Origin of the sequence: Amycolatopsis anabasis (assembly GCF_009765355.1) — a bacterium.
Classification (GTDB): Bacteria; Actinomycetota; Actinomycetes; order Mycobacteriales; family Pseudonocardiaceae; genus Amycolatopsis; species Amycolatopsis anabasis.
In genome coordinates, this window is sequence record NZ_VTHK01000036.1 from 1 (window position 1) to 57,671 (window position 57,671).

Genomic DNA, 57,671 nt, shown 5'->3' on the forward strand with positions numbered 1-57,671 from the left:
GGCTGAGCCAGCGTCGATGCGGCGTTCGGCGCGTCCCACGTCCTGGGCACTTCCCGCAAAGTCCGAGAAGCCTTACCGAGAAAGGCTCAGTTGGCGCAGCGCCGCACGACGCACTGGTGATCGCTGCGATCACGCTCACCGTCGGTCCAAGAACCCACAAGCGCTTGCTGCCGTGTGGTCAGCTCACCCACCGCGTGGTCAGCGGCGGGTGCGGGTCGGGCGGGGTGTCCGGGACCAGCGGTGGTGGACGCGTTCCAGTTCGCGGCCCCAGTAGGCGTCGTCGGCCTCGTTCAGGTGCTTGCGGCCGTACCGGCGGGCGGCTTCGAAGAAGCCCCGGGTGGGCAGACCGGTCTCCTGCACGACCACGAGGGCGGTGATGTTCGGCAGGTCGACGTCGACGCAGGCCTTGACCAGGATGTCGAGCAGGTTGGTCAGCACGTGCCGCCACGCCTCGTGGTGTTCGACCGCGGTGCCCCGGACCAGCTCGGCGCAGCTGAGGGTTCCCTTGCCGCTGCGGGCCATCGGTTCCAGCCGGTCGAGCAGCTGGCGGCACAACCGCACCCAGTGCCGCCGCTCGAAACCCCAGGCGGCGCCACCTCCGTTGAAGTACCAGGAAACCGCGGTCGTGAGCGGTCGTTCGGGGATCAACGTGGGTGCCGGGCTCGTCATCATCACCGTTCCCTCTCGTGCCTGGCGCATCGTCCGGGTGTCGAGGTCCACGGCCTGGTCGTTACGGGTGTCACCAGAATGCAACGCTTCGTCCACATGGCACCTTTCCGACCGGAAACCGCGCGACTTGGTGAATTCCGCACCCGCCTGATCGATCTTGTAGAGCCGGTAAGGGATACTGGGCAGATGACGGAAGACGCGACGGGCGAGAGCAAGCCACGGTCGCTGGTGTTCGACATCTTCGGCGAATACGTGCGCGCCGACGGCGGTTACCTCACGCTGCAGGCGCTTTCCCGGCTCCTCGAACCGTTCGACGTGCCGCCCGACTCACTGCGCGTGCTGATGTCGCGCCTGCGCCGGGAAGGCTGGTTCCGGACGATGAAATCCGGCCGGATCAGCTTCTACCTCCCCGCCAAACGCGGCTGGGACCTGCTCGACGAGGGCTACGTGCGGATCATGGGCGCGCCGCACGAGAACTGGTCCGGCGAGTGGCACGTGGTGATCTTCTCGGTACCCGAGACCGAGCGATCCGCCCGAGGCCGCATCCGGAAACAGTTGGCGTGGCTGGGTTTCGGTCCGCTCGCCGCGTCGACCTGGATCTCGCCGTGGGATCGCCTGCGGGAGGCGACGAACGTGCTCGCGGCCGAACCCTGCGCCCAGTACGACCGGCTGGTCGCCCGTTCGCTCAGCCGCGAAGAGGACCTCGAGCGGGCGGCCCGGTGCTGGGACCTCGCCTCGCTCGCGGACGGGTACCGCGACTACCTCAACCGCTGGGAGAAACGGCTTTCCCGGCTGCGCGCCGATCTGCCCGAGCCGGAGCGGGCGTTCGTCCTGCGCACCCAGGTGATCCACGAGTACCGGAAGTTCCTGTTCACCGATCCCGGGCTGCCCGCGCAACTGCTGCCCGACGACTGGCCGGGCAAGCACGCCCGCGAGACCATGCTGTCGGTGTTCGAAGTGCTGCGGGAACCGGCTACCCGCTTCTACCAGGAGGTCACCGCGGAGATGGCGCGCCCGGCGGGCGACCTGCCTCCGGTGCCGCCACTCCCCTGCTAATCGAGCCCGCTAATCGAGCAGCACCAGCGCGTCCAGGGCGATCAGACCGGCGGCGGTGACCCGCACCGGGTTGACGTCGATCTCGCTCACCTGCGGATTCGCCACCATCAACCGGCCCAGCTGGACCAGCAGCGCGGCCACCGGCTCCACCGGGACCGGCGGCCTGCCCCGCGCCCCTTCCCGCACCCGCGACGGCAGTTCCCGCACCATGTCGCGTGCGTCCACTTCGGACAACGGGGCCAGCCGCATCGCCGTGCGCGCACGGATCTCGACGTCCACACCGCCGAGCCCGAGCAGCACCACCGGGCCGAAGGCGCGGTCGCGCACCGCACCGACGATGAGCTCGGTGCCCGCGTCCGCCTGGCGCTCGACCAGATACCGCGTGGCCCGGCCCCCGGTGGCGTCGTCGATCCCGTGCAACGCCGCGTCGAGCTGCTCGGGCGAATGCACCCCGACCCGTACCGCGCCGATATCCGATTTGTGCCGGATCCGCGCGTCGCACACCTTCACCACCACCGGGCCGCCGAGTTCGGCCAGCGCCCGGCGCGCCTCGGCGTGGGAACGGGCCACCACCCGCCGCGGACCGGGCAGGCCCAAGCCTTCCAGCAGCGATTTGGCCTGGTGCTCGTCGAACCGGCCCGCGGGCGGCACCACCGGCACGTCCGCGCCGCCGAACGTGGCGTTGGCGATCCGCGCCGCGCGCAGGGCGCGGGCCCGGGCGTCGGCCACCAGCGCGCTCATCCCGGTCACGCCCCGATCGGGCGCCGGGTAGACCGGGACGCCCTCCGCGCGCAGCCGATCCCGCTGCCGCCGGACCTGCTGCTCCAGCCCACCGGTGACGAACACCGTGGCCGCGCCGGGCCGCGCCAGCCCGGCGGCGATCTGCTCGGTGCCCTGTTCCTGCAACGCGTACACCAGGGTCGCGTCGATTCCGCTGTCACTCACCACGGCCTCCACCACTTCGGGGAACGTGGCACCGGGGCGGCCGGTGTCCACGGGATTGCGCTGGTAGGTCACCGGCGGCAGCAGCGCGCGCACGCGCCGCACGGTCGGTTCGGACAGTTCGGGAACCCGGATCCCCGCGGCGCGCAACCGGTCCGCGATGAACAGTCCCGGCCCGGCCTGCCCGGTCACCACCGCCACCCCCGGATCGGGATTCGCGGGCAGGCGGCGGTAGCCGAGCGCCGCGACCGCGTCGACGAGTTCGCCCGGGGTGTCCACCACGACCGCCCCGGCCTGGGTCAGCGCCGCCCGGGTCACCGCCCAGTCCCCGGACAGCGCGCCGGTGTGCGACCGGGCGAACTCACCGACGTCCGAGGCGCCGACCTTCATCGCGACCACCGGTTTGACCTCGGTGACCCGGTGCACGGCGGCCATCAGGGCCCGCCCGTCGGCCACGCCCTCCACGTGCAGCGCGACCGCCCGCGTGCGCTCATCCCGCGCGAGATGGTCCAGCGCTTCGGCGAACCCGACGTCGACCGCGTTGCCCAGGCCCACGGCCAGGCTCACGCCGATCCCTTCGCGGCGCAGCAGGAAACACAGCGCCAGGTTCATCCCGCCGCTCTGCGCGACGATCCCGATCGGGCCGGGCCGCAGCCGCCGCACCGCGGGCATGAAGTTGGCGCACACTCCCCGGGCCGGATCGACGAATCCGGAGGTGTTCGGGCCGAGCACGCGGATCCCGGTGTCCGCCACGATCTCGGCGATCCGTTCCTGCAGGCGCACACCGTCGGCGCCGCTTTCGGCGAAGCCGCCCGCGCACACCACGGCCGCGCCGACCCCGGCGCTCGCGCAGTCGGCCAGCACGTCCGGCACGGCCAGCGGCGGGACGGTCAGCACCGCCAGATCCACCGGAACCGGGATGTCGGCCACCGACGGGAAGGCCGGGCGCCCCGCGATCTCCCGCGCCTGCGGGTTGACCGGAAACACGGCGGGGAACGCGGCGAGCGCGGACATCATCGCGAACCCCGCCTTGTCCGGCGATGCCGAGGCGCCGACCACGGCGACCGACCGGGGGGCGAAGAGCCGTCCGAGCCCGGTCGCCGCACCGCGCTCGGCGACAGGTTGTGCTCGGGTCATCGGACGGCTCCCGCTCCCCCGGTACCCCCAGTATCGGGCTCCGAAGTCACCAGCAGATCCGCGCGAGCGGTCAGCAGATAGGTCGCTGCCCACTCGGGATCCGGGTGACCCGTGATCAGGGCGGCCGGGATGCCCAGCCGCAGTTTCGCCAGTTCGGCCACGAGCACCGCCGCCGTGCGCTCGGCCAGGCCCGGCCCCGCCGCGCGGATCACCAGCAACGGGGGTGGCGCGGCGGCCCGGGCGAGCCGGCTGATGAACGCGGGCACGTCACCGGTCCGCGCGGGCGCCGTGGTCCACAGCGCCTCGGCACACCGCCGATCCACCTCGGCGGCGCTCACCAGCCGCCCGGGGAACACGGCCGATCCGATCTCGATCGGAGTGTCCAGAATGGACAGCGAGTGTGGCAGGCCGTACCAGCGCAGGGTTTCCGCGCCGAACTCGGGATCGCCCGCGGCGAGGCGGTCGAACGACACCCGGCCGCTGCGGGTGAGGAAGTGCACGGCGAACCGGCGCGGTTCGTGCCGGGCGTAGTCGGCGAAGTTCTCCCACCAGGACAGGCTCGGCACGGCCGCGTCCTGCACCCGGGCCACCTTCGGCCGGCGGATCGCTTCGTACGCGCGGATCGCGTCCCCCAGGCCCGCGGCCGGGGCCTGGGTGACCTGATCGGCCAGGGCCAGCGCGTCCTCCAGCGCCATGGTGGTGCCCGAGCCCACGGAGAAATGGGCGGTGTGCGCGGCATCGCCCAGCAGGACCGTTCGATCGTGGCACCAGGAACGCGCCCGCACGGTCCGGAAGGTCTGCCACCGCGAATGGTTCGCCAGCAGTTTGGCGCCGTCGAGCTGGGTCGCGAAGATCCGTTCCAGCCGCAGGCGGCTGTTCTCGTCGCTGCTGCCCGGCGGCAGGGCGCCCGCGTCGTCGAAACCGGCCCGGCGCCAGGTCGGCTCGTCGCATTCCACGACGAACGTGCTGGTGTTCCGGTCGTACGGGTAGGCGTGCACCGCGAACCAGCCGGCCTCGGTCTCCTCGAACAGGAACGTCATCGAGTCGAACGGCCGATCGGCGCCGAACCAGATGTAGCGCGCGCTCGCGTGGTCCACGGTCGGCCCGAACCGGCCGGCGTGGGCGTGCCGGGTCCGGCTGTTCAACCCGTCGGCGCCGACGACCAGGTCGTAGGAGCGGGCCAGTTCCACCGGATCCGCCTCGGTGCGGAACCGCAGTTCGACCCCCGCCTCCCGGGCCCGCGCCCGCAACAGGCCGAGCAGGCTGCGGCGGGAGATCGCGGAGAAACCGAGGCCGCCGCAGCGCACCCGCTCGCCCGCGAGGTGGACGTCGATGTGGTCCCAATGCCGCCCGGAGTCGGCCAGTTCCCGGCCGAGCCGCCGGTCCTCCTGCACCAGCCGGGCCAGTTTGAGCGCGGAGAACACCACGCCGAAGCCGAAACTCTCGTCGGAACCGTTGCGCTCGAACAACTCCACTTCGATGTCCGGCCGCCGCTCCCGGATCAGCGCCGCGGCGAGCAACCCGCCCGGTCCGCCGCCGATCACCGCGATCTTGCTCATGCCCCCACCCCCGCCCGCGGCCGATCCGCGTACGGGATCGCCTGCCCCGCGTCGACGGATACCTCGAGGCGCCCGATCCGTTCGATCTCCACTTCGATCGACCGCGCCTCGTTGATCGGGCCCACCCCGGCCGGGGTGCCGGTCAGGATGACGTCACCGGGCCACAGGGTGCACACCGAACTGGCGTACGCGATGAGTTCGGGCACGCCGAAGAGCAGGTCGCGGGTGCTCGCCTCCTGCCGCAGCTCGCCGTCGACCCGGCACCGCAGCATCAGGTCGCCGGGATCGGGCACCTCGTCCGCGGTCACCACCCACGGACCCAGCGGGGTGAAGGTGTCGAACGACTTCCGGGTGGACCTGTCCTCGGTGGACCGGACGGTGATGTCCAGCGCGCAGGTGTAGCCGAAGACGTGCTCCAGTGCCCGCTCGACCGGGACGTGCCAGGCCGCGCGGCCGATGACCACGGCCAGTTCGCCCTCCTGGTCGGTCCGCACGTCGGTGTAGGGCAGGCGCACCGCCTGGCCGGGGCCGATCACCGACGAGGACGCCTTGAGGAACAACCCGAGTTCGGCGATGCTCTGCCCCGCCGCCATCTCGGTGCGGTGCGCGGCGTAGTTGACCGGGGCGCCGATGATCTTCGGCGGCCGCGGCAGCGGCGCCGCCAGGCGCACCGAACTCAGCGGGACGGCCGCCCCGCGCGTGGTGAACGGCCGCCCACTGTCCAGAAAGGACTGAAGCGGACCGGCCGGGCCGGGGTCGCCGCCGCAAACGTCGAACACGTCCACCCCCTCGACGATCCCGATCCGGCCGGAGTCGAATACCGCGATGCGCATGCCCGGTTCAGCCCTGCCGTTCGGTGAGTTCTTCGCGATACAGCCCCAGTGCCCGCAGCACCGGCTCGTTGCTGAACGAGAACAGGATCGCGTCTTCGGTGGCGCTGGGATTGCGCAGTTCGCAGATCGCCCAGCCGGGCACCGCGATGACGTCCCGGTCGTGCCAGTCGTACCGCTCGTCGTCGATCAGGATCGTGCCCGACCCCCGGACGACGTGCAGCACGGAACTCGCCGTGCGCCGGAACGCGGCGCCGCGGAAACCCGGTGGCAGCCGCTGGACGCGGCAGGACATGGTCGGCATCACCGGCCCGCCGGTCCACGGGTTGGTGTACTCCAGCACGATCCCGTCGACCTGGCTGCCTTCGGCGTCCTCGGCGATGGCGTCGAACGCCCGCTCGGTCTGGGCCCAGGGATAGTTGCCGATCGGCGAAACCTCGGAGCGCGCGATGTCCCAGGCCGGGACGAGATGACCGTGCACGAACTGCCGGGAGGAGATGTTGTCCGGCACCACCGGTCGCTGCGACCGGCACTCGAACAGCTCGAAGAACCCCGCCTCCAGCGCGTTGACCAGCGGGTAGTCGAGGGCGTCCAGCCAGATCATCGGGCCGTCGCCCTCGTGGTAGTGGTCGTGCCAGTGCCAGCCCGGGGTGAGCAGCAGATCCCCCGGCCGCATGTGCAGGCGTTCCCCGTCGACCGTGGTGTAGGCGCCGTCGCCCTCGATGACGAACCGGAACGCGTTGGCCGCGTGCCGGTGCGCCTGCGCGGTTTCACCGGGCAGGATCACCTGGATTCCCGCGTAGAGCGAATTCACCGTCGCCGGTGGATCCGACATCCCGGGGTTGATCAGCATCAGCACCCGGCGCTCGGCCTCTTCCAGGGACAGGGTCTCCGCGAAATGCAGCAGGTGCGGGCGCAGTGCGTGGTAGCGCCACACGTACGGCACGGCCGCGCTGCGCGGTTCGGCGGGGAACAGGTTCCCGTAGTAGCGCCACAGGGGTGCGGCGCCGAGATCCTCGATCGCGGCGTAGGCCGGATCGGTTTCGGCTTCGGTGGAAGTGGTCATCGCGTTCTCCCCGCACGGGTCGCGGCGTCGGCGCGCAAGGCCTTCTTGTCGACCTTTCCGACGTTCGTGGTGGGCAGTTCCGGAAGCAGCCGGAGGACTTCGGGCAGTTTGAACGCGGCCGCACCGCCGAGCGTCATGTGCTGCCGCAGGTCTTCGAGCGTGGGCTGGCCCGGGACGCGCCCGACGACGTACAGGCAGATCCGCTCGCCCAGTTCGGGATCGGGGATGGGCACCGCCGCCGCGTCGGCCACCGCGGGATGCCCGTAGGCGAGGTTCTCCACCTCCTCGGCGGAGATCTTCTCGCCGCCGCGGTTGATGATGTCCTTGGTGCGCCCCTCGACGACCAGGTTGCCCGACGGATGCCAGCGCACGACGTCCCCGGTGCGGTACCAGCCGTCGGCGGTGAAGCACCGGGCGTTGTGCTCGGGCGCGCGGTAGTAGCCGCGGATGGTGTACGGACCGCGCGCCAGCAACTCGCCTGCCTCGCCCTCGGGCACGTCGCGATCGGCTTCGTCGACGATCCGGATCTCGTCACCCGCGCACACCGGACGGCCCTGGGTCTCGCACCGCACCTCGGGTGGATCGTCCTGAAGGGTGTAGTTGATCAATCCCTCGGCCATGCCGAAACCCTGCTGGACCCGCACGTCCAGGGCGGCTTCGATGCGCCGCGCGAGCTCCGGCGCGAGCCGGGAACCGCCGACCGCCACCGTGCGCAGGCTGGACAGGTCGCACCCGCCGGATCCGCTCGCGTCGGCCCAGCGGTGCGCCACCGCGGGCACCGCGGCGGTGTGCGTGACGCGGTGCCGTTCGATCAGGCCGAACACCTTCTCCGGCGCCGGGCTGTCGCTGAGCACCACCGTGCCGCCGGAGAACAGCACGCCGAGGATTCCGGGGCACGCGAGCGCGAAGTTGTGCGCCGCGGGCAGCGCCACCAGGTAGACCGTCCGCTCGTCCATCGCGCACGCGCGGGCGTTGGCCCGGGCGTTGAGCGCGTAGTCGTCATGCGTGCGCGGGATCAGTTTGGGCCGCCCGGTGGTACCGCCGGACAACAGGAGGACCGCGATGTCCCCGCCTTCGGGCCCCCGCCCGGGTTCCCCGGCGGGCCGCGCGGTCCGCCGGACCGCGACGAAATCCAGGGCCGCCGCGCTCCTGCGCACGAGGATTTCGCGCAGTGCGGGCGCTTCCGCGGAAACCTCGGTGGCCAGCTCGAGGTAGTCGAAATCCCGGTACCGATCCGGGACGGCGTAGGCCGCCGCACCGGTGAGCTCCAGCAGGTAGGCGATATCCGCGCGCCGGTGCTGGGGCAACGCCATCACCGGCACCACCCCGGACCGGAAGCAGGCCAGGGTCAGCAGGACGAACTCGGCCACGTTCGGCAGCTGCGACACCAGGCACTCGCCCGCCAGCCCGCGTTCGGCGAGCCGGTCGGCCAGATCGTCCACGGCCGCGGCGAGCTCGAGATAGGTCCAGCGCCGCGATCCGTCGACCAGCGCGAGGTGGTCCGGAACGCGCACCGCCTGTTCGGCGAAGACATCCCCCAGCGGCACTCCCCGCCAGTAACCCAGGGCGCGGTAGCGGCGGGCGTCCGCTTCCGGCCACGGCGTGAATCCGTCTCGCACGCTCATCTCGCCCCAAGCTCTCTCCGGGTTGCCCAGTGACTAAAGCGAAACACAGGCTGACACGCCCGTCAACAGACGTGTTCCACTTTTGGGAAATCCCTAGTGAAACGCGGACACAGCTGGCCGTATCGACTCTAGTTACAAAACAGTGGCCCGTGGCACTATGCGCGTCGCCGGAAAACGGAGGACTGCCATGGACATCGCATCCCGCGCACCGCACTGGCCCCGCTCCGCCGTCCTGGTGGTCGCCGTCTGCTTCGTGACGGTGATCTTCGACGGCTACGACCTCATCGTCTACGGCGCCGTCATCCCGCTGCTGCTCCACGAACCCGGCTGGGCGCTCGGTCCGGCCGAGGCGGGCACGCTGGGCAGTTACGCGCTGCTCGGCATGCTCATCGGCGCACTGGTCGCCGGAACGGTCACCGACCTCGTCGGCCGAAGACCGGTCATCCTCGCCTGCCTGGCCTGGTTCTCCGTGGCGATGGGCGCGTGCGCACTGGCCTCCTCCCCGCAGTGGCTCGGCGTGCTGCGGTTCGTCGCGGGCCTCGGACTGGGCGGGGTGATCCCGACCGCGACCGCGCTGACCCTGGAATACGCCCCCGCGCACCGGCGCAATTTCACCTACGCGCTGATGTTCTCCGGCTGGGCCGTCGGCGGCGTGCTGACCGCGCTCGTCGGCCAGGCCCTGCTGCCCGCGGCGGGCTGGCGCACCATGTTCGCGATCGGCGCGCTGCCGCTGGTGCTCGTGCTGCCGCTCGCCTGGTGGCTCCTCCCGGAATCCGTGGAATTCCTGCGGGCCCGCGGCCGCTCGGCGGAGGCCACCGCGCTGGCGCGGAAACTCGGCCTGCCGGACGCTCCGGCCCCGCGGGCCGATGAACGCACGACCGGCGTGCGGGCGGTGCGCGCGCTGTTCACCGCGCGGTACCGCGTCACCACGATGTTGTTCTGGGTGACCTGTTTCCTGGGACTGCTGCTGGTCTACGGGCTGAACACCTGGCTGCCGCAGATCATGCGGCAGGCCGGTTTCTCCCTCGGGTCGGCACTCGGCTTCCTGCTCGCCCTGAACGCCGGGACGATCCTCAGCGCGCTGGTCATGTCGTGGGCGGCGGACCGGCGGGGCCACAAACCGGTGATCGTGGTGATGTTCGCCGTCGCCGCGGCCGCGATCGTCCTGCTGACCACGAAACCACCCCTGGCGCTGACCTACGTGCTGATCGTGGGCGCGGGATTCGGTGTGGGCACCCAGATCCTGCTGAACTCGTTCGTCGGCGGCAGCTATCCGGTGGGCTCGCGCGCGAGTGCCCTGGGCACCGCGCTCGGCGTCGGGCGGTTCGGGGCGATCTTCGGCCCGACCATCGGCGGTTACCTGGTGGCGGCGAATCTCGGCGCGGGCTGGAACCTCGCCTTCTTCGCCGGGGTCGCCCTGCTCGCCGCCGCCGCGGTCGCCCTCGTCCCCCGCCCCCAGCGCCACGGAGCGACGGCGACGAACGGGATCGAACCGCGTGCGGGCACCTTCAGTTCGGGCATCACCGGCGGCAACGCGGTGAAGTGATCGTCCGCCGCGAGTTGCACACTCGGGCACGCGAGTTACACGCCCGGGCACGCGAATTGCACGTCCGGGCACGCGAATTGCACACTCGGGTACGTCAGTTGTCCGGGAAGGCGACCGGTGTCGCGGGGTGGTCCCGAATGTGTAGTTCGCGTGCCCGAATGTGTAGTTCGCGTGCTTGAGTGTGTAGTTCGGCGTTTCGGTAGGCGGGTTCTCACCCGGGCGCGGCGCAAACCGCATTGCTCCATCCGACGCTAGTGGCGATGTCGCGCCGTACCCCAGACTTCGCTGGTGAACAGTGATCAATCCGCGCCTTTCGACCACATCGGGGAGCGATACGAGCACGCGTTCGCCGACCGCCCGGAGCAGGTGGCCACCGGCAGCTGGCTGATCGACCAGGTGCCACCCGGCGGGCGCGTCCTCGACCACGGCTGCGGCAGCGGAACCCCGACGTTGGTCCAGCTCGCCGGGGCGGGCCTGGAAGTGGTCGGCGTCGACGAATCCCGGCGCATGCTCGAACTCGCCCGCGCCCGCGTGCCCGAAGCCGATCTGCGTCGCCGCGACCTGCGCGACCTCGGTCCCGAACTCGGCGAATTCGATGCCGTCGCCTCGTTCTTCGCGCTTCTCATGCTGCCGAAGCGGGACATCCTTCCGGTGCTGCGGGCCCTGCGCGAACGGCTCCGCGGGCCGCGGCTGCTCGCGCTGGGCATGGTCGACGGCGACTACGACGACACCCCGGTGCCCTTTCTCGGCACCACCATCCGGGAGAGCGCGTTCCCGCTTCGGCAGCTGACCGATCTGGTCGCCGAGGCCGGATTCGAGGTGCTCGCCCGGACCGAGGTCGAGGTCGACCTGGACGCCGGACGGAGTGAACGGCAGCAGTTCCTGCGCGCCAGGGCGATCTGAACGGCTTCCGCCGACGTAGCCTGTCGATGTCCGGCGATCCCGTTCGTCGTTGTGGTGGATCGACCCGACGAGGAGGAAACGTGCGGTACGTCCTGATGATCTCCGACGACGAGTCCACCGCGGTGAGCCCGACGGAGCACATGGCCATGCCCGAGTTCGCCGCGTGGCACGAGGAGATGACCCGCCGGGGCGTGCTGCGCGGCGGCGTGCGGCTGCGGCCGAGCGGTGACGCCACGACCGTCCGGGTGCGCGGCGACGAGGTGCTCATCGCCGACGGCCCCTTCGCCGAGACCAAGGAGCAGATCGGCGGTTACCACGTCATCGAATGCGCGGACCTCGACGAAGCCCTCGAGATAGCCGCCCGGCACCCCTGCCCGAACCTGGGCGATTCGGCCGTCGAGGTGAGGCCGGTCTGGGAAGCGTGAGCACCGAGGTGGAGGCGGCGCTCGCCGCCGCCTTCCGCGAGGAATGGGGTCAGGTCGTCGCCACCCTCATCCGGGTGACCGGCGACTGGGACCTCGCCGAGGAATGCGCGCAGGACGCCTTCGCGAAGGCGCTGCAGCGCTGGCCGGTGGACGGTATCCCGCGCCGGCCCGGAGCCTGGCTCACCACGACGGCGCGCAACCGCGCCACCGACCGGCTGCGCCGGGAAGCGGTGGGAGCCGCCAAACTGCAGGAGGTCGCGATGCTGGCGCCGCCCGAGGAACCCGTGGCAGACGACGAAAGCGGCGTCGGCGACGATCGGCTGCGCCTGATCTTCACCTGCTGCCACCCGGCCCTGCCGTTCGAAGCCCGGATCGCGCTCACGCTGCGCACCCTGGCCGGATTGACCACCGCCGAGATCGGCACGGCGTTCCTGGTCCCCGAATCGACGATGTCCCAGCGCCTGGTGCGGGCCAAGCGCAAGATCCGCAACGCGGGCATCCCGTACCGCGTGCCTCCGGCGCACCTGCTGCCGGAACGCACGAACGCGGTACTCGCCGTGCTGTACCTGCTGTTCAACGAGGGCTACGCGGCGACCTCCGGCGCGGACCTGGTTCGCGTGAACCTCAGCGCGGAAGCCATCCGCCTCGCCCGCGTGCTCGCCCGGCTGATGCCCGACGAACCCGAGGTGATCGGCCTGCTCGCGCTCATGCTGCTGCAGGACGCCCGCCGCGACGCCCGGGTCGACGCCGCCGGCGATCTGGTACTGCTGGAGGACCAGGACCGGTCCCGATGGGACACCGCGGAGATCGAAGAGGGGGTCGGCCTGCTCGAGACCGCCCTGCGACGCCGCCGCCCCGGGGCGTACCAGTTGCAGGCCGCGATCGCCGCCTGCCACGCGACCGCCGCGAAAGCCTCGGACACCGACTGGGCGCAGATCGCCGCGCTCTACGGCAGGCTGGCCGAGGTGGTGCCCTCGGCGGTGGTGCGGCTGAACCGCGCGGTGGCCGTGGCGATGGCCGACGGTCCGGCCGCCGGGCTCGCACTCGTCGACGAACTGGCCGAATCCGGCGAACTGGCGGGCTACCGGCTGCTCCCGGCGACGCGCGCCGATCTGCTGCGCCGCCTCGATCGACGTGTCGAAGCGGCCGCCGCGTACCGCGAGGCGCTCGAACTGGTCGCCACCGACGCCGAGCGTCGTTACCTTGAGCGACGACTCGGCGAGGTTTCCTGAGTTCACTGGTGCGGACCGGTGAACCTGGTGGTTTCCCCTGGCGCGCCGTGATCAGATTCAACCATGAAGGTACGCATCGGAGTGGGGCTCGGGGCCGAGGTCGACCCGACGGGGTTCGCCGACGCCGTCGACGAGATCGAGCGGTTCGGGATCGATTCCCTGTGGCTGCCGGAAGTCGTGTTCTCCCCGCAGGTCGATCCGTTCATCGGCATGGCGCACGCCCTGTCCCGGACGTCCCGGCTGAAGGTCGGCACCGGAGTGGCCGTGCTGCCCGGACGGCATCCGGTGCTGGTCGCCAAACAACTGGCCTCGCTGGCCGCGCTCGCGCCCGCACGGGTGCTCCCGGTGTTCGGCCTGCAACCGGCGCGCAAGGCGGAACGGCAGGCGTTCGAAGTTCCGCCGGGGCGGCGCGCCGCCGTCCTGGAGGAGTCGCTGCGGCTGGTGCGGCTCCTGCTGGAGAAGGACGAGGTCAGCTTCTCCGGTGAGTTCTTCACCGTCGAGGGCGCCCGCATCTCCCCGAAACCCCGCAAACCGCTCGACCTCTGGCTGGGCGGCAGCGCACCGGCCGCCCTGAACCGGGTCGGCCGCCTCGCCGACGGCTGGCTGGCCAGTTTCCTCACCCCGGACCAGGCATTGCGCGGGCGCGAGACCATCCAGGCCGCGGCCGAGGCGGCCGGGCGGGAAATCGAGGACGATCACTACGGCATCAGCCTGGCGGTGACCACCGACGGCATCCCACCGGAACTCGCCGCACTCGCGCGCGATCGGCAACCGGACACCGATCCGGCCGACCTGATCGCCACCGGCTGGGACCACGCGCGGGAACTCGTCAAACGGTTCATCGACGCGGGACTCACCAAATTCGTCATCCGCCCCGCGGGACCGATCACCTCGTACGCCGAATTCCTGGACCGGTTCACCACCCATATGCTTCCGCTGCAGAACTGACCCGGTGACGCGGTCAACCGTGGATCCGCAGGTGCGCCACCAGTGCCGCGAACGTCGCCGCACCGGTGACCAGCACCGGGCGGGCGGCTTCGGGCAGATCGGCCTGCTTGGTGTCCCGGATACCGACGAGACCGGAGCCGAACCCCACCTCCACGCACGCGTTCTCCTCGTAGTGACTCCGGGTCGACTTGCGCCAGCCGCCGAGCGCGGCATACCGGTTCCCCATGACGATTTCACTCCCATTCGCAAGAAGGTCGAACGGAGTTTTCCGTGTTCGCGATCTGTTGACACAGGCAACCATCGTGTGAACCACACCTAGTGAATACCGAAGTATTTTGTGTCCCATGGTCGCGAACATTCTTGGCCCGAGGGCCCGCGCGCTCGCCGGAGCGCTTCGACAAGCCCGCGAATCGGCCGGAGTCAGTCTCCGCTCGGTCGCGAAGAAACTCGAGATTTCGCCTTCGGTGGTCAGCTACTGGGAAACCGGGAAACGCACGCCGAGCCTCGACGAGGTGGCGAACTACCTCTACGCGCTCGGCGTGCCCCGGCAACAGCGCAAAGCCATCCTGGACCTCGCCCGCCCACTCCCCGCACCCGATTGGCTCACCATCGGCCACCCAGGCGCCGCACAACAACTCGCCGGGGTAGTCGAATGCGAGCGCGAGGCGGTTTCGATCACCGAGTGGTCCATCGGCCTCATTCCTGGATTGCTGCAGACCGCGGATTACGCCCGCGCGATCTTCGGTCCGGATTCCGAAGCCGGAGTCCAGGCCCGCTTGTCCCGGCAAAAGGTGCTGAGTGGGCACCGGCCCGTACGCTTCACCGCACTCATCTGCGAATTGGCGCTACGGCAGGTTATCGGTGGCCGCGAGGTGATGGCGGACCAACTCCGCTATCTGCTCCACGCTACCGCACTGGAGACCGTGGTCTTCCGGGTCATGCCGATCGGCGAGGGCTGGCATCCCGGTTTGATGGGGCCGTTCATCCTGTACAACTTCGCCGCCGCACCCACGATCGTGCATGTGGAACACCACCGCAACGGGGCGTTCCTCTTCGAGAACGACGACGTCAGGGCCTACAAGGACGCGGCAGCTAAGATCCTCGAGGGGGCGATGGACCCGGAACTGTCGTTCGGGCTCACCGCCGAGATCCTCAACGGGATGGAGACGGTCACATGACTATGCCCCGCCGATGGAAGAAGTCGCGATACACGGGTCAGGAATCCGCGTGCGTCGAGGTGGCCCTCGGCACCCGGCGGACCCTCGTGCGCGACACCAAGAACCGCGGCGGCGGCACCCTGCACCTCCCCACCCCCGCCTGGGCCGCCTTCCTCACGGTTGTGAAAGCGGAGTAACCGGCCCGGACACTCACGAGTCGAAGATGGCGACCGCGCGGGTCCAGCCCGCCGACGCGGCTTCCACCTTCACCGGGAAACACGAGATCTGGAAGCCGGTCGGCGGCAGGGATTCCAGGTTGTGCAGCTTCTCCAGGTGGCAGTACCCGATGTCGCGGCCCGCCTTGTGCCCTTCCCAGATCACCGAGGCGTCCCGCTCCTCGGCGTAGCGCTGCGCGGTGTACACGAACGGCGCGTCCCAGCTCCACGCGTCGGTGCCGGTCAGCCGAACGCCCTGGCGCAACAGGTGCAGGGTCGCGTCACGGCCCATCCCGCATCCCTTGGCCACGTAGTCGTCCTCGCCGTACCGCTCCCCCGCGGACGTGTTCACCACGACGATCTCCAGCGGGCTGAGCGTGTGCCCGATCCGGGACAGTTCGGCGTCGATGTCGTCCGGGGTCACCACATAGCCGTCCGGGAACCGCCGGAAATCGAGCTTCACCCCCGGTTGCAGGCACCATTCGAGCGGGACCTCGTCGATCGTGCTGGCCCGCCGCCCGCCGTCCATTGTGGACGCATAGTGGTAGGGGGCGTCGAGATGCGTGCCGCTGTGCGTGCTCATCCGGACGAACTCGACCGCCCAGCCCTCGCCGTCGGGCAGGTCTTCCCGGGTCGCCCCCGGAAAGAAGCCGAGCACCTGGTCGACCGTGTCCCCGTGGGACAAGTAGTCGATCTCCGGGCGGAACCCGGGCGGATCGGAGGCGATGCCGCCCTTGAGCGGCACGGAGATGTCGACGAACCTGCGCACGCGGCTACCCCCGCTCGACGAGGTGACCGATGACGTCCGGCCCGGGATGCGACGCCCCGGATCCGTCCCGGCGCGGATCCGGTTCGGGCAGTTCCACCGCGGAGCCGCCGTCCGAGGACCCCGCGGGGCGCGGGCCGATCCAGGCGACCGCGACGCCCGTCTCCCCCTTGAGGAACCGGTGCGCGCGGACCCCGCCGGTGGCGCGGCCCTTCGCCGGGTACTCGGCGAACGGGGTCACCTTCACGGTCTGCCCGGTCGCCGTGACGACCATCGGCTCCCCGTGTTCGGCGTCGTCGGTGCGGATCGCGCCGAAGAACACCACATGCCCTTCCTTGCCGAGGTTGATCCCGGCCATCCCGCCACCCTTGAGGCCCTGCGGCCGGACGAGCGACGCGGCGTACCGCAGCAGCGACGCCTCCGACGAGACGAAGGCCAGGGTTTCCGATCCGTCGGTCAGCCAGGTCGCGCCGACGATCTCGTCCCCGTCCTTCAGGGTGATCACGTCGAACTCGTCGGACCGGACCGGCCATTCGGGCGAGCACACCTTCACCACGCCGTGCCGGGTGCCCAGCGCGAGCCCCGGCGATCCGGCGGCCTGCTCGCCCAGCGGCGCGACGCCGACCACCTTCTCCCCCTTGGCCAGCGGCACCAGTTCGCGGGCGGGCACCCCGCCGCGCAACGACACCGTCCCGACCTGTTCGGGCAGTACCGGCAGCGGGAGGACATCGGTCTTGAACGCCCTGCCGGTGTTGGTCACCAGCAGGACCTGCCCGCGCGCGGTGGAATGCACCATCGCGGCGACCGCGTCGTGCCGGGCCCGCCCGGCGCGGCGGCGACCCTCGGTCGCCTCCTCCGATTCCGCCGCCGTGCGGGCGATCAGACCGGTCGCGGACAGCAGCACCTGGCAGGGGTCGTCCGCGACCTCCAGCGGCCCGGCGGGCTTCGACGCGGCGAGCACCTCCTTGAGGTCGCCGTCGATCAGCGCGGTGCGCCGCTCGGTCGGGAAGTCCTTGGCGATCTTGGCCAGCTCGTTGGACACGACCTTCTTCAGCACGGACTCGTCTTCGAGGATCTTGGTCAGCTCGGCGATCTCCGCGCGCAGCTTCTCCTGCTCGTCCTCCAGCTCGAGGCGGTCGTACTTGGTGAGCCGCCGCAGCGGGGTGTCCAGGATGTAGGCCGCCTGGATCTCGGACAGCTTGAACTGCTTCATCAGGCCGTCCTTGGCCGCCTGCGCGTTCTCGCTGCCGCGGATCAGCCGAATGACCTTGTCGATGTTCAGCAGCGCCTTGAGCAGCCCGTCGACCAGGTGCAGCCGTTCCTCCCGTTTGCGGCGGCGGAACCTGGTCCGGCGGGTGACGACCTCGTACCGGTGCGCGAGGAAGACGTCCAGCAGCGCCTTCAGCCCGAGCGTCTGCGGCTGCCCGTTCACCAGCACCAGGTTGTTGATCCCGAACGACTGCTCCAGCGGGGTGAGCCGGTACAGATCGGCCAGCAGCGCCTGCGGGTTCACGCCGACCTTGCATTCGATGACCAGGCGCGTGCCGTTCTCCCGGTCGGTGAGGTCCTTGACGTCCGCGATCCCGGTGAGGCGCTTGGACTTGGTGACCTCGTCGGTGATCTTCTCGATGATCCGTTCCGAACCGACCCCGTACGGCAACTCGGTGACCGTGATCGCCTGGCGCCCGCGGCTGCCTTCCAGCGGACCGGTTTCCACCTTCGCCCGCATCCGGACCACGCCCCGGCCGGTCTCGTAGGCGCGGCGCACCTCGTCCAGGCCGAGCAGCATCCCGCCGGTCGGCAGGTCCGGCCCGGGAACGAATTCCATCAGCTTGTCCAGCGAGGCGTTGGGATGGTTGATCAGCCAGCGCGCGGCGCCGATGACCTCGCCCATGTTGTGCGGGATCATGTTGGTGGCCATCCCGACCGCGATCCCGGACGTGCCGTTCACCAGCAGATTCGGGAACGCCGCGGGCAATACGGACGGCTCTTCCAGCGAACCGTCGTAGTTGGGCCGGAAATCGACGGTCTCCTCGCCGAGATCCCCGACCAGCAACATCGCCTCGCGCGACATCCGCGCTTCGGTGTACCGGCTCGCCGCCGGTCCATCGTCCGGGGAACCGAAGTTCCCATGTCCGTCAACCAATGGCGCATTCAGGGAGAAATCCTGAGCCATGCGAACCATGGCATCATAAATGGCACCATCGCCGTGCGGATGGTACTTACCCATGCAGTTGTGCACGACGAACCCTTCGGCCACGAACGCATGCTCTTCGGTGCCGACCTGGATGTCGTAGGTGGTATCGGGATTGACGCGCTCGACCGATTCCACCGCGAGGAACGAATACCCGGACAAGGCTTCGAGACGGTCGGCCAATGGCGAGCCGATCCGCCGCAACTTGCCAATCCAGCCGTCACTTTCCGCGCGACTCAACGGGAACGAGCGCTCGGCAAGCGGTTTTCCATGCCGGTCCTTGCCGTACCGCACCTTTGCGCCACTGACCCCGGTCAGCGACGCGCGAAACGCCCTGCCATCCGTGTCCCGGAACCAACCGCCTCCTACATGCGCTTCGGAGAACTCCGCCATGAGCGCCGCACCGGGCAAACGATCGTGCCCCTGCTTTCCCCCATAGCCATAGGCAATCTCGGTAACCTGGCGAAGTCCGTCACCTTTGTAGCCGATCTTCGACCACGGCAGGAGCGCCAACGCCAGTTCGGCGGCATCGCGACCGCTCAGGGAGAGCCCCAGAAGCGTCTTGTGCCCGGCCGGGCTCACCCGCGACCAATGGTGCCCGTGGATACCCAGATCCGCCAACATCGAATAAACCTGGCGCACCAAGAGCGGACTGGTGCTGACGAAGACGATTTCCCGGTTCCTCTTCCGCACATAACCGTCGCCATCGAACAGCCCAGCGAGGAACGGTATCCACGACGACCGGTTGGCGAGCACGCTGCTGGGCACGAACTTGTGGTCGCTCAACGGCGTACCCACCTCGAGCAGCCCTTCGTGCCGGGCGAACGTGAGAATGTGCTGATCGCGATGCTTCGGGTTCTTCGCCACACGCTTTCCGCGTGTCGTGTTGACCCCGTTGGCAATCGCCCAGCCATGGGCCACGTCGAGCGGCTCCACGTCGCACATGTGGATCCGGACCCGGCCATCGGCATCCCTGGCCCGATCCACCGCGAACCCTTCAGCTGCGACAAGCCCCAGCACGTAGCTGTAGATGTCGCCGTCGTCCGACTGGCGAGCCGTGCGCCGACCGCTTCCGTAGCCCACCGTATGGCACCCGACGAGATCCCGGGCATCGGTCCAGGTGACGGTGAAGTCGTCGTTCACCGTCCTGAAACGCTGGCCCGGGGTCACCAGCATGGTGTGGCCGTTCGCCCACGTCACGCGAACCAGTTCCGATTTCGGGTTCTCGTAGACCGCGGTTACCGGGACGGCCCGGCCCGCTCCGTCGAGCACGAACTCTCCGACTTCGATCTCCTCGACCGGTCGCAATCCGGCGGGCGTCGACACCAGCGCGCCTCGGACGAAGCAGTCACCCACCACACGCGAGGACTTCACGTACGCGTGCGTGGGTCGATATCCATTCTCGTTCATCGAGAACAGGATCCGGCGGTGCACCGGCTTCAGGCCGTCCCGCGCGTCCGGGAGGGCGCGGGCGTGGATGACCGAATACGCGTACTCCAGATAGGAATCCTCGATCTCGGTCTTCACCGAGTTGTCGAAGACGTTCGCGCCCGCCTGGTCGAAGGCGGACGGATCGACCTTGGTGGTGGTGCCCTTGCGGCGTGCCATCTTTTCGTTCTCCTACGGCGGTGCTCGGGTTCCGGGGGTCAGGCGTCGATCGCCTCTTGGTCGACCCGCGCCGCCGACTCGACGAGCCAGTTGCGCCGGGGTTCGACCTTCTCCCCCATGAGCAGTTCCAGGGCGGCCTCCGCGGCCTCCGCGTCGTCCAGGGTGATCCGGCGGACCGATCGGGTCGCCGGGTTCATGGTGGTTTCCCACAGTTCGTCGGCGTCCATCTCACCGAGCCCCTTGAACCGGGGCACCGGGGTGACGATCTGCTTGCCCGCCTTCTCCAGCCGGGCGACCGTTTCCTCCATCTCCCGCTGGGTGAAGGTGAAGATGGTCTCCGCGTTGCGCCCCTTGGTGACGACCTTGTGCAGCGGCGGCATCGCCGCGAAGAGCCGCCCGTCCTCGATGACCGGGCGCATGTACTTGGCGAACAAGGTGATCAGCAGGGTCCGGATGTGCGAGCCGTCGACGTCCGCGTCGGCCATCAGGATGACCCGGCCGTAGCGCATCGTGGACAGATCGAAGGTGCGCCCGCTGCCCGCGCCGAGAACCTGCACGATCGACGCGATCTCGGCGTTCTTGAGCGTGTCGCCGAGGCTGGCCTTCTGCACGTTCAAGATCTTGCCCCGCAAGGGAAGCAGCGCCTGGTACTCCGAGACGCGGGCCATCCGCGCCGAACCGAGCGCGCTGTCCCCCTCGACGAGGAACAGCTCGCTGCGCGCGACGCCCGTGGCGCGGCAGTCCACCAGTTTCGGCGGCATCGCCGCGCCCTCGAGCGCCGTCTTGCGGCGGGCGGCGTCCTTCTGCTGCTTCTGCGCGAGCCGGACGCGCGCGGCGTCGACCACCTTCTGCAGCACGGTTTTCGCTTCGGTCTTGGTCTTCCGGTTCTCCGTCCACGCCTTGAGTTCGCGTTCGACGATGCCCTGGATGACCTTGGTGATCCCGGCCGTGGACAGTTCGTCCTTGGTCTGCGAGGTGAACTGCGGCTCCGGGATCCGCGCGTGGATGACCGCGGTCATGCCCTCGAGGACGTCGTCCAGCGTCGGCATGTCCTCCTTCGGTTTGAGCAGGCCACGCGTCTTCGAAATGGCTTCCTGCACGGCCTTGACCACCGCGCGGTCGAAACCGCGCCGGTGCGTGCCGCCGTGCACGTTGCGGATGGTGTTGGTGAAGCATTCGACGGTCCGCTCGTACCCGGTCCCCCACCGCAGCGCGACCTCGACCTCGGCGCGGCGCTCGACCTTCGACTGCATGACGCCGTTCTCGTCGGCCGCGTTTTCCCGGTAGGTGCCCTCACCGGTGATCAGGATCGTGCCGGAGACCGGTTTGTCCGAGGACGGGGTCAGGAAGTCGACCATGTCGGACAGGCCGTTCGGGTAGTGGAACGTCTCCTCGCCGATCGAGCCGCCGGTCGCGTCGCGGAGCACGTAGGTGACGCCGGGCACGAGGAACGCGGTGTTGCGCAGCTTCGCCCGCACCGCCTCGACGTCCAGCGCGGCGCCGTTCTCGAAGTAGCGGGCGTCGTACCAGTACCGGATCGAGGTGCCGGTGGACTCCCCGCGCTTCATCTTCCCGATGACGTTCAGCCCGGACTGCCGGGTGAACTTCGCCTTGGGACCGGGCCCGTCGAACACCCCCGGCACGCCGTGCGCGAAGGACATCTGGTGCACCTTGCGATCGCTCTTCACGGTCACGTCGAACCGGTGCGACAGCGCGTTGACCGCGGAGGCGCCGACGCCGTGCAGCCCGCCGGAGGTCTTGTAGCCCGAGCCGCCGAACTTCCCCCCGGCGTGCAGCCGGGTCAGCACCAGTTCGACGCCGGACAGGCCGGATTTGGCGTGCACGCCGGTCGGGATGCCGCGACCGTCGTCGTCGACCTGGACGCTGCCGTCCGCGTGCAGGGTCACCACGATCTTGCTGGCGTGACCCGCGACACCTTCATCGGTCGAGTTGTCGACCACCTCGGAGAACAGATGGTTGATGCCGCGGCTGTCGGTGGACCCGATGTACATGCCGGGCCGCTTCCGAACCGCTTCGAGACCTTCGAGGTGCGTGAGGTCATCGGCTCCGTAACGGGTCTCCGCAGATGCAGTCACAGGGTCGTTCTCCCAGGTCGTGGCGTGTGAGCGGCCAACCGGCGGCGCGCTCGGTGTGGCATCGAACGTGCGATCCACCGCAGGGAAGAGTATCGGGGAACCCCGACAGATCCCGCAGGGCTCGCCAGGAAGCCGGTCACATTCGACCACAGGCGTCGCGGAGCGCAACCACCTGGTCGACGTTCGGTCACGACCACGGCCGCGCCGTCCGGTGTCCATTATGGACACTCAGGGCCGGCGGGCGCCCGGGGGTGGCGGCAGGGTGAGCAGCCGGGTGGTGGCCTCCAGGAAGCGGCCCGCGAAACTCCAGATCTTCGCCTCGGACGCGCACGCGAACGGGTCCACCGTACCGTCCGGCGACTGCCAGGTCCGGAACGCCACCGTGTCGGTCTCGGAGTACGCGAGCACCGTGTCCAGCAGCCCGTGATGCGTCCGGGTGAACAACACCGCGTGCACGCCGACCACGTCGTCGTGCACCACGGTCCGGCGGAAGCCCCGTCTGCGCAGGAGCTTCATCCGCTCGGCCACCGTGTGGTCGGCCGTACTGCAGGAAAACGGCCTCACGGTCGGAACTTTATGTCGGAGATCGGCGATGCCCCGGCAAGACCGCACCACGGTCGCTCGAACGGGCGAGGCGCTTGGTTCGGGTGCACGAAAACGTGCCCGCCCCGCAGTGCATCCTGACCAGTGCGGACCGGCGCGTCACACGGGTGTCGCGTCCGCCACCAGGACGGCCGCGGTGAGCAGCCTGGCCTGCAACGGATCCGTGGGTGAATGCCCGGTCAGCGCGCCGATCCGCCCGAGCCGGTAGTTCAGGGTGTTGCGGTGGATGCCCAGCGCGGCGGCCGTCCGGTGCCGGTTGTAGCCCTGCGCGATGAACACCTCGAGCGTGTGCAGCAGCTCCCGGTGCGAGCCGAGCGGATCCAGCAGGCGGGCCAGGCGCCGGCTCGCCGGTCCGGGCCGGGAAAGCTGGTATTCCAGCAGCACGTCGTCCAGCCGGTAGCACCCCTCGGGCCGGCGGAGCCGGTGCGCCAGGTCGGCGATCTCCCCGGCCTGGCGTGCCGCCGCCGGAATGTCGGCGAGTTCCCCGGCGGGGGCCGCCCCGGCGGTGATCGGCACTTCCGCCGCCGCCCGCAACCGGGACACCAGTTCCGGCGCCGCGGCGAGTTCGGCGTCCATCTTCTCCCGCGCGACCGGCACGAGGAGCACGCCGCCACCGCCGTCCAGGGCGGTCAGCGCGCCGAACGGCAACTCGTCGAGCAACCGCCGCAGCGGCGCGCCGGCGTTCGTCGGCGGGCGGCGCAGCCGGACGACCAGCACGAGATACCCGGACGCGAGCGTCACGCCGAGCCGCTCGGCCAGTGCCTCCGCCGGAGCCCCGGTGAGCAGGGCCGAGGTCAGCGCGCCGCGCGCCTCCCGCTGTTCGGCGTGGATGGCCTGCTGTTCGGCCAGGTAGGCCGCGGCGACCGCGGGCACCGCGACTTCCAGGAACCGCAACAGGGCGGGCACCGCGGCCAGCAGGTCGGCGGTGTCCCCCGGCCCGGCCAGCCCGGCGAGCACCTCCCAGCCGACCCGTGCGGCGATGTGGTAGGTCGACAGCACGGTGTCCAGCGGGACGCCCTGCTGGGCGCGCCGCACGGCCGCGCGGACCGGCGCGGCGAGTTCCTCGGCGGTGGGCGATCGCTGCTCCCGCAACGCGCGCAGGAAGGTGCGCAGGTTCGCCGCGATGGCGGCGGTGACCTCGCCGTGCAGCAGTTCCCGGGGCAGCTTCCGGTAGACGGGCACGAGATCCAGGTATCCGGCGATCACCTTCCGGACCGCGTCCGGTACCTGTTCCTCGGCCCGCCGGTACAGATCCGCGTCGGGATTCGGCACCGTCATCCCGGAAATATCCGCACCCCGGCGGCTCGGCGCAAGTTCAGATTCCCAATGCTTCGGAGGCGAGCCGGGTTCCCTCGACCCGCGCGGCCACCTTCGCGAAGGCCGTGTCGCGCGAGGTGGAGGTGTCGTCGGCGAACGGCGAGAACCCGCAGTCGTCGCAGGTGCCCAGGCGCTGCGGCGGGATGTACTCCGCGGCCTCCAGCACCCGGTCGCGAACCTCCTCGGCGCTTTCCACCCGCGGATCGATCGGGTCGGTGACCCCGACGAACACCCGCTGATCTTCGCGCGCGTGCTCCTTGACGATGGACAGCACGCGGCGGCGGTCGGGTTCGCTGGCCAGTTGCAGGTAGAAGGTCCCGGCCCGCAGCGCGAACAGCGACGGGAGCAGTTCGGCGTAGTCCACGTCCAGGCTGTGCACCGAATCCTGATCTCCGCCCGGGCAGGTGTGCACGCCGATCCGGGCGCGTTCGGCGTCGGAGAATCGTTCCAGCACGCGATTGTTCAGGTCGATGAATGATCGCAGCAGGTCTTGCGAAGGGTCGAGTTTGAGCGACAGCCTGCCTTCGGTGAAATCGAGCTGGACACTCGCCGCACCGGCCTCGAGGCAGCTTCGGATATCCGCCTCGCTTTCGTTCACCAGGTCGTCGAGGAATTGCTCGCGGGGGTAATCCGGCAGACCGTCGTTCGGATAGATGAGGCTGATCGCCGAGGGCGCGATCACCGGCTGTTTGACCGGCCGGGTGGCGAATTCCAGTGCCTTGCGCAGATAAGCGTCCGCCGAGGCGCTGTACCGGAACGGGCCCGCGGTCAGGCGGGGCAGCTGGCGGGTGTGCCCGTCGGCGAACGGCACCACCGCACCGTCCGGAGCCAGGGTGGAAAGCCCGGCGATGGGATAGGTCAGAAAGCTGGGTTTGGCCTGCTCGCCATCGGTGACCACGGGCGAACCAGCCGCTTCGAATCGGTCGATGGTGTCCTGCACCGCCCGATTCCGCAACTCTTCGAGTGCGGGCAGGTCTATTTTGCCCGCCGCGAGATCCGCGAATCCGGCGAGCAGGTATTCCGGCCGGGGAATACTGCCGATGGGTTCGGTGGGTATCGCCATGTCGTAAACGCCCCTCTGCCGCGGACCGTTGCCCGCCAAGTTTGGCAAGGGGGCGCACCCCGCGCAATCCGCCAACGCGGTGTCCGCAACGAGGAAGAAATGGGAATGATTCGGCTTTCGCCGATTCAGCCGTCGACGGACTTGGTCAGCCCGGCGAGAATGCGCCGCACGACCTCCGGTTCGACCTCGACCTTCTCGCCCGCCATCTGTTCGGTGACCAGCGAACGGCGGGCCTCCCGGCGGGGCAGGGCGACCCCGGCGGCGGTCATGCCTTCCGGCAGCGGCAGCTCGCACCACACGTACTTTCCGCCGCCCTCCAGCGGAACCACGCCGCCGTGGTGGCCGGCCACCGGGGCGGTCGCGGACGGGCGGGGCGGCTGGTCGTCCTCGACCTCGACGACCAGCCGGTCACCGCGCACCTGCAGCCGCACGGTGAGGAAACTCGGCGCGGCCGGATCGGCGGCGTCGACCACCGCCGACACCAAACCGCAGGTCACGGTGGTGACCTCGGGCACCAGCGACCGCAGGGACCACTCGGCGAGGGTGAAACGCACGAACATGCTCGCGCAGTTGACAGCGTTCGGCATCGCGACGAGACGGAGGTCGTCTACCTGCGCGGTCTGGGAATTCACCGGAATCCTTCCGTCGTGCGCGTCCCGGCCCGGGCTGCCGGCCTAACCGTGAGGGGCCGTATCTTGCCAACCGCTACCGGCCGGGGTTCCGGCGGGGCGGGTCGCCACCAGGACGTCCACGGCGAGTGATGTGGTCACGATCCCGGACGGATGACGGGTGCGGACGTGGTGATCAGCAGAGGTCGTCCTGGATACGCGCGGCGTCGGGGAAGTCCGCCCACACGACGCGCCGACAGGATCGAGCGGCCACGCCAGCGATGGCCGATGGAATCCCGATGAAACATCAACACCAGGCCGCGGCTTCCGATCAGGGGTGGCGGCCCGCGAGAACGCAGAACTCGTTCCCCTCCGGGTCGGCGAGGCAGACCCAGCTCTCCTCGCCGGTTTGGCCGACGTCGGCGCGTCGAGCACCCAGGTCGAGCAGGCGACGGACCTCTTCGTCCTGCTCCCGGTCGGCCGGGTTGACGTCGATGTGGAGCCGGTTCTTGACGGTCTTGCCCTCGGGCACGCGCGCGAATGTCAACGTCGGTGGCACCGGACCACGGCGGTTCCTGCCTTCGGGCACCGCGGGGGAGCCGATGGTGACGAGTCCGTCTTCTTCGTCTCGCACCTCGTAGCCCAGGACCGAACACCAGAACCGGGCGAGAGCGCGGGGATCGGCGCAGTCGATCGCGAGCTCGGTGAACTTACTGGTCATCTCAGGTCCTCCCAGTCGAGTAGCGGGTCAGGTGTCGCGTCGCAGGGTTTGGCAGGGCGGGCGGCCGTAGGCGGTGCGGTAGTAGTGGGCGAAGCGGCCGGGGTGGAAGAAGCCCCAGCGGGCGGCGATTTCGGTGACGGTGACTCTGGTGGTGGGGTCGGCGGCCAGCAGGTCCTGGTGGGCGTGCTGGAGGCGGGCTTGGCGGAGGTAACCGGTCGGCGTGGTGCCGCGGTGTCTCCGGAAGGCGTACGGCAGTGCGCGGATGGAGACGTGCGCGGCGGCGGCGATATCGGCGGTGCTGATGTCGAGATGGGCGTGGTCGTCGATGAACGCGATCGCGCGGCGCAGGGTGGCCGGGTGGGCGTCGTGCCGGTCTTCGATGGTGGGGTCGACCAGTGCGGTGTTGGGGAAGGCGGTCAGCGTCGCCGCGGCCAGCAGCCGAGCCACCGCGCCTTTCACGAGCGGTTCGTTCATGGTCTCGGGCCGGTCGCGCAGGCTGGTGGCGAGGTAGTCGATGGTGGCGATCAGCTGGTGTGCACCGTCCCGGGTCGTGGTGCACACGTCCGTGAAGCGGACCGGCCCCGGGCGCCGGGTCTCCGCGGGGGCGGCCACCTGGTCGAGCAACGGGAAGGGAAAGGTGACGGCCTGAACCGCTCCGTTGTGCCACCGCGCCTGGATCGGAGGATGGTCCTCGGTGGTGTTGGACAGATGCACCTCACCGGGGCCGAACCGGTACTCGGCACCCCCGTACCGGTAGTCCACCGGCGTGGTGCGGGGGCGGGCGACCATCAGCATCGGCACGGACTCCAAGATGTACCCGATGTCGGCGACATGCGTGGCGGTAATGAAGGCGAACGTGTCGGTGACCAGCCTGCTGAACCGGACCGGTGCGCCTTTCTTGCCCATGCCCAGCCGGAACTTGCCACCGTAGACGCCGGTCAGGTACTCACCCGCCCATTCGTGGTCGGTGGTCTCGAACAGCACATGCTGGGGCGGTGTGGGCGAGGCGGCCATCGTCATCACTCCTGGGCACGACAACGGGCTGGGCGACATTGGGTTCCGGTCGCCACCACCGACTCGGCGAGTCTTCTCCTGCCGGGGGAGAAACGCAGCGGCCAGCGGGCACGGCCACGCGGTTGGAGCACAGAGCACGGCGCAATTCCCCCGGATGGGGCACCTGGCGCGCTGACGCGTCCGCGCATCGGCTACTCGCGTGCGTTGTGCCAACGATTTCCCGCAGGCGCCAGGAGTAGAACATATGTTCGATTGTCGTGTAGAGTGGGGCACATGTCAGCGGCATTGCAAGGTTCCCTGTTCGACACGGCCGAGGTCGAAAGCCTGCGCCCGCTCGGCTCGATCCGGCGGACGGCGCTCGGCGACGGCGCGTGGATAGACGTGCTGCCCGGCTGGCTGACCGGCGCGAGCACCCTGTTCGACCGGCTGGCCGCCGAGGTCCCCTGGCATGCCGAGCGGCGGCAGATGTACGACCGCGTGGTCACCGTGCCCCGGCTGCTCAGCTTCTACAGCGAGGGCGCGCGGCTGCCGGATCCGATCCTGTACGAGGCGCGGGCGGCGCTGAACGAGCACTACGCCGCCGAACTGGGCGAGCCCTTCCGCACCGCCGGGCTGTGCTACTACCGCGACGGGCGGGACAGCGTCGCCTGGCACGGCGACACCATTGGGCGCGGGAGTACCGAGGACACCATGGTGGCGATCGTCTCGGTCGGCGCGCCGCGCGCGTTGCTGCTACGCCCGAAAGGAGGTGGTGGCGGCGGAATCGTCCGGCATGCGCTCGGTCACGGCGATCTGATCGTCATGGGCGGTTCGTGTCAGCGCACCTGGGAACACGCGATTCCCAAGACCGGGAAGCCCGTCGGTCCCCGGATCAGCATCCAGTTCCGGCCCCGTGGTGTCCGCTGAACCCGGGCACGGCCGCGTCGGCGAGCTGCGGCGGGGCGCGGGTGTCGTGGCGGATCTGCTCGCGATCGAAGGGGAAACCGACGACCTGCCCGCCTTCGCGTCCTGGGAGCTGGAGCCCGCGACGGTGACCGCCCTGGACCGGCTGTCCGTGGGCGATCCGGTGCTGCGCTGGAGCGTCCTGGCGGCGGCCGCGGCGGTCGTGTTGCGGCGGCTCGGCGCGACGGTCGCCGTTCCGGTGCTCACCGGCGAGCCGCTGGAGGCCCGCGCTTCGGTACTGCTCACACCGCCGCCGGGCGCCGGGTTCGGCGCCTGGGTGGACGAGGTGCGCGTGGCGGCCGCCGCCGCGTGTTCGCCGGGCGGCACGGAGTTCCCGGAGGGCCGGGCGCCACTGGCGGTCGGGCGCACGGCGGCCGCGAGTGTGGTGCTCGACCTCGACGACACCTGGCTGTGCGCGGAATCCGCGGAGGCTCCGGCGTATCAGCTCGAGTACTTTGTGGACGGTGTCGCCGCCGTGCTGCGGGACGGTCTCGCCGATTCCGGTGTGCCCCTCGCCTTCCTCGGTGTGCTCGACGAACGGATGCGGCGACCCGCCCTGACCGAATTCACCCGCCCGTGCCCGGGTGCGGCATGATCCGGGTGTGGGTACCGAAGCCGAACGCACCGGGGACCTCCTGCGCGCACTGGCGCCGCAGGTTCTCGGCGGGCTCGTGCGGCGGTACGGGCAGTTCGACGCGTGCGAGGACGCCGTGCAGGAGGCGCTGCTCGCCGCCGCCGTGCAGTGGCCCGAGGAAGGGATTCCGGAGAATCCGCGCGGCTGGCTGATCACCGTCGCCGGGCGGCGGCTGACCGATCAGTGGCGCAGTGAGTCGGCGCGGCGCCGCCGGGAAGTCACGGTCGCGGCGATGGCCCCGGCGGACGAGTCGCTCGCCGCGCCCGCCGACGACGAGCAGCCGCCCGCCGAGGACGACACGCTGACCCTGCTCTTCCTGTGCTGCCACCCGGCCCTGTCCGCGCCTTCCCAGCTCGCGCTCACCCTGCGCGCGGTCGGCGGGCTGACCACCGCGCAGATCGCCCGCGCGTTCTTCGTGCCCGAGGCCACCATGGCGCAGCGCATCAGCCGGGCCAAACAACGCATCAAGGCCACCGGCAGCGAGTTCACCATGCCGCCGGAACCGGAGCGGGCAGAACGGCTGCGCGTGGTCCTGCACGTGCTGTACCTGATCTTCAACGAGGGCTACACCACCACCTCGGGCCCCGAACTGCAGCGCAGCGAGCTGACCGTCGAGGCGATCCGGCTCACCCGCGCGGTGCACCACCTGCTGCCGGAGGACAGCGAGGTCGCCGGGTTGCTGGCGCTCATGCTGCTCACCGACGCGCGGCGCCCGGCGCGCACCCGGCCGGACGGCGCCCTGGTGCCGCTCGCCGAACAGGACCGGACGCGGTGGAACGCGCGTGCCATCGCCGAGGGCGTCGCGCTCGTCACCGCGACGCTGCCCCGCGGCCCGATCGGCCCTTACCAAATCCAGGCCGCGATCGCCGCGGTCCACGACGAGGCGGCCCGGGCGGAGGACACCGACTGGTCGCAGATCCTCGCCCTGTACGAGTTGCTCCACCGGATCTCCCCGAACCCGATGGTCACGCTGAACCACGCCATCGCGGCCGCGATGGTGCACGGTCCGCACACCGGCCTGGAGATGCTCGAAGACCTGGACGCCGACAACCGGATGGCCGAGCACCACCGGCTGGACGCCGTCCGCGCGCACCTGCTGGAACTCGCCGGCGACCGCGAAAACGCCCGCGCGCACTACGAACAAGCCGCCCGCCGCACCACGAGCATCCCGGAACGCCGCTACCTGGAAGCCAAAGCAGCCCACCTCGCCTGAACCTCCCGGACGCCGTGCCGCGGCTGTGGGATGTTCGACCGTCAACCGGATCCCGCCGTGCGGCCTACCGTGAAACGCAGGGATCCAGGGGGACGTGATGAGCCAGACCGAACTCGCTACGTTGCTGCACACGCTGAAGGGACGCACCAACCGGAGTTACGAATCGCTGGCCCGGCGGGTCGGCATCAGCAGTTCGTCGCTCCACCGCTACTGCCGCGGTGAATCCGTGCCGCCGAGCTTCGAGGTGATCGGGCGGTTCGGCCGGGTGTGCGGCGCCAGCCGGGCGGAGCTCAACGAACTGCTGCGCGCTTGGGCGCGCGCGGCCGACCCCGGCGACGCGTCCGCGGGGGAAGGCCCGGGCTCCACCGATTCCCCACGAGTCGGCGGGCCCGGGCCGCGTTCCCGGAGCCGGCGGCAGGCGCTCGCGTGGCTCGGCCTCGCGGCGGCCGCCGCCGGAGTGGTCGGCGTCGTCGTCGACCGGATCAACAGGTAGCGGCGCTATCAGGCGCCCGGCAGGAAATGCGCGGTCGCGCAGACGATCATCTTGCCACCGCGCCGCCACTGGTCCTCGTCGACCGCGTAGCTGGCGTACTGCACCGGCCTGCCTTCGCTCCCCGGCCGGCCGTGGAACAGTTTCGCGTATTCCGCGTCGCAGAAGTCCAGCGCCGCTTGTTCCACTTTCTCCGCACCGGGGAACGCGTCGGTCCGGAGTTCCGGTGGCACGGCTGATACGGCGTAGGTCCGGTACTTGTGCGGTCCGGTGCACCGGACCAGCTGGATCATTCCGTCCTGATCGGGTAGCCGGTCCTGGGTGAAACAGGTTTCCGGCCGGAGTTCGGTCAGCTTGACGCGCTCGGTGGATTCGCCGGTGACCGGGCCGACCGCCGGACCGGCATCGGACGACGCGTGGTCGTCGTCCTCGTGCCCGCCCGCGGCGCAACCGGTCAGGAGCAGCGCCAGAACCGCCGCTGCCGCCGAGACCCGGCGGAGCCGGGTGCGGCCACCAACCGCACCCGGACCTGATTCCGTTCCCATCAGCACCGCTTGTAGCCGTAGAACGTGTCCCAGGTGTCGCCATCCCGGCCGCCGTTGTTGTCGGCCCAGTAGTGGTACTTGTTGCCGTCGGTGATCCGCAGGATGTAGTGGTTACCCGTGCGGTGTTTGTGACCGTTGGCGTACGAGCCCGGCTCGGCGCCGGGGTTGTTGTTGATCGCGATCCGCTGGTAGGAGCATCGCTTGTCCGCCTGCGCGGGCGCCGCCGTGACGACGAGCCCGGCGCCGACGGAAGCGAGCAACCCGGCACTTCCGATCGCCGCCCAGATCCGGTTTCGATTCATGAGACCACACCCTTTCCGTTGTGCCGCGTTGGTCGAGTGGAACTGCTCGGCACAACCACGAGCCTGTGCGGCTCGGCGGCGGCGGGACAACGGCACGGGACGGGCGGGACCTACCCGGGCGAACACCTGCGGGCAACCGCCGGAATCGGGACACCGGCGGGAAGCACTACCGGCGCGGGAAGTCCTTGAGGCGGCTTTCCCAATCCTTCTTGATGGAGCTGAGCAGATCCGCCATCGGATCGCGGGGCTTCTCGGCGGTGGTGCGGGGCGGCGCCGGTGGTTTGGTCTTCGACGCGGCCTGCCGCTCCTGCGTCTTGCTTTCGGTGGTCGTCGGCGGCGGCTCGGCGCGCAGGGTCGCGGTGTCCGGGACCTGGGAGGTGGTACTGGGCGGCTGCGCCACGGGTTTCGGAGCCGAAGAACTGGGCGGGACGACCGCCCCCGCGGTACCCGGCTCCTCCCCGCTGAACCCGTAGATCAGCCCGCCCGCGATCCCGAGCGGCACCAGCGCGCACGCGGACCAGACGGCGATCCGGCGCCGGCGTCCCTCCTCCGCCGGGGAGGACGGCGGCTGCTCGTCGTCGAGCACGTCATCGAGCACGTCGAGTTCGCCGCGACGGTGCCGGGCGCCGGATTCGGTCGGCGGCGGCTCCTGCTTCGCCTCTTCCGGTCCGTCGGCCGCGTTGAGGGCGTTCATGAAGAACGGCATGGTGTCCGAACTGTTCGGCTCGCGCCGCAGCGGAACGGTCCCGGAACGGCTGACCAGGTCCGCGACCGTCACCTGATCCCGGGGATCGTCGGTGCCGCGCGGTCCCGTGCGCGCCATCAAAGCACCTCCATCACCCCGGGCGTGCGAACCGGACGCAGGCTACCGATTGGGTTACTCGGTTGTAAACCGTCCGGACGGCACGCACGTTCACACAGCGTGATCGAACCCCCGCGCACCGGTCACGGCCGTGTGGCAGCTAGATTCACCCTGGGCAATTCGGCGCATCGACGGAAAGGGCAGACTCGGCGTGCATCTCGCTAGTCCGATCTTGCGTCCCGCCAACCGCGAACCCGACGCCGCGGAAACCGCTGCCCCGCCCCGGAAGCCCGGTCGGCGCACCCGGTTCCTGCTGCACGCCGCCTGGGTGGCGCTCCTGGCCATCGGCACCGAACTCGGCATCGGCCGCTTCGGCTTCCACCCCTCCGACCAGGGCTTCATCCTCGCCCAGAGCTGGCGCCTGCTACACGGCGAAATCCCCCATTCGGACGCCATCTCGGCGCGGCCGCTCGCTTCGGCCCTGCTGCACGGGATCGACTTCCTCATCCCGGCCCCGCTGTTCGCCGCCTCCGGCGCGCTCAGCATGCTCGAGATCATCCTCGGCACCATCGCGCTCACCGCCCTGGTCACCCGCCGCCCGGTGCTGACCTGGGGCCCGGGGCTGACCCTGCTGGTGGCCGCCGCGGCCCTGATCAACCTGAACTCGTTCCCGCTGATGGCCTGGCACACGGTGGACGGGATCATGCTCACCGCCTGCGGCGCGTGGGCGCTGGACGCGGGCCTGCGCTCGGGCCGGGCGTGGCCGCGCCGGACCGGGCTGTTCCTCTTCGGTGTCGCGGTCTTCGTCAAGCAGAGCTTCGCGCTCGCCGCGGTGCTCGGCGCGTTGTGGCTGCTGCTGCACCCCGCCACGCGCGAGGGTGCGCTGCGCACCGCGCGGTGGTGGCGCCGGACCGTCGCCGATCTGCTCTGGCTCGGCGCCTTCCCGCTGGCCTACGTCGCCGTGGTCGCGCTCGACGGCGGTTTCGGGCCGATGGTCGACCAGCTCACCGGCGGCCTGCCCGCCTACGGCGAAAAACTGCTCACCTACTGGCTGGCCCAGCCGCCGACCCGGAGCCTGCTCGTCTTCACCGCCGCCGTCGCGATGCTGGTGGTCGCCCGCGTCTGGCGGGAGAAACTCGGCGTCGCCGGGCTGCTCGCCGACCGGCTCGGCCTGTTCGCCGCGGTGGCCGTGGTGGGCTGGACGGTGGTGAACGGCCGGTTCGTCGGCGCCACGCACTGGGCCGATCTGCTGTGGTGGGCGCTGGCCGCCGCCATCCTCGCCAACGGGCTGGTCCGCCGCCGCGTCCCCTGGCCATCCCTGCTGGTCCTCGCGCTGGGCTTCATGATCAGCCTGTCCTGGGGGCAGGACACGCCCACCCTGCTCGCGGGCAGCCTCGCGCTGACCACGACCCTGCTCCTCATCGACGGCGTGTCCCCCGCCGGTATCGAGCGCCGCGCGAGCGTCCAGCGCGTCGGCACCATCGCGGTCGGCCTGGTCGCCATCCTGCTCGCCGGGGTGCTCATGGGCGTCCGGCACGGCCAGTCCAACTACCTCGACCTGGGCCGCGACAAGCTGACCAAGGATCTCGGCGAGGTCACCCCGACCATGCGGGGCATCCGGACCAATCCGAGCACGTTCCGGTACATCGAACAGATCCGCGACTGCACCCGGCGCTTCCCGGCGGAAAAGGTCGCGGTCCTGCCGGACAACCCGTTCGCCTATCCCGCCTTCCAGCTGCGCAACCCGTTCCCGCTGGAGTGGCCGCTGCTGCTGGAGGTGGTGGCCGACGCCCCGCAGCGGATGATCGGCACCGCCGAGGCGCTCAACCGGCAGGGTTCCTACCTCGTGCTGTTCCAAACCGTCCGGCCGGAGACGCTCGCGGCGGGCGAACCTATCCCGGCGCAGGTGAACGCGGACACCCCGATCGTCGACTACCTCGGCATCGAGAACGGCATCAAGGCGACGCTGACCGGGGAGACCGTCACCTGCGGCAGCTTCGTCGGCAAGTGGGCGCGCTAGTACTCGTCTCGGAGCTTGATCCAGGCCATGGTCGGGCTCTGCGGCCACCCGGCCGGTGAGTCCTCCCATTCCTCCTGGCGGCCGTAGGGAGTCAGATCGAGCAGGTTGAAGTCCATCCGCAGCCGGTCGACCCCGCGTCCGGTGGTGAAGTAGGTGCGGAAGACCTCGTCGCCGTCGCGCAGCAGCACGCTCAGCCCGAAGCCGCCACCGAGACCGAGGTCGGCGTAGAAGTCGTTGCCGTAGGCCGAATACCAAGGCACGGTCCAGCCGAACCGCCGGCGCACCTTACCGATTTCGTCCTGCGGCGCGGGCGACATCAGGATCAGGGTGGTGTCCCGGGCGTTGAGGTGGGACTGGTCGGCGAGATTGTCGGTCAACGACGCGCACCCGCCGCACACCTCCTCCTGCCCCGGCGACAGCATGAAGTGGTAGATCACCAGCTGGCGGCGGCCGTCGAACAGATCGGTGAGACTCACCTCGGCGCCGTCCGGCGCGGTGAACTCGTAGCCGGTGTCCAGCGCGACCATCGGCAGCCTGCGCCGCTCGGCGGCCAGCGCGTCGAGCGCGCGGGTGTGCTCCTTCTCCTTGACCAGCAACGCTTCCCGTGCGGCTTGCCATTCCTGCGCGGAAACAACGGGCGGGCGGTTCATCGGCTGCTCCTTCGACGCCATCGGGTTCCTTCAGGGAACGAACCTACCAAGGCGAGTTCCTTGAGGGAACCCTCTCGGGTAAGATTTCGCGCATGCAGCGCACCCAGTTCGGCGCCATGGCCTGTTCGATCGCGCGCACGCTCGATGTCATCGGTGAGCCGTGGTCCCCATTGATCCTGCGGGACGTCTACGTGGGCATCTCCCGCTTCGAGCAGATCCAGCAGGACCTCGGGATCTCCCGCAAGGTCCTGACCGAGCGGCTGAAATGGCTGGTGGAGAACGACGTGCTGGAGCGCCGGGAATACTCCAGCCGGCCGCCGCGCCACGAGTACGTGCTCACCGCCAAGGGCGCGGAGTTGTGCGACCTGCTGCTGGTGATGGTGCGCTGGGGCGACCGGTGGACGGCGGGCGAGGCCGGCCCGCCGGTGCTGTACCGGCACCACGCCTGCGGCGAGATCAGCCACGTCGAACTGCGCTGTTCGGTGTGCGCCGAGCCGATGCGCGCCACCGACATCGAGGTGCTACCCGGCCCGGGCCAGGCCGGGCGGCTGGAACCGGTCAGGCCGCCATCTTCTCCAGCAGGCTGACGATTTCCAGCGGCCCCGGCTGAGCGGCGATCTCGGCGGCGGACCGGCCCGCCGCTTCGCCGAACCGTTCGCCGCCGATCACTTCGAGCGCGCGGGCGCCGACCGTTTCCGGGCCGATCTCGCCCGGCGCGAACCGCAGGCCCGCCCCGGCCCGGACCACCGCGTCCGCGTTGTCCCACTGGTCGTCGATGTGCGGGAACACCAGCTGCGGGCAGCCGGCGGCGAGCGCGGTCAACGCGGTGCCGTGGCCGCCGTGGTGGATCAGCAGGTCGCAGGCGGGAAGCACCTGCGCCATCGGCAGCCGCCCGGCGTGCCGCACGGCCGCGGGCAGTGCCGGCCAGGTCGCGGCGACCGCCTCGTCCACCGCCACCACGATCTCCGCGCCCGCCGCGGCGAGGCTGTCCAGCATCGGCAGCACCACATCCACCACGCCGTCCACCCCGTAGTACGGCAGCATGGTGCCCAGCGTCAGCGCGACCCGCGGCTTCTCGCGCGGGGTGAACACCCACCCCGGAACGTGCGCGTCGCCGTTGTACGGCACCGGACGCACGCCCTGCTGACCCTGCGCGTGGGCCAGGCGCAGGCTCGGCGGCCAGGGATTGAGCACCCGTTCCGGCTCCGGCAGCGCGTCCAGGCCGAGGTACGCGGCGGCGCCAGCCCGGTACTCGGCGAGCGCGGCGACGCCCCACTGGTACTCCACGAACGGCACGTCGAGCGCCGCGGCCGCCAGCGGGCCCGCGAATTCGGCGCGCTCGCTCACGATCAGCTCCGGTCGCCACGAGTCGACCAGCGCCCGGGTACCGGCCCGCGCGTTCGCGGTGAGACGCCCGAACGTGTGCCCGTGCGCGAGCCGCCGCTCGCGGAGCCCGCTCGTGGCCGGGATTTCGGCCGCCAGCTCGAAGAAGCTCTCGCCCGCGCCGCAGGACGCGATGGGCAGGCCGGAACGCAGGGCGGTGGGCACGAAGTGTTCGGACGTGGCCACCAGCACCTCGTGGCCGGCCGAGCGGAAGGCCCAGGCCAGCGGCACCAGCGGAAAGAAGTGACCGGGCAATGCCACGGTCGTGAACAAAACCCGCATCCGCCTCTACCCCCAGTCCACTATGGACAATGCCGTATCACGGCGCCGCGGCCGGAACCCGCTCGGTGAAGGTCCACGACGCCAAGTCGGTGGGTGAGAGTACGGTCACCGGCTCGACTTCCGTTCGATTCAGCACCCAGCCGACGATCGCCGACGCGACCTGCTCGGTCGGCACCGTGCCCATCCGGCCCAGCGGACCGTTGTTCATCTCCGTCCACATCTTCGGCGCCCGCGCGAGCAGCACCCGCAGGCCGTGCCGCAGCGCGCTGTACCGGCCGAGCGCCTCGATCGCCGATTTCGCGATCAAGTACTGCGGGCGCTGTTCCGGTGCGTCTTCGACCGCGCCGGAGGACAGCATCGCGAGCCAGCCGCCGGGCGCGAGCCGTTCCAGTGCCGCGGTGAGCGGTACCAGCGCCATGGTCAGGCTGGTGTCCACGAACTCCCGGATGGCGCCGACGTTGTCCGGATGCAGCGAGGAAAGCAGGACCGGGGGCCCGGCGCACAGCACGACCCCGTCCAGCTCGACGTCGCCGAGCGCGGTGAACGCCGCGGTGACCTGATCCGCGTCGGTCGCGTCCAGTTCCAGCGGGCGGATCCGGTCCTCGCCGAACTCGCGCCGCAGTTCCTCGACCGCGCCCGGCGCGCGCTGGGTCGCCCACACCGTGGCGCCCTGGGCCGCGAGCACCGAGACGATCGCCGCCCCGATCCCCCGGCTGCCCCCGACCACGAGCACGTTCGACCCCGCGAGCCGATCACCGGCGGGCAGCACCCGCGTGGCCGAGTCCCAGGTCGGGGCCGGAAGGGCCGATCGCCGGAAGGCACGCAGCTCGCATTCGAGGCCCGGGCACGCGGCGGTGACGACGATCGTCCCGGTGCGCGCGTCGGCCGATTTCACCGTGGCCCGGTACCCCGGCTCCGCCGCCTCGGTGGTCCGGATCCGCAGCCCGGAGAACAACGCGTCCCGGCCGGGTATGCGCATTCCGGCGAACCAGCTCGCCCAGGCCAGCGCGCCGAGCAGCGGATCGGGGACCTCGGTTCCGCCGAGCCGATCGGCCAGCGCGCGTAGCTCCGCCGGGGCGGGAACGCCGTACTCGCCGGAGATCTCGTGCCCCCGCGCGGGAAACTCCGGGGTGTCCGGGGTGGCGGGCACCGCCCGGGCGGCGGGGGCCGGCGCGCCGGCGAGCGCGGGGCCGGGAGTCAGTTCGACCGCGAGCGCGGAGAGGTCGCCCTCGTACGCCACGACGGAGAGCACGCCGTCGTCCTTCTCCCGGACGGCGACGCGGTAGGTCACCCCGGCCAGCATCGGCCGGGAGAACCGGGCGGTCAGCTGCCCGGTCGCGCGCAGCCGGTCGCCCGGCACCGCGGCGAGTGCCGCGAAGACCGTCAGCGCACCCGGCACGATCGGCCGCCCGAACGGCGTCCGCCGCGCGAAGACGGCGTCGGTGTACAGCGGGTTCCGGTCACCGCTCGCCGCGGCGAACGCCGCGACGTCCTCGACGGTCAGCCGGATCAGCCGCTCGCTCACCGATCTCCCTTGGCGCCCGCGACGGCGAGGTCCCGTGCTTCGATCTTCCGGCAGGTGTCGTAGTCCGGCAGGATGCCCTTCTCCCGTGCCTGCGCCATGGTCGGCGCCGCGAGGTCGCGTTCGGACATGATCGGCTCGATGCCCTCGGGAATCGGCAGGCCCAGCACCGGGTCCAGCACGCTCACCGCGAGCTCGATCTCCGCGACGTAGCTTTCCGACAGCAGGTAGGACATCACGGTGTCGTCCTCGAGCGCGACGAACGCGTGCCCGAGGCCCACCGGCAGGTACACCGCGCGGAACGCCTCCTGGTCCAGCACCACGGCGTCCCATTTCCCGAAGGTCGGCGAGCCGAGCCGGATGTCCACCACGATGTCGAGCGCCTTGCCCTGCGCGCAGTACACGTACTTCGCGACCCCCGGCGGGGTCAGGGTGAAGTGGACGCCGCGCACCACATCGCGCTGGGACTTGCTGTGGTTGGTCTGGGAGACGCCGAACAGCGGACCACCGGTGGCCTCGACGAACGCGGCCTCCTGGTAGGGCGAGACGAACAGACCACGGTCGTCGGGGAACACCTTGGGGGTGAACTCGAGCGCCCCTTCGACCGCCAGTTTGCGCACCTGCATGGAGATTCCTCCCAATCGCGGTTAAAGGCTGTAGACACAGGCGAGGAGGCTGCGCGCCTCGATGTTGAGGTAATGCCCGTGCCGCAACAGATCCATGAGCTGACGGACGGTCATCCAGCAGAAGTCCTCGGGCACCTCGATCGGGAACTCCTCGCCGACCTCGACGATCCGGTACCGGGTGAGCGCGTGGTAGAACCGCCCGCCCTCCTCGGAGAGCACGGCGTCGTACCGGACCCGGCCGAGGTCGCCGGTGGCCACATCCTTCAGGAAGGGATGCGCGGCGGATTCGCTCTCCCCCGGCTGCAACTGCACCGTGGGCGCCATCTCGATCGAGTCCAGCAGGCCGAATTCGGGGCGGGCGTGCACCAGCAGGTGCAGCACCCCGCCGATCGGCCGGGCCACGAACACCGCCAGCCCCTGCCCGCGCGGATACAGCAGCGGCTGGGTCCACCGGGAAACCTCCCGGTTTCCCGCCGCCACCTCGACCGCGATGATCCGGAAGTCCCGCTGCTCGTCGTCCGCGATCTCGTGGTCGTCCCGCGACCAGTTCGCCACCCCGGAGAGCGGGATGAGCCGCGCGTGCCAGTCGCACCGGGTCTTGGCCTCGGTGAACCAGCTCAGGATCTCGCCGGTCGTGTGCAGGGCGGGCGCGTCGCCGTAGGACCGGGCCAGCGCCGCGGTGAACTCGTCGGTCGGCTGGATCGACTCCGGATCGACGAACGGCATGCAGGACAACACGGTCCGGGAGTCCATGTTGACCAGGTTGTCGACGCGCATCAGCTCCCGGATCTGCGCCAGCGTCAGCCAACGGAAGTCCTCGTGCACCGGAACGTCCCCGGTGACCTGCACGACGATGTTCCGGTTGCGCTTGCGCCAGAACCACGCGCCCTGTTCGGACTGCAGCACGTCGACCAGGACCGTGCCCCGTTCGGGGCCGGTGAAGTACTCCAGGTAACGGGTGTTGCTGCCCCGGTGCACCTGGGTGTAGTTGCTGCGGGTCGCCTGCACGGTCGGCGAGAGCTGCAGGGTGTTGACGTTGCCCGGTTCCATCTTCGCCTGCATCAGGCAGTGCAGCACGCCGTCGAACTCCTTGACGACGATGCCGAGCACGCCGATCTCCGGCTGGTTGATGATCGGCTGCGAGCGGGTGGCGACCCCGCCGTCGCGGACCTGCAGGCCCTCGATGGTGAAGAACCGGCCGCTGGCGTGCCGGAGGTTCCCGGTCCGCTGCTCGAACTGCCAGGTGTCCAGGCGGTCGAACGGGATCTGGGTGACCTCGAACCGGCCGGCCGCATGCCGCTGCGCCCACCAGTCGTGGAACTCCTCGATCGACGTGCACACGCCCTCGGCGCCGGGGCTGGGCAAGGTCAGCGGAGCGAGTCGCTCGGTCATTACGCACCTCCTCGGCCTAAGGGATGGGTGACGCGGGACTGCTGCTCGTCAGACGGTCGCCAGCACATTGCGCACGGCGTCGATGACCTTGTCCTGGTCGCTGATCGAGAGGGACGGGTACATCGGCAGCGAGAAGATCTCCTTGGCGAGCTTCTCGGTGACCGGGAGGTCGCCCTCGGAGTAGCCGAGGTGCGCGAAACCGGACTGCGTGTGGACCGGCCACGGATAGCTGATGGACAGCGAGATGTCGTAGGACTTGAGCGCCTCGACGATCTTGTCCCGTTTCGGGTGCCGGACGACGTAGACGTAGTACACGTGGTCGTTGCCCGGCGCCGTCTTCGGCAGCACCAGATCGGTGTCGCCGAGGCCCTCGACGTAGCGCTCCGCGACCGCGCGGCGGCCCGCGATGTAGTCGTCCATCCGGGTCAGCTTCCGGCGCAGGATCTCCGCCTGCACCTCGTCCAGGCGGCTGTTGTGCCCGGGCGTCTGGACGACGTAGTAGACGTCCTCCATGCCGTAGTAGCGGAGCCGGCGCAGGTTCGCGTCCACCTCCGGATCGCTGGTGACCGTGGCGCCCGCGTCGCCGTACGCGCCGAGGACCTTGGTGGGGTAGAACGAGAACGCGGCCGCCTTGCCCATCGAACCGGCGAGCCGGCCGTGGTGGCGCGCCCCGTGCGACTGCGCGCAGTCCTCGAGGATCGGCAGGCCGTGCTTCGCGGCGAGCGCCTCGAGCGGCGCCATGTCGACGCACTGCCCGTAGAGGTGCACGGGCAGCAGGCAGCGGGTGCGCTCGGTGATGGCGGCGGCGACCTGATCGACGTTCATCAGGTAGTTGTCCTCGTGCACGTCGACGAACACGGGGGTGGCGCCCACGGCGTCGATCGCCACCACGGTCGGCGCGGCAGTGTTCGAGACGGTGATGACCTCGTCGCCCGGCCCCACGCCGATCGCGCGGAGCCCCAGCACGATGGCGTTGGTTCCGTTGTCGACTCCCACACAGTGCGAAACCCCGTGGTACGCGGCGAACTCGTCCTCGAACTTCTGCACGCTCGGGCCGAGAACCAGCTTTCCGGAGCGGAACACGGTGTCGACGGCATCGAGGATGTCGTCCCGTTCCTTCTCGTACTCCTGCAGGTAGCCCCAGACGAATAGGGTCATGGTGGCGCGTCACCTCCGGGGCGCATGTTCACCGGTGTGTCAGTGGTTTTCGAAAGTTTCCGGACAAAATTGAAGCAGCGGTTCAGACAATGCCCTTGAGCAACTCCGTGCCCTGTACGTCCCACTCTTCGCGATAGATGGCGTGCACGTACATGTCCCAGAGTTTCCCCTGAAAGTACAGGTGGTCGGGAAGGACGGCTTCCTGACGAACGGCCGAGGCGTACTCGCCGGTGAAACCGAGACCGGTCAGGTCCGCCTCGTGCGTCTGGAAGTATACTTTCCGAATCCGCCACATGGCAAAAGCGAAATTGACGGTCAGCGCGGCCGCGTCCGCCGAAATCCCCTCGGACTGCTCGGCATCGGTGTGCACGGCGGCCTGCACGTGCCCGGCCGGGGTCAGCTCGGACAGCGAGCTGAAGCCGACGACGTGGTCACTGTCCCTGCGCTGCACCAGGAACTGGGCCGCGACCCCACGGCTGAAGTTCTGCAGGAACACTTCGAGCGTGGGCAGCGTGCTCCGCCCGGACTGGAACAGGATTTCGTAGACCTTGGGCCCGTCTTCGGCGGTCGCGGGCCGCAGCAGCACCCGTTTGGACTCGACATGCGGAAATAGCACTATTCGCCACCTTGTTTTATTTCAGAAGCTGGTCGACCGGCGTCTCGCCGGCGGGACGGCCCAGGAAGAGAACTCAACCGAGAAACTAGTTCCGCGGCAGTCAGCCCGTCAAGGAACCGGGATTTTCGAAAACACCCTATTTCCCATCATTCGCCGGCAGTTTTGGCGGAGGTCACCAAGCCCACGCCTCCGGCGCGGGCCCACCCTTGCCCACCGGTGGAAAGAGGTCCTCGAGTTTCTTCAGTACGCCGTCGGGCAGCTCGAGGTCAAGCGCGCGAATCGCCCCGTCGAGATGGGCCATGGTGCGCGTTCCGGTGACGATCGCGGTCACGCCCGGACGGGACAACGTCCACGCCTGGGCCACCTCCGCCGGATCCAGGTTCTGCTCCAGGCAGAACGCCTCGTATTCGGCGATGGTGTCGCGGTGGGTGTCCAGGGCGACCATGGCCCGGCCCTGCGCGGTTTTCACGGCCGTGCCTTCTTCGAGTTTGCGCAGCGCCCCGCCGAGCAGGCCGCCGTGCAGCGGCGACCAGACCAGCACCCCGATGCCGTAGGCCTGTGCCGCGGGAATGAGCTCCACCTCGACGTGCCGGGTCACCAGGTTGTAGATGCACTGTTCGGAGGTGATGCCGAGGAAGTTGCGGCGGTTGGCCGCCTCCTGCGCCGCGGCAAGATGCCAGCCGGCGAAGTTGGACGAGCCCACGTAACGCACCTTGCCCTGCCGCACCAGGATCTCCATGGCTTGCCAGATCTCTTCCCAGGGGGCGGCACGGTCCACGTGGTGCATCTGGTACAGGTCGATCCAGTCGGTGCGCAGGCGGCGCAGCGACTTCTCGCACGAGGCGATGATGTTCCGCGCCGACAAACCCTGGTCGTTGGGCCAGTCGCTCATCGGGTTGAACACCTTCGTCGCCAGCACCACCTTGTCCCGGCGCTCCCCACCGGTGGCGAACCACTCGCCGATGATCTCCTCGGTGAGGCCGCGGTAGATCTGCCAGCCATACTGATTCGCGGTGTCGAAGAAATTGATTCCCCGCGCCAACGCCTCGTCCATCAGGGCAAAACTGTCGTCCTTCGACGTGCGGACACCGAAATTCAGTGTGCCCAGGCACAAGCGGCTGACCTGTAATGCGGTACGGCCGAGCGGTACGTGTTGCACCTCAATCCTCACCTCTGCGCGTCGTTTTCTCCGAATGCCAGGTTCGCGGCTCCGGCCAGCAGGATCGCAGAGTCGGCGGAAACCTGAAACAGCTTGATGGTTCAGCGAGTTGAACGCGGCGCCAGCGTACTCGCTCGGCCACCCCGGCCGACCCGCGCGAGCGATTCGCCCCACACCGGGCGAAAAGGGCGCACACCGAGAATATCGGCCGCCAATCCCGAACGCAGCGGACCGCAATTACCGGAACCGCGCATCCACCCCGCGCGCCCGCGCTCCGCGACCCGGAAGCGGACCGGGGAGCGCGGCCGGGGCCACCCTCCGCGCATCCGCGTTGTCCCGCGCGCGGGACAACACCCGGGACGAACCGCCCGAACCCGGCAAATGCGATCACCCTGCGCACACAGATGCTTACCGGGCTTCGCACGGTCACCCGTCCGAGCGGCCCGTGGCTCGCCTGCCCGCGACCGCGGCCGGAACCGGCGCCCGCATTCTGTCACCACGCTTACAACCCGCTGCCAAATGGCCTCTATTACTACCAAAGTTCAGTGTGTTGCGACTAAAGTTCGTATACATCTACCAGTGGGTAGACAGTAGTTTCGTCGACGGGCACATCGTCGCGCCGCCGACTTCTCGCCGCCGCGCCCGAAATCGATCTTTCTCGCCGGGCCGCGAATTCATGCTGATGAATAAATATCACATTTTCCGGAACAACCTACGGTCTCGTAAGTTGTCCACCAGAAGGAATCAAACCCCGGTACTTGACAACGTAACGACACTGCTGGCAACCTGTGCGACCAGTAGGGATATTTAGATCTGGGGTGGGTGATAGATGTCGGCCAGAAGCAGACAGAGTCTCGACGGCGTTCATCAAGAGTCGACGAGGGGGAATTCTCCGTCGGGGCCGCCCAAAAACAAATCTCGGCCACCAATGACCGGATCCGCTCTAACTAAAAGGACCAGTCTTTTCCTGCCACCCAGAATTCCTTTGGATGAATGGAGCAGGATCGGCCGGCAGATATTCGTCATTCACGAATCGTCGGCCTGGTGGCTCGGTGACTGGCTCATCTACGGCCAGTCGCAGTACCCGGATCGCTACAAGCGAGCGATCGCCGAGACCTCACTCGATTACCAGACGCTGCGGAACTACGCCTGGGTGGCCAGGCGTTTCGGCGTTTCACGGCGACGTGAAGCGCTGAGCTTCCAGCACCACGCCGAGCTGGCGAGCCTGCCCGAATCCGAGCAGGACGAATGGCTCGACCGGGCGGAGAAGTTCCGGTGGTCGAGGAATGAGCTGCGAAACCGGGTCAAGATCAGCAAGAACGCGGAACAGAATGCGGATCGCAAACCACGGGAGGTGCTCAACATTCAGATGAACGTCCTCCCGGACCGCAAGGAACGGTGGCAGGAAGCCGCCGCGAGCGCCGAGCAGGACCTGCTCACCTGGATCGTGTCGATCCTGGACGACGCGGCAATGGCCACCCTGGAAGAAGCGGAGCCGGCCAAGGCCCTGCTCTGACCGGCCCTGCTCTGAACCACAGGCGGGCCGGACCTTCCTCCCATCGAGCGGCCGCGGGCACCCAGCCCGCGGCCGCTTTCGTGGTGCGCCGGTGGCTCCTTGCCCCGGGGCTGGCAAGGAGCCACCGGACCGGCACCACTCAGACCACGTGGACGTCGGGGACGTAGAGGATCCACTTGCCGCCGGCGTCGCGGAAGTCCTGCTCCTTGGCCATGATCTCCTCGGCGTGGTTCCAGGCGAAGAGCAGGGCGTAATCGGGGTACGGGTTGGCGAAGTCGGCCGGGGTGCGCACCGGGATGTGGGTCCCCGGGCTGAGGCGGTTCTGCTTCGCCGGGGTCGTGTCGGAGATGAACGACACCAGGTCCGGGCCGATGCCGCAGAAGTTCGTCACGGTCGCGCTCTTGGCCGTGGCGCCGTAGGCCACCACCTTCTTGCCCTCGTCCCGCAACTTGGCGAGCAGCTCGATCAGGTCGGTGCGGATCTGGGTGACGTTGGCGCCGAACTTCTCGAGCGTGGCCCGCTCGGCGAGCGAACGGTCCGCCTCCCACGCCAGCAGCTCGGCCACCGCCGGGGACGGCGTACGCGCGCCCCGCAACGCGAGCGTGTAGCGCACCTCGCCCCCGTGCACCGGGATCCGCTCGACGTCCACCAGTTCCAAGCCGTTGCGCGCGGCCATCTCCTGGACCGACCGGGCGGTGAAGAAGTAGAAGTGCTCGTCGTAGATCTGGTCGAAGGAGTTCCGCTCGACGATGTCACCGAGGTACGGGTCCTCGAAGACGAACACCCCGTTCGGCCCGAGCAGCTTGGTCACGCCGGCCAGGATGGAGCCCATGTAAGGAATGTGGCACAACGTGTTCGCCGCGTAGATGACGTCGGCGGGGCCCTGCTTCGCCCGGATGTCGGTGGCGGTCGACTCCTCGAAGAAGTCCTTGCGCACCTGGACGCCCTTGGCCGCGGCGAGATCCGCCACGCCACCCGAGGGCTCCACGCCGAGGTGCCGGACACCCGCCTCGGCGATCACCTTCAGCATCACGCCGTCGTTGCAGCCGAGCTCCACGATGAACGGGTCCGCCCCGGTGAGCTCGGTGGTGAGGAAACGCTTGGCCAGCTCCTCGAAGTGGGTCCGCATGAACGCCGACCCCGAGGAGAGGTAGGGGTAGCTCTCGTGGAACATGGCTTCGCGGGGCACCTCTTCCATGAGCTGCACCATGGTGCACGACTCACAGCTGCCGGTGGCGAGCCGGAAGAAGAACTCCTCGCGCGAGTCACCAGGAGCGACGAACGCGTCGGACAACGGTTGACGTCCGAAGTCGAAGAACTCGTGGACGGTGCCGTCGCAGATGCGGCACCGGGACGTGGCCGACATGCAATCTCCTCAGACTCTCAGCCAAAACAATGGCGACGTGACGGGAAAAGGGACACAAACGCGCCTGCCGCAGGACACGGTACACACGTTCCCGCTCAGAAAATAGCCGATTGCGCGCGGTTGGCAACACCGTAACGGACCCCTAGTTTCCCTGCGCCAGCACGAGTGTTGCGCAACCGGTTGGGATTAATGGAAGATACCCCGGTAACGCGCGACTCTCTACAACGTCCGCTTTGGACTGTCTTCCGGGCTCCCGCCGGTACGCGCGTCACCAAGTCGGAAGTACCGCGATCCCCATTCGATAGATGTGCAGGTACCAATGCAGAAACCTCTTCTGGCAGACGATCTGAATTTGGGCACCGTGGGCCTCGGCTGCATGTCGATGTCGCACGCGTACACCCCCGCCGAACGCGACGACGAGGAATCGATCCTGGTGGTCCAGCGCGCCATCGAACTCGGGATCCGGCTCTTCGACACCGCGGACATCTACGGGCCGTTCACCAACGAGAGCCTGCTCGGCCGCGCGCTCGAGGGCCGGCGGGACGAGGTCGTGATCGCCACCAAATGCGGTCTGGTGACCGAACCGGACGGGAAGCTCAGCCGAAACGGCCGGCCCGAGTACCTCCGGGCGGCCTGCGACGCTTCGCTGCGCCGGCTGCGGACCGACGTGATCGACCTCTACCAGCTGCACCGGGTGGATCCGGAGGTCCCGCTCGAGGAGACCTGGGGAGCGCTGGCCGAACTGGTCACCGCGGGCAAGGTGCGGGCCCTGGGCATGTCGCACGGCACCGTCGAGGAACTCGAACGCGCGCACGCGGTGTTCCCGGTCAGCGCCGCCCAGTACGAACTGTCGATCTGGGCGGACTACACCCGCGAGGACGTCCTGCCCTGGTGCGCCGAGCACGATGTGGACTTCCTCGCGTTCTCCCCCATCGGCCGCGGCTATCTCACCGGGAAGCTCGCGGTCTCGGAGTTCGACGCCGACGATTCCCGTTCGCGCGACCCCCGGTTCACCACCGATGCCATGACCGACAACCAGATCATCGTCGACGGGGTGCGCGCGGTCGCCGCGCGGCTGGACGCCACCCCCGCGCAGGTCGCGATCGCCTGGGTCCTGGCGCAGGGCGAGCGCGTGGTGCCCATCCCCGGTACGAAGAAACTGCGCTGGCTGGAGGAGAACGCGGCCGCCGCGGACCTCAAACTGAGCGACGACGACCTCGCGGAACTCGACGCGCTGCCGACCCCGATGGGGCACCGGCGCTGGAAATAGCGCGGCCCGCCGCGATCGTTGACTGACCAGCGACTCCCGGCACAGGGTGGTTCCGGAGTGCGCCCGGCCGTCCCGCCAGCGGGACATCCCCGGGATCCGCGCACTCCCCCGTGACGGTTCGAAGGTGAGGCGTTCTTGCTCTACCCCCACACGAAATCCCGGCGGACCGTGCTCCGGCCCACGACCACCGCGAACAGCGAGACGTTCTACAAAACCCTGCTGCGGGCCGGGATCGAAAGCCTGCCGCCGATGGACTCCATCGCGGAGGACTTCGCCTGCCTCGACGCGCTCTTCCTGGTGGAGCGGCGGGACAACGGCGAAGTGCTCGGGTACAGCACGCTGCACCGGTCCAATACGGCCGGACACATCGAAATGGGGCTGTACACCGACACGACCCGGGCGAGGTACGGCATCGGCGGTGAAGCGGTCGTGCTCACCATCAACTATGCCTTCGCGACGCTGAACATAGATAAGATGATCGTGCGCACCACCGAGGCCAGTTTCGCGGGACTCGGTGAAGCCCTCGACAACGAGGGCTTGGAAGGTGTACTTCCTGGACATCTCTACTTCCGCGGGAACCTGTGGGATCTGCATTGCTATGCGATGCGGAGGGCGGAGTGGGAGGAATACATGCACCACGTGGGCCCCGTGCTCGGCGCACGCTAGGCAGAAAAACGAAAGGAAGAACGTTGACCGAGATTCCCGCCAAGAACGATCTGGTGAGCGCGCTCAAGGAAATCGCGAAGATGATCTGCGCGGAACAGCCGGACGTGCCCGAGCCGGAGACCGTGAAGGACCTCGACTCCTTTTCCTTCGTCCAGGTGATCCTGGAGGTGGAGAACGAGTACAACATCAAGATCCTGGAAAATCTCGACGAATTCAGCGGCGAATCCTTCGACGACCTCGCCGACTTCATCCTCAAGCAGGACACGACCGCGGCGGACAAGGTCGGTTCCTGACCTGCGGACCGGCATCGGAAGAAGGGGCAGGAATCTTGTCCGGCGAAGCGCAACACCTGGTCGTGGTCAACCACGAAGAGCAGTACTCCATCTGGTCCGCCGATCGTGAGCTGCCGGCCGGTTGGCGGGCGGAGGGCACCCGCGGCACCCGCGAGGAGTGCCTGGCGCACATCGACAAGGTCTGGACCGACATGCGACCGCTCAGCTTGCGCCGACGGATGGCAACAGAGGGCCGCTGACCATTCAGCGGTCACCCAACCGCAGTTTCGGTCGAGCGGAGGTCATTTTGAGCCAGTCCACCATGCCCACCGGGATCGGTTCGCCGTCCCCGCTCCAGCGGCGCCTGTGGTTCCTCGAGCAGCTGGAGTCGGCGGGCGTCTCGTACGTCACGCCGTATGCCGTGCGGCTGCGCGGGCGGCTGGACGAGGGTGCGCTGACCGAAGCGCTCGGGGAGCTGCTCGCCCGCCACCCGGAACTCGGGCTGCGGTACGTCGACCGCGATGGCGCCCCGGTCGCGATCGGGGCGCCCGCACAACGGCGCGTACCGCTGTCCCGGGTCGCGGTCGGCGAGGGCGAGCTGGACCGGCTCGCCGGGCAACTGCCGTTGCCGGACGACGAGAGCGGCCTGGCGGCGACCCTCGCGGAGGTCGGCCCGGACGACCACGTCCTCGTGCTCGCCGTGCACCAGTCGGCGGGCGGCGGCGCCACGGCCGCCGGGCTCGCCGCCGAACTGGGCGCCCTCTACGCCGGTGACCCGGCGCCCGCCGCCCCGATCGCGCCGCGCGGCGGCGACCGGGAACCGTCCGCGCGGTGGCGCGAACGGCTGGCGGCCACTCCGCCGCAGGACGTGCCCGCCGACGGCACCCGTCCCCCGGTCTGGCAGGCGAGCGCCGAGGCGGTGCCGTTCGACCTTCCCGCCGAGTTCGCCGCGCTCGCCGGTGACGATCCGGCCGCGTACACCGCCGCCGCGCACACCCTGCTCGCGCGGCACAGCGGGCGCTGGCACGGTGTCGTCGGACTGGGCCTGCCGGGCCGTACCGTCCCGCTCCCCCTCGATCTGCCCGCCGCGGAACCGTTCACCGATCTGGTCCAGCGCACCGCCGCGGAACTGGACGAGGCCGGTGGCGCCGATGCGGAACGGCTCGCCGAGGACCTGGCCACCGGTACCGATCTCTCCCGCAATCCGCTCTTCGGCGTCCTCGTGGAACTGGTCGACGAGGTCCCGGTGCGGTTCGGCGAACTGCGCGTGGAACCGTTCTTCGTCCGGGCCCGGGTGAGCCGGTACGACCTCGTGGTCCGGGTGCGCCGCCACCCGGACGGCCACCACACGGGCGAACTGGAATTCCCCACCGCGCTGCTGAACCGGGCGGGCGCGCAACGGCTCGCCGCCCGCTTCGCCACCCTGTGCGCGAGCGCCGCCGCCGATCCCAAGACCGCCGCGAACCGGCTCGCGCTGCTCCCCGGGACCGAACGGGCGGCGGCGCTTCCCGGCGCGAACGACAGCGCGATGCACATCCCCGAAGCCGCCGTGCACGAGCTGATCGCGGCCCAGGCGAAGCGCAACCCGGACATGATTTCGGTGCGGTGTGGCGAGGAAACGCTCACCTACCGCGAACTGCTGGCCCGCGCCGACGCGCTGGCCGCGCATCTGCGGGCACTCGGCGCCCGGCCCGGTGACCTGGTCGGGGTCGCGGTCCCCCGCGGGCTGAACCTGATCCCCACGCTCCTCGGCGTGCTCGAAGCCGGGGCCGCCTACGTCCCGCTCGATCCCCACCACCCGGCGGACCGGCTCGCGCACATCCTCGACGACGCGGGGGTGCGGTTCCTGGTCACCACCGACGCCGTCCACTCCGGACTGCCGCCGACCTCGGGGCGGATCGTCCGGCTCGCCGAGGTCGCCCCCGCGGACCGCGCCGTCGAACGGCACGCGCCCGCGCCCGGCGATCTGGCCTACGTCATCTACACCTCGGGGTCGACCGGGCGGCCGAAGGGCGTCATGGTGCCGCACGGCGCGCTGACGAACTTCCTGTGGTCCATGCGCAACCGCCCGGGCATCCCGGAGGGCACGGCCTTCCCGGCGGTGACCACGGTTTCGTTCGACATCGCGGCGCTGGAGCTGTTCCTGCCGCTGGTCGTCGGCGCCTCGGTGGTGGTGACCGAACGCAACGAGGCCCGGGACCCCGACCGCCTCGCCGCCCTGCTGTCCAAAACAGACGCCCGGATCATGCAGGCGACCCCGGTGACCTGGCGCCTCCTGCTCGACTCCGGCTGGAACCCGCCGGAGGGCTTCACCGCCCTGTGCGGGGGCGAGAAGCTGCCGCCGGAACTGGCCAAGCGCCTGTGCGCGAGCGGCGCGCGGCTGTGGGATCTCTACGGGCCGACCGAGACCACCATCTGGTCCTCGACCGCCCTGGTGGCCGACGGCGAGGTGCGGGACTTCGACGCGGTCGCGAACACCACGTTGTACGTCCTGGACGACACCCTGGAACCGGCGCCGCTCGGCGCGGCGGGCGAGCTGTACATCGGCGGCGCCGGAGTCGCGCGCGGCTACCTCGGCCGCCCCGGGATGACCGCGGAACGGTTCGTCCCCGATCCGCACGGCGACGAACCGGGCGCGCGGCTGTACCGCACCGGGGATCTGGCGCGGCGCCACCCGTCCGGGCGGGTCGAGATCCTCGGCCGCACCGACGACCAGATCAAGATCCGCGGGTTCCGGGTCGAGCCGGGCGAGATCGAACGCGTGCTGACCGCCCACCCGGGCGTGCGCGCCGCGGTCGTCCGCGCGGTCGCCGGGGCCACCGGCGATCTGCGGCTGGTCGGGTACATCTCCCCCGATCCCGCGGCGCCGCATCCGACGCCCGGGAAGCTCTACATCCACTGCGCGCGGATGATCCCGGACTACATGATCCCCGCGCAGTTCGTGACCGTGGAGACGTTCCCGACCACGCCGAACGGCAAGATCGACCGGAACGCGCTGCCCGAACCCGCGGCCGCGCCGCCGGTGACCACCACCGGCCGGGCGCCGCGGACCCGCGCCGAGCGGACGGTCGCCCGCGTGCTGGCCGACGTGCTCGGGATCGCCGCGATCGGCGCGGAGGACGACTTCTTCGCCCTGGGCGGGCATTCCCTGCTCGCCACCCGCGCGATGAGCCGCCTGCGCACCGAGTTCGACGTCGACCTCTCGGTGACCGCGCTGTTCGAGGCCCGCACGGTGGCCGGGCTCGCCCGGCGGCTGGCGGCCGCCTCCGGTTCCGCCACGCCGGTGACCCCGGCGCCGCGGACCGGTCCGCTGCCGCTCTCCTTCGCCCAGCGGCGGCTGTGGTTCCTGGATCAGCTCGAGCCCGGCAGCACCGAATACGCCGAACCGTTCGCGGTGCCGCTGCCCGGCCCGCTCGACCTCGACGCGGCCCGCCGCGCGCTCGGCGTGTTGCTGGAACGCCACGAGATCCTGCGTACCCGGTACCCGACCGGCCCCGACGGCGATCCGGTGCAGATCGTCGACCCGCCCGCGCCGGCGGAGCTGACCGTGGAGCGCGCGGACCCCGGCCGGGTGTTCGCCGAGGAACTCGCCCGCCCCTTCGACCTGGCCGCCGGTCCGCCGGTCCGGTTCCGGCTGGTCGAAACGGAAACCGGCGAGCACGCGTTGCTCGTCGTCGCGCACCACATCGCCACCGACGACCGTTCGCACGAGGTGTTCGCGCAGGAGTTCACCGCGGCCTATCGGGGCCGGGCCCTGCCGCCGCTGCCGGTGCAGTACGCCGATTACGCGGTCTGGCAACGCGATCGCCTCACCGGCGACGTCCTGGACCGGGAACTGGGCTTCTGGCGGGATCGGCTCGCCGGGCTCGAGCCGACCGAACTGCCGACCGACCGGCCGCGCCCCGCGGTACGCGATCCGCGCGGCGCGACGCTGCGGTTCACCGTCCCGCCGGAACTCGCGAGCCGCCTGAACGAACTCGGCCGCGGCCGGGACGCGACCCCGTTCATGACCTATCTCGCCGCGTTCTCCGCGCTGCTCGGGCGGTACACCGCGCAGACCGATCTCGCGATCGGCGTCCCGGTGTCCGGCCGGGACCGTCCCGAACTGGAAGGACTCCTCGGGTTCTTCGTCAACACCATCGTGCTGCGTCCGGACCTGTCCGGGGATCCGGACTTCGCCGAACTGCTGACCCGGGTCCGCGACACCGCGATCACGTCCTACGCGCACGACGGGCTGCCCTTCGAACTGCTCGTGGAAGACCTCGCCCCGCACCGGGATCTGTCCCGGAACCCGTTGTTCCAGATCCTGTTCGCGATGCACGAGCAGCCGCCCGAGCCCGGCTTCGACCGGCCCGACATCGCGGGCGCGAAGTTCGATCTGGGCTGCCACCTCACCGATCGCGCCGACGGCGGCCTCGACGGCCGGATCGAGTACGCGCGGGCGCTGTTCGACGCGGACACGATCGCCCGGTTCGCCGACCACTTCCGCCGCCTCCTGCACGCGATCGCCGAGGCGCCGGACCTCCCGGTGAGCCGGATTTCCCTGTCCGAAGGGGAAACCCCCGAGGTCCCCGCCGCACCGCTCACCCGCGCGGACACCGTGCACGGGCTGATCGCCGCGCGGGCCGCCGAGACGCCGGACGCCGTGGCGGTCACCGGCAACGGGCGCTCGCTCACCTACCGGGAACTGGACACCGAGGCGAACCGGCTGGCGCACCGCCTGATCGAACTGGGCGCGGGCCCGGGCGAGTACGTCGTGATCCGGCTGCCGCGCACCGCCGAGCTGATCGTCGCGTTCCTCGCCGTGCTCAAATCCGGCGCCGCCTACGTCCCGGTGGATCCGGGCCATCCGCGCTCCCGCTTGTCCGAGGTTCACGAGGACACCGGCGCCCGGCTGCTGATCGCGGAGTCCACGGTGCGCACCACGGCGACCCTGATCGCCGTCGACGACCCCAACGAGCGCGCCCGGTGGCGCACGTCGGCCGATCCCGGCGTGCGACTGTCCACTGAGGACCTCGCGTACGTGGTGTACACGTCCGGTTCGACCGGGCGGCCGAAGGGCGTCATGGTGCCGCACGGCGGCCTGGCGAACTACGCCCTGTGGGCGGCCCGGGAACTGCGCCCGGAAACCGGCTCGCCGCTGCACTCCTCCACCGCGTTCGACCTCGCCCTCACCGCGCTGTACCCGACGCTCGTCGCCGGGGGCCCGCTCACCCTGGTCGGCGGCGACGACGCCGGGGTGGACTCGCTCGCCGAGGTGCTCCACACCCGGTTCGGCCTGGTGAAGCTGACCCCGACCCACCTCGACCTGCTCACCCGCGTGCTGCCCGCCGAAACGCTCGCCGCGGCCGCGGACTGCCTGGTGCTGGGCGGCGAACAGCTGCGCGGCGAGCAACTGCTGCCGTGGACCCGGCACGCGCCGGACACCCGGATCGTCAACAGCTACGGGCCGAGTGAGACGACCGTCGCCTGCGGCGTGCACGTGGCCCGGGCCGGTGACCTCGCCGCGGGCCCGGTGCCGATCGGCCGCCCGCTGCCCGGGGTCGCCCTGCACGTGCTCGACGAAGCGATGAACCCGGCGCCGGTCGGCGTTCCCGGTGAACTCTTCGTCGGCGGGATCGGCGTCGCACGCGGCTACCTGGGCAACCCGGGGCTGACCGCGGAACGGTTCGTCCCGGATCCGTACGGCGAGCCGGGCGGTCGTCTGTACCGCACCGGCGACCTGGTCCGCCGCCGCGCGGACGGGAACCTGGAGTTCCTCGGGCGCCTCGACCAGCAGGTGAAGATCAGCGGTTTCCGGATCGAGCCCGGTGAGATCGAGGCGGCCCTGACCGAGCACCCGGGTGTCCGGGCCGCGGCCGTGATCGCCGCCGAGGTCGGCGCGGGCGACCGGCGCCTGGCGGCCTACCTGGTCGCGGACGGGGAACGGCCGGAAATCCCGGAGCTGCGGGATCGCCTGGCCCGCCGCCTGCCCGCGCACATGGTCCCCGGGCTGTGGGGCTGGCTCGATGAGCTTCCCCTGCTGCGCAACGGAAAGCTGGATCGGCGGGCGCTGCCCGCGCTCACCGCCGAAGCCGGAACCGAGTTCGTGGCGCCGCGCACCCCGGTCGAACGGGCGATCGCGGAGATCTGGACCGAGGTGCTCGGCGTCGAGCGGATCGGTGTGCACGACGGCTTCTTCGCCCTCGGCGGCCAGTCCCTGCTCGCCACCCGGGTCGCTGCCCGGTTGCGGGAACGGTTCGGGGTCGCGGTGCCGGTCCGCGATCTGTTCACCGCGCAGACCGTGGCCGCGGTGGCCGAACTCGTCGAAACGGCCCCGGACGCCACTCCCCCGATCCGCCCGGTGCCGCGCACCGAACCGCTCCCGCTTTCCTACGCGCAGCAGGGTTTGTGGCTGCTGGACCAGCTCAACCCGGGCAGCGTCGACTACCTGGTGCTGACCGCCTTGCGGCTGCGCGGCCCGCTCGACGTCCCCGCACTGGAGACCGCGCTGTCCCGGATCGTCGAACGGCACGAGATCCTGCGCACCCGCTACGCACCCGACGCGGACGGCGTACCGGTCCAGCTCGTCGATCCGCCCGCACCGATCCGGCTCGTACCGGAAACCGGTGACCCGCAACGGGTCCTGGCGGACGAGCTGGACCGCCCGGTCGATCTGACCAGCGGCCCGGTCCTGCGCGCCCGGCTGCTCAAGATTGCCGACGACGAGCACGTGCTGAGCCTGCTCGTGCACCACATCGCCGCCGACGGCTGGTCGAACGGCGTGCTCGCGGCCGAACTCGACGCTGCCTACCGCGGCGAAGAACTGCCGGAGCTCCCCGTGCAGTACGGCGACTTCGCCGCCTGGCAACGGGACCGCCTGTCCGCCGGGAACACCGAGGCGGATCTGGCGTTCTGGCGCGACCGGCTGGCCGGGCTCGAACCCACCGAACTGCCCGGGGACCGGCCCCGCCCGCCGCTGCGCGATCCGCGCGGCTCGTTGCTGCGCTTCAGCGTGCCGCCCGCGCTCGCGAACCGGGTCGCCGAGTTCGGCCGGGACCGCGGCGCAACTCCGTTCATGACCTACCTGGCCGGGTTCTTCGCCCTGCTCGCCCGCTACACCGGCAAGACCGACCTCGCCGTGGGCACCCCGGTCGCCGGCCGCGACCGGCCCGAGGTGGACGGGCTCATCGGCTACTTCGTCAACACGATCGTGCTGCGCTGTAATTTGTCCGAGGTATCCTCTTTCGCCGAACTGGTCACCCGGGTCCGCGAACTGGCCGTGGACGCGTACGCGCACGGCGAGTTGCCCTTCGAGAAGCTGGTCGAGGACCTCGCCCCGGACCGGGACCTGTCCCGCAACCCGCTGTTCCAGATCCTGTTCGCGTTCCGCGAGGAGGGCGAGGAACGGTTCCGGCTGTCCGGTGTGGACGTCACGCCCGAACCGGTGCCGTGGCGGACCTCCAAGTTCGACGTGATCCTCGAACTCACCCGGCGCCCCGACGGCGGCCTGGACGGGGTGCTCGAGTACGCGACCGCGCTGTTCGACCGGGCGACCACCGAGCGCCTGGCCGAGCACTACCTGCGGCTGCTGACCAACGCGGTGCGCGAACCGGAAACCGCCACCGGGCGCCTGGAAATCCTGGGCTCGGCGGAACGCCGGGCGATCGTGCACGACTGGAACGACACCGCCGGGGAACTCGGCGGCTGCGTGCCGGAGCGGATCGCGGCTCAGGCGGCCCGCACCCCGGACCGCATCGCGGTGGTCAGCGACGCGGAAACCCTGACCTACGCCGAACTCGACGCCCGGGTCAACCGGCTCACCCACCACCTGCGGGCCGAGGGCATCGGCGCGGAGGACGTGGTGGCCGTGTGCCTGCCGCGCCGGGTCGACCTGGTCGTCGCGATCCTCGCGGTGAACCGGGCCGGGGCGGCCTACCTGCCCCTGGACCCGGACCACCCGGCCGAGCGGCTCGCCTACATGCTCGAAGATTCCGCGGCGAAACTGGTGATCGCCGACGCAGAACCGGTGCCGGGCACCCCGTTCCTGCGGCCCGACGACGAGGCGATCGCACGCCGGTCGCCGGACCCCGAACCGTTCACCATCGACCGGGACACCCTCGCCTACGTCATCTACACGTCGGGTTCGACCGGGAAGCCGAAGGGCGTGGCGCTGCCGCACCACGGGATCGCCAACCAGATCAAGTGGAAGACCGAGGGCGTCGGCATCCTGCCCGACGACCGGGTGCTGCTGAAGACCGCGATCACGTTCGACGCTGCGGGCTGGGAGATCTTCGCCCCGCTCGTGCTCGGCGCGACCGTGGTGGTCGCCCCGCCGGGCGTGGAACGGGATCCCGCCGCCATGGTCGAGACCATCGTCCGGCAGCGGGCCACCGTGCTGCAGGTCGTGCCGTCGTTCCTGCGCCCGATCGCGGACGAGCCGCGGGTCGGCGAATGCCGGTCGCTGCGGATGATCTACTCGGCCGGGGAGGCGCTGCCCGCCGAGGTCTGCGAACGCCTGCAGGCCGCCCTGCCGGACACCGAACTGATCAACGGTTACGGGCCGACCGAGGCCTCGATCGAGGTGACCTCGTGGACCTACCGCGAGGGCGACACCGGCATCGTCCCGATCGGCTACCCCGGGTTCAACACGCGGATGGCCGTGCTCAGCCCGGACGGCGATCTGGTGCCGATCGGCGTGCCCGGTGAGCTGTACATCGCCGGGGAAAGCCTGGCGCGCGGCTACCTGGGGCGCCCGGACCTCACCGCCAAGGCGTTCGTCCCGGACCCGTACGGCCCGCCGGGCTCGCGGATGTACCACACCGGCGACCTGGCCCGGTACCGCGCGGACGGCGCGCTGGAGTACCTCGGCCGGATCGACCACCAGGTGAAGATCCGCGGGGTGCGCGTCGAACTCGGCGAGGTCGAGTCCGTGCTGTCCGAGCATCCCGCGATCGCCGCGGCCGTGGTCACCACTCCCCCGGGCCCGGACGGCCAGCCCTGGCTGGTCGCCTACCTCGTCCCGGTGGCGGAGGCGCCACGGGACGCGGAACTGCGCGAGTACGTGCTGGACCAGTTGCCCGAGCCGTACCTGCCCTCGGTGTTCGTCACCCTCGACGCGTTACCGCTCGCGCCGAGCGGCAAGATCGACCGCAACGCGCTGCCGGTGCCCGACGGAACCCGGTCCGAAGAGGACTTCGTCCCGCCGCGCACGCCCAACGAGGAACTGGTCGCCGGGGTCTGGGCGGAGGTGCTCGGGCTGGACGCGGTGAGCGCGGCCGACGATTTCTTCGAACTGGGCGGGCACTCCCTGTTCGCCAGCCGGGTGACCAACCGCCTGCGCGCGGTGGCCGGGCTCGAGCTGCCGGTCCGCACGGTGTTCGAGAACCGGACGGTCGCCGCGCTCGCGGCCGTGCTCGACGGGCGGGCGGCGCCGGAGGCTTCGGGGGCCATCACCCCGCGCACGGACAGCGGCCCGCGGGCGTTGTCCTTCGCCCAGCAGCGGCTGTGGTTCCTCGACCGGCTCGCCCCGGGCGGCGCGGAATACCACATGACCTGGGCGCTGC

Annotated in this window: 48 protein-coding genes (1 of these 48 running past the window's edge); 20 read left to right on the forward strand and 28 right to left on the reverse strand. The window is 70.1% G+C overall.

Going from position 1 to position 57,671, the window contains the following annotated elements; genetic code table 11:
* Positions 1 to 198: 198 nt before the first annotated feature.
* Positions 199 to 765: a hypothetical protein gene (locus tag FXO23_RS35005; protein ID WP_158890288.1), complete on the reverse strand. Its 567-nt coding sequence runs from the start codon at positions 763 to 765 to the stop codon at positions 199 to 201.
* A 90-nt stretch (positions 766 to 855) separates the two neighbouring features.
* Here FXO23_RS35005 and FXO23_RS35010 point away from each other — a divergent pair, with 90 nt between their 5' ends.
* Entirely contained in the window at positions 856 to 1,725 is an 870-nt protein-coding gene (locus FXO23_RS35010) for a PaaX family transcriptional regulator (protein WP_158890290.1), read from the forward strand.
* 9 nt (positions 1,726 to 1,734) lie between these two features.
* On the opposite strand, the gene FXO23_RS35015 is transcribed toward FXO23_RS35010, so the two are convergent.
* Genes FXO23_RS35015 through FXO23_RS35035 form a run of 5 tightly spaced genes read right to left on the reverse strand, consistent with a single transcriptional unit; the run spans position 1,735 to position 8,884 of the window.
* Complete coding sequence (locus tag FXO23_RS35015; RefSeq protein ID WP_158890292.1) at positions 1,735 to 3,804, reverse strand: acetate--CoA ligase family protein; 2,070 nt, start codon at positions 3,802 to 3,804, stop codon at positions 1,735 to 1,737.
* On the reverse strand, positions 3,801 to 5,363 hold the full coding sequence (locus FXO23_RS35020) for an FAD-dependent monooxygenase (RefSeq protein ID WP_158890294.1): 1,563 nt from the start codon (positions 5,361 to 5,363) through the stop codon (positions 3,801 to 3,803). The genes FXO23_RS35015 and FXO23_RS35020 overlap by 4 nt, the downstream gene beginning before the upstream one ends.
* Positions 5,360 to 6,196, reverse strand: coding sequence for a fumarylacetoacetate hydrolase family protein (locus FXO23_RS35025; protein WP_158890296.1), 837 nt, complete (start codon positions 6,194 to 6,196; stop codon positions 5,360 to 5,362). The genes FXO23_RS35020 and FXO23_RS35025 overlap by 4 nt, the downstream gene beginning before the upstream one ends.
* 7 nt (positions 6,197 to 6,203) lie before the next feature.
* Complete coding sequence (locus tag FXO23_RS35030) at positions 6,204 to 7,259, reverse strand: cupin domain-containing protein (RefSeq protein WP_158890298.1); 1,056 nt, start codon at positions 7,257 to 7,259, stop codon at positions 6,204 to 6,206.
* The gene (locus FXO23_RS35035; RefSeq protein ID WP_158890300.1) at positions 7,256 to 8,884 is read right to left on the reverse strand and encodes a (2,3-dihydroxybenzoyl)adenylate synthase; all 1,629 of its coding nucleotides are present in this window, start codon (positions 8,882 to 8,884) and stop codon (positions 7,256 to 7,258) included. Before FXO23_RS35035 ends, FXO23_RS35030 begins: the two co-directional genes overlap by 4 nt.
* 187 nt (positions 8,885 to 9,071) lie before the next feature.
* Between FXO23_RS35035 and FXO23_RS35040 the strand changes: the two genes are divergently transcribed.
* From FXO23_RS35040 to FXO23_RS35060, 5 genes are all read left to right on the forward strand, one after another.
* The gene (locus tag FXO23_RS35040; RefSeq protein ID WP_158890302.1) at positions 9,072 to 10,430 is read left to right on the forward strand and encodes an MFS transporter; all 1,359 of its coding nucleotides are present in this window, start codon (positions 9,072 to 9,074) and stop codon (positions 10,428 to 10,430) included.
* Positions 10,431 to 10,718: 288 nt separating this feature from the next.
* Positions 10,719 to 11,333 (forward strand): class I SAM-dependent methyltransferase, encoded by a 615-nt coding sequence (locus FXO23_RS35045; protein ID WP_158890304.1) that lies wholly within the window; start codon positions 10,719 to 10,721, stop codon positions 11,331 to 11,333.
* Between the two features lie 80 nt (positions 11,334 to 11,413).
* A complete protein-coding gene (locus FXO23_RS35050; protein WP_158890306.1) occupies positions 11,414 to 11,758 on the forward strand; it encodes a YciI family protein in 345 nt (114 codons plus the stop codon).
* Positions 11,755 to 12,990, forward strand: a complete 1,236-nt coding sequence (locus FXO23_RS35055; RefSeq protein ID WP_246258212.1) for an RNA polymerase sigma factor — start codon at positions 11,755 to 11,757, stop codon at positions 12,988 to 12,990. The genes FXO23_RS35050 and FXO23_RS35055 overlap by 4 nt, the downstream gene beginning before the upstream one ends.
* Before the next feature lie 63 nt (positions 12,991 to 13,053).
* Complete coding sequence (locus FXO23_RS35060) at positions 13,054 to 13,938, forward strand: TIGR03854 family LLM class F420-dependent oxidoreductase (RefSeq protein WP_158890310.1); 885 nt, start codon at positions 13,054 to 13,056, stop codon at positions 13,936 to 13,938.
* Positions 13,939 to 13,951: 13 nt separating this feature from the next.
* Here the strand turns inward: FXO23_RS35060 and FXO23_RS35065 are convergent, their stop codons facing one another.
* Positions 13,952 to 14,164 carry a DUF397 domain-containing protein gene (locus FXO23_RS35065; RefSeq protein ID WP_158890312.1) on the reverse strand — a complete coding sequence of 71 codons (213 nt, stop codon included), beginning with the start codon at positions 14,162 to 14,164 and terminating at the stop codon, positions 13,952 to 13,954.
* A gap of 118 nt (positions 14,165 to 14,282) precedes the next feature.
* Here FXO23_RS35065 and FXO23_RS35070 point away from each other — a divergent pair, with 118 nt between their 5' ends.
* Both FXO23_RS35070 and FXO23_RS35075 read left to right on the forward strand, forming a co-directional pair.
* Positions 14,283 to 15,116 (forward strand): helix-turn-helix domain-containing protein, encoded by an 834-nt coding sequence (locus FXO23_RS35070; RefSeq protein WP_158890314.1) that lies wholly within the window; start codon positions 14,283 to 14,285, stop codon positions 15,114 to 15,116.
* Positions 15,113 to 15,292 carry a DUF397 domain-containing protein gene (locus tag FXO23_RS35075; RefSeq protein ID WP_246258213.1) on the forward strand — a complete coding sequence of 60 codons (180 nt, stop codon included), beginning with the start codon at positions 15,113 to 15,115 and terminating at the stop codon, positions 15,290 to 15,292. The genes FXO23_RS35070 and FXO23_RS35075 overlap by 4 nt, the downstream gene beginning before the upstream one ends.
* Before the next feature lie 13 nt (positions 15,293 to 15,305).
* Here FXO23_RS35075 and FXO23_RS35080 read toward each other — a convergent pair whose 3' ends face one another.
* From FXO23_RS35080 to FXO23_RS35120, 9 genes are all read right to left on the reverse strand, one after another.
* Positions 15,306 to 16,079, reverse strand: a complete 774-nt coding sequence (locus FXO23_RS35080; RefSeq protein WP_158890316.1) for a cyclase family protein — start codon at positions 16,077 to 16,079, stop codon at positions 15,306 to 15,308.
* Between the two features lie 4 nt (positions 16,080 to 16,083).
* Positions 16,084 to 19,878 (reverse strand): DNA topoisomerase (ATP-hydrolyzing), encoded by a 3,795-nt coding sequence (locus FXO23_RS35085; RefSeq protein WP_158890318.1) that lies wholly within the window; start codon positions 19,876 to 19,878, stop codon positions 16,084 to 16,086.
* 38 nt (positions 19,879 to 19,916) lie between these two features.
* Complete coding sequence (locus FXO23_RS35090) at positions 19,917 to 21,974, reverse strand: DNA gyrase/topoisomerase IV subunit B (RefSeq protein WP_158890320.1); 2,058 nt, start codon at positions 21,972 to 21,974, stop codon at positions 19,917 to 19,919.
* A 228-nt stretch (positions 21,975 to 22,202) separates the two neighbouring features.
* Positions 22,203 to 22,538 (reverse strand): hypothetical protein, encoded by a 336-nt coding sequence (locus FXO23_RS35095; protein WP_158890322.1) that lies wholly within the window; start codon positions 22,536 to 22,538, stop codon positions 22,203 to 22,205.
* Positions 22,539 to 22,676: 138 nt separating this feature from the next.
* The gene (locus FXO23_RS35100) at positions 22,677 to 23,855 is read right to left on the reverse strand and encodes a PucR family transcriptional regulator (protein WP_158890324.1); all 1,179 of its coding nucleotides are present in this window, start codon (positions 23,853 to 23,855) and stop codon (positions 22,677 to 22,679) included.
* Between the two features lie 37 nt (positions 23,856 to 23,892).
* Positions 23,893 to 24,957, reverse strand: a complete 1,065-nt coding sequence (locus tag FXO23_RS35105) for a cobalamin-independent methionine synthase II family protein (RefSeq protein ID WP_158890326.1) — start codon at positions 24,955 to 24,957, stop codon at positions 23,893 to 23,895.
* 125 nt (positions 24,958 to 25,082) lie between these two features.
* Positions 25,083 to 25,589, reverse strand: coding sequence for an ATP-binding protein (locus tag FXO23_RS35110; protein ID WP_158890328.1), 507 nt, complete (start codon positions 25,587 to 25,589; stop codon positions 25,083 to 25,085).
* Between the two features lie 307 nt (positions 25,590 to 25,896).
* A complete protein-coding gene (locus tag FXO23_RS35115; RefSeq protein WP_158890330.1) occupies positions 25,897 to 26,286 on the reverse strand; it encodes a VOC family protein in 390 nt (129 codons plus the stop codon).
* A 27-nt stretch (positions 26,287 to 26,313) separates the two neighbouring features.
* Complete coding sequence (locus tag FXO23_RS35120; RefSeq protein WP_218952243.1) at positions 26,314 to 27,300, reverse strand: AraC family transcriptional regulator; 987 nt, start codon at positions 27,298 to 27,300, stop codon at positions 26,314 to 26,316.
* A gap of 273 nt (positions 27,301 to 27,573) precedes the next feature.
* Between FXO23_RS35120 and FXO23_RS35125 the strand changes: the two genes are divergently transcribed.
* From FXO23_RS35125 to FXO23_RS35140, 4 genes are all read left to right on the forward strand, one after another.
* Positions 27,574 to 28,206 (forward strand): alpha-ketoglutarate-dependent dioxygenase AlkB, encoded by a 633-nt coding sequence (locus FXO23_RS35125; protein WP_158890334.1) that lies wholly within the window; start codon positions 27,574 to 27,576, stop codon positions 28,204 to 28,206.
* Positions 28,196 to 28,837, forward strand: a complete 642-nt coding sequence (locus FXO23_RS35130; RefSeq protein ID WP_158890337.1) for a hypothetical protein — start codon at positions 28,196 to 28,198, stop codon at positions 28,835 to 28,837. The genes FXO23_RS35125 and FXO23_RS35130 overlap by 11 nt, the downstream gene beginning before the upstream one ends.
* A 7-nt stretch (positions 28,838 to 28,844) precedes the next feature.
* On the forward strand, positions 28,845 to 30,089 hold the full coding sequence (locus tag FXO23_RS35135) for an RNA polymerase sigma factor (protein WP_158890339.1): 1,245 nt from the start codon (positions 28,845 to 28,847) through the stop codon (positions 30,087 to 30,089).
* Between the two features lie 97 nt (positions 30,090 to 30,186).
* Positions 30,187 to 30,582 carry a helix-turn-helix domain-containing protein gene (locus tag FXO23_RS35140; protein WP_158890341.1) on the forward strand — a complete coding sequence of 132 codons (396 nt, stop codon included), beginning with the start codon at positions 30,187 to 30,189 and terminating at the stop codon, positions 30,580 to 30,582.
* An 8-nt stretch (positions 30,583 to 30,590) separates the two neighbouring features.
* On the opposite strand, the gene FXO23_RS35145 is transcribed toward FXO23_RS35140, so the two are convergent.
* From FXO23_RS35145 to FXO23_RS35155, 3 genes are all read right to left on the reverse strand, one after another.
* A complete protein-coding gene (locus tag FXO23_RS35145; protein ID WP_158890343.1) occupies positions 30,591 to 31,124 on the reverse strand; it encodes a septum formation family protein in 534 nt (177 codons plus the stop codon).
* The gene (locus FXO23_RS35150; protein ID WP_158890345.1) at positions 31,124 to 31,426 is read right to left on the reverse strand and encodes a hypothetical protein; all 303 of its coding nucleotides are present in this window, start codon (positions 31,424 to 31,426) and stop codon (positions 31,124 to 31,126) included. The genes FXO23_RS35145 and FXO23_RS35150 overlap by 1 nt, the downstream gene beginning before the upstream one ends.
* A gap of 166 nt (positions 31,427 to 31,592) precedes the next feature.
* Positions 31,593 to 32,249, reverse strand: coding sequence for a superantigen-like protein SSL4 (locus tag FXO23_RS35155; protein ID WP_158890347.1), 657 nt, complete (start codon positions 32,247 to 32,249; stop codon positions 31,593 to 31,595).
* Positions 32,250 to 32,460: 211 nt separating this feature from the next.
* Here FXO23_RS35155 and FXO23_RS35160 point away from each other — a divergent pair, with 211 nt between their 5' ends.
* A complete protein-coding gene (locus FXO23_RS35160; protein ID WP_246258214.1) occupies positions 32,461 to 34,248 on the forward strand; it encodes a hypothetical protein in 1,788 nt (595 codons plus the stop codon).
* On the opposite strand, the gene FXO23_RS35165 is transcribed toward FXO23_RS35160, so the two are convergent.
* Complete coding sequence (locus FXO23_RS35165; RefSeq protein WP_158890349.1) at positions 34,245 to 34,898, reverse strand: DUF899 domain-containing protein; 654 nt, start codon at positions 34,896 to 34,898, stop codon at positions 34,245 to 34,247. The genes FXO23_RS35160 and FXO23_RS35165 overlap by 4 nt on opposite strands.
* Positions 34,899 to 34,990: 92 nt before the next feature.
* Here FXO23_RS35165 and FXO23_RS35170 point away from each other — a divergent pair, with 92 nt between their 5' ends.
* On the forward strand, positions 34,991 to 35,485 hold the full coding sequence (locus tag FXO23_RS35170) for a winged helix-turn-helix transcriptional regulator (RefSeq protein WP_158890351.1): 495 nt from the start codon (positions 34,991 to 34,993) through the stop codon (positions 35,483 to 35,485).
* Here the strand turns inward: FXO23_RS35170 and FXO23_RS35175 are convergent.
* From FXO23_RS35175 to FXO23_RS35205, 7 genes are all read right to left on the reverse strand, one after another.
* Positions 35,457 to 36,563, reverse strand: coding sequence for a nucleotide disphospho-sugar-binding domain-containing protein (locus tag FXO23_RS35175; protein ID WP_158890353.1), 1,107 nt, complete (start codon positions 36,561 to 36,563; stop codon positions 35,457 to 35,459). The genes FXO23_RS35170 and FXO23_RS35175 overlap by 29 nt on opposite strands.
* Before the next feature lie 37 nt (positions 36,564 to 36,600).
* On the reverse strand, positions 36,601 to 38,088 hold the full coding sequence (locus FXO23_RS35180; protein WP_158890355.1) for an SDR family oxidoreductase: 1,488 nt from the start codon (positions 38,086 to 38,088) through the stop codon (positions 36,601 to 36,603).
* The gene (locus tag FXO23_RS35185; protein ID WP_158890357.1) at positions 38,085 to 38,711 is read right to left on the reverse strand and encodes a dTDP-4-dehydrorhamnose 3,5-epimerase family protein; all 627 of its coding nucleotides are present in this window, start codon (positions 38,709 to 38,711) and stop codon (positions 38,085 to 38,087) included. The genes FXO23_RS35180 and FXO23_RS35185 overlap by 4 nt, the downstream gene beginning before the upstream one ends.
* A gap of 21 nt (positions 38,712 to 38,732) precedes the next feature.
* Positions 38,733 to 40,103, reverse strand: a complete 1,371-nt coding sequence (locus FXO23_RS35190; RefSeq protein WP_158890359.1) for an NDP-hexose 2,3-dehydratase family protein — start codon at positions 40,101 to 40,103, stop codon at positions 38,733 to 38,735.
* A gap of 48 nt (positions 40,104 to 40,151) precedes the next feature.
* Positions 40,152 to 41,261 (reverse strand): DegT/DnrJ/EryC1/StrS family aminotransferase, encoded by a 1,110-nt coding sequence (locus FXO23_RS35195; protein ID WP_158890360.1) that lies wholly within the window; start codon positions 41,259 to 41,261, stop codon positions 40,152 to 40,154.
* Between the two features lie 82 nt (positions 41,262 to 41,343).
* Positions 41,344 to 41,877, reverse strand: coding sequence for a GNAT family N-acetyltransferase (locus FXO23_RS35200; protein WP_218952244.1), 534 nt, complete (start codon positions 41,875 to 41,877; stop codon positions 41,344 to 41,346).
* A 172-nt stretch (positions 41,878 to 42,049) separates the two neighbouring features.
* Positions 42,050 to 43,048, reverse strand: a complete 999-nt coding sequence (locus tag FXO23_RS35205; RefSeq protein ID WP_246258217.1) for an aldo/keto reductase — start codon at positions 43,046 to 43,048, stop codon at positions 42,050 to 42,052.
* Positions 43,049 to 43,964: 916 nt separating this feature from the next.
* Between FXO23_RS35205 and FXO23_RS35210 the strand changes: the two genes are divergently transcribed.
* On the forward strand, positions 43,965 to 44,552 hold the full coding sequence (locus FXO23_RS35210; RefSeq protein WP_158890366.1) for an LmbU family transcriptional regulator: 588 nt from the start codon (positions 43,965 to 43,967) through the stop codon (positions 44,550 to 44,552).
* Positions 44,553 to 44,691: 139 nt separating this feature from the next.
* Here the strand turns inward: FXO23_RS35210 and FXO23_RS35215 are convergent, their stop codons facing one another.
* Positions 44,692 to 45,918, reverse strand: a complete 1,227-nt coding sequence (locus FXO23_RS35215; protein WP_158890368.1) for a class I SAM-dependent methyltransferase — start codon at positions 45,916 to 45,918, stop codon at positions 44,692 to 44,694.
* Between the two features lie 361 nt (positions 45,919 to 46,279).
* Between FXO23_RS35215 and FXO23_RS35220 the strand changes: the two genes are divergently transcribed.
* The 5 genes from FXO23_RS35220 to FXO23_RS35235 all read left to right on the forward strand — a co-directional run.
* On the forward strand, positions 46,280 to 47,188 hold the full coding sequence (locus FXO23_RS35220) for an aldo/keto reductase (RefSeq protein ID WP_246258218.1): 909 nt from the start codon (positions 46,280 to 46,282) through the stop codon (positions 47,186 to 47,188).
* A 135-nt stretch (positions 47,189 to 47,323) separates the two neighbouring features.
* A complete protein-coding gene (locus FXO23_RS35225; RefSeq protein WP_158890372.1) occupies positions 47,324 to 47,854 on the forward strand; it encodes a GNAT family N-acetyltransferase in 531 nt (176 codons plus the stop codon).
* Positions 47,855 to 47,877: 23 nt separating this feature from the next.
* Entirely contained in the window at positions 47,878 to 48,147 is a 270-nt protein-coding gene (locus tag FXO23_RS51895; protein WP_179956973.1) for a hypothetical protein, read from the forward strand.
* 35 nt (positions 48,148 to 48,182) lie between these two features.
* Positions 48,183 to 48,386 carry an MbtH family protein gene (locus FXO23_RS51900; protein WP_179956974.1) on the forward strand — a complete coding sequence of 68 codons (204 nt, stop codon included), beginning with the start codon at positions 48,183 to 48,185 and terminating at the stop codon, positions 48,384 to 48,386.
* A gap of 47 nt (positions 48,387 to 48,433) precedes the next feature.
* A protein-coding gene (locus FXO23_RS35235) for a non-ribosomal peptide synthetase (protein WP_158890374.1) crosses the window boundary here: on the forward strand, positions 48,434 to 57,671 show its 5' portion. 3,089 nt of this gene lie beyond the right edge of the window; only the first 9,238 of its 12,327 coding nucleotides appear in the window; it begins with the start codon at positions 48,434 to 48,436; the stop codon falls past the right edge of the window.

Bases quoted from the DNA above. Each gene is read 5' to 3' on its own strand.
- FXO23_RS35085 (WP_158890318.1), bottom strand. From the start codon at position 19,878: ATGGCACGCCGCAAGGGCACCACCACCAAGGTCGATCCGTCCGCCTTC.
- FXO23_RS35170 (WP_158890351.1), top strand. From the start codon at position 34,991: ATGCAGCGCACCCAGTTCGGCGCCATGGCCTGTTCGATCGCGCGCACG.
- FXO23_RS35070 (WP_158890314.1), top strand. From the start codon at position 14,283: ATGGTCGCGAACATTCTTGGCCCGAGGGCCCGCGCGCTCGCCGGAGCG.
- FXO23_RS35115 (WP_158890330.1), bottom strand. From the start codon at position 26,286: ATGACCAGTAAGTTCACCGAGCTCGCGATCGACTGCGCCGATCCCCGC.
- FXO23_RS35145 (WP_158890343.1), bottom strand. From the start codon at position 31,124: ATGGGAACGGAATCAGGTCCGGGTGCGGTTGGTGGCCGCACCCGGCTC.
- FXO23_RS35015 (WP_158890292.1), bottom strand. From the start codon at position 3,804: ATGACCCGAGCACAACCTGTCGCCGAGCGCGGTGCGGCGACCGGGCTC.
- FXO23_RS35040 (WP_158890302.1), top strand. From the start codon at position 9,072: ATGGACATCGCATCCCGCGCACCGCACTGGCCCCGCTCCGCCGTCCTG.
- FXO23_RS35215 (WP_158890368.1), bottom strand. From the start codon at position 45,918: ATGTCGGCCACGTCCCGGTGCCGCATCTGCGACGGCACCGTCCACGAG.
- FXO23_RS35185 (WP_158890357.1), bottom strand. From the start codon at position 38,711: ATGCAGGTGCGCAAACTGGCGGTCGAAGGGGCGCTCGAGTTCACCCCC.
- FXO23_RS35165 (WP_158890349.1), bottom strand. From the start codon at position 34,898: ATGAACCGCCCGCCCGTTGTTTCCGCGCAGGAATGGCAAGCCGCACGG.
- FXO23_RS35100 (WP_158890324.1), bottom strand. From the start codon at position 23,855: ATGACGGTGCCGAATCCCGACGCGGATCTGTACCGGCGGGCCGAGGAA.
- FXO23_RS35025 (WP_158890296.1), bottom strand. From the start codon at position 6,196: ATGCGCATCGCGGTATTCGACTCCGGCCGGATCGGGATCGTCGAGGGG.
- FXO23_RS35195 (WP_158890360.1), bottom strand. From the start codon at position 41,261: ATGACCCTATTCGTCTGGGGCTACCTGCAGGAGTACGAGAAGGAACGG.
- FXO23_RS35140 (WP_158890341.1), top strand. From the start codon at position 30,187: ATGAGCCAGACCGAACTCGCTACGTTGCTGCACACGCTGAAGGGACGC.
- FXO23_RS35010 (WP_158890290.1), top strand. From the start codon at position 856: ATGACGGAAGACGCGACGGGCGAGAGCAAGCCACGGTCGCTGGTGTTC.
- FXO23_RS35125 (WP_158890334.1), top strand. From the start codon at position 27,574: ATGTCAGCGGCATTGCAAGGTTCCCTGTTCGACACGGCCGAGGTCGAA.
- FXO23_RS35210 (WP_158890366.1), top strand. From the start codon at position 43,965: ATGACCGGATCCGCTCTAACTAAAAGGACCAGTCTTTTCCTGCCACCC.
- FXO23_RS35150 (WP_158890345.1), bottom strand. From the start codon at position 31,426: ATGAATCGAAACCGGATCTGGGCGGCGATCGGAAGTGCCGGGTTGCTC.
- FXO23_RS35175 (WP_158890353.1), bottom strand. From the start codon at position 36,563: ATGCGGGTTTTGTTCACGACCGTGGCATTGCCCGGTCACTTCTTTCCG.
- FXO23_RS35155 (WP_158890347.1), bottom strand. From the start codon at position 32,249: ATGGCGCGCACGGGACCGCGCGGCACCGACGATCCCCGGGATCAGGTG.
- FXO23_RS35020 (WP_158890294.1), bottom strand. From the start codon at position 5,363: ATGAGCAAGATCGCGGTGATCGGCGGCGGACCGGGCGGGTTGCTCGCC.
- FXO23_RS35105 (WP_158890326.1), bottom strand. From the start codon at position 24,957: ATGGCGATACCCACCGAACCCATCGGCAGTATTCCCCGGCCGGAATAC.
- FXO23_RS35075 (WP_246258213.1), top strand. From the start codon at position 15,113: ATGACTATGCCCCGCCGATGGAAGAAGTCGCGATACACGGGTCAGGAA.
- FXO23_RS35035 (WP_158890300.1), bottom strand. From the start codon at position 8,884: ATGAGCGTGCGAGACGGATTCACGCCGTGGCCGGAAGCGGACGCCCGC.
- FXO23_RS35030 (WP_158890298.1), bottom strand. From the start codon at position 7,259: ATGACCACTTCCACCGAAGCCGAAACCGATCCGGCCTACGCCGCGATC.
- FXO23_RS35190 (WP_158890359.1), bottom strand. From the start codon at position 40,103: ATGACCGAGCGACTCGCTCCGCTGACCTTGCCCAGCCCCGGCGCCGAG.
- FXO23_RS35060 (WP_158890310.1), top strand. From the start codon at position 13,054: ATGAAGGTACGCATCGGAGTGGGGCTCGGGGCCGAGGTCGACCCGACG.
- FXO23_RS35120 (WP_218952243.1), bottom strand. From the start codon at position 27,300: ATGGCCGCCTCGCCCACACCGCCCCAGCATGTGCTGTTCGAGACCACC.
- FXO23_RS35065 (WP_158890312.1), bottom strand. From the start codon at position 14,164: ATGGGGAACCGGTATGCCGCGCTCGGCGGCTGGCGCAAGTCGACCCGG.